Source organism: Pseudarthrobacter sp. AB1 (assembly GCF_014926485.1).
In the GTDB taxonomy this organism is placed as follows: domain Bacteria; phylum Actinomycetota; class Actinomycetes; order Actinomycetales; family Micrococcaceae; genus Arthrobacter.
Window position 1 is genome coordinate 1 of the sequence record NZ_PZKO01000008.1, and the last position, 56873, is coordinate 56873.

Below are 56873 nucleotides of genomic sequence, written 5' to 3' on the forward strand. Positions count from 1 at the left end.
CGCAGCCATCTGGCTTCACTGGTAAAGCCGAGCAGGGCCTGCATCACGGCCAAGGTGATCAGCTCAGCATCGGTGATCCTCGGGCTGATTCCGATGCGGGGCCGGGCCGGGATCCGTTCCGGATATGCCTTTAACAGATCATCGGCTGCCACATACAATGCAGTAGCAAGGGTGTCCAGATCGGCGTCCACGTGAGCCTCCAAGTTCGACGTTGGGTAGATAACGCCGATTCTGGACACCCTTGCCCTCTAAACCGCCGCGCCGCGCCGAACACACCCCTTGGAATTACTCATCTAGTCGCGGGCGTGGCGCTTTCCTGCGCACGGAACGTCATCGTGGTGGGCGACCTGCAGCAGCTACAGCACATAGCGGCGAAGGGTGCATCCGAGCGTGCCCGGCCAGCACCTGCGCCAAGTTACGACTATGGGCGGCACAGTATCCTGTCCTCAATCATCGAGCGCTTCGGCACCGATCTCCCCCGCACAATGCTCCGGGAGCACTACCGCTGCGACCCTGCCATCATCGATTTCTGCAACAAGAAGTTTTACGGTGGGCAACTCGTTCCGTACACGGTCAGTGACCCGGACAACAGGGCGCTCATAGTGGTACGCACAGCTAAGGGAAACCACATGCGGCAGCACGTGGGCGGTCGCATCAACCAGCGGGAAGCGGACGTTATTGCAGAGGAAGTCCTGCAAGAATTCTGCTCAGACACACGGCCTGAAGACATAGGTGTGGTCACACCGTACCGTCTGCAAGTGGACAAAGTGGCGGAAGCCCTCGTCAACACCATCCAGGCTGACACCGTCCACAAGTTCCAGGGCCGCGAGAAGGAAGTCATCATCATGAGCACGGTCCTGGACGAGACCAAAAACGGACGTTTCGGGGTTGAATTTGTGGATAACCCGCAACTGGTCAATGTGGCGGTATCCCGGGCGGTCAAACGGTTCATTTTGGTGACGAATTACGACATGCTGCCGGCCAGCCGTCATCTCCGCGATCTGGTCCAGTTCATCCAGTACCAGGATCCCGAGCACGGCGTGTTCGATAGCGCAGTCGTATCTGTATTCGATCTCCTCTACAAGGAGTACTCGGCGGTGCTCCGGCCCTTGGCTGCCCGCCTTCAAAACACGTCCAAGTTCGCTTCCGAAAACATCGTGTGGACGCTGCTCCTCGAAATTCTTGCCGAGGCAACCTACACGGATTTGGCTGTTGCTCAGCAGGTCGTTTTACGCAATCTGCTCCCCGACCTGTCCAGGCTCACGGCCCAGCAGATGGCCTACGTGCGCAACCGCGCCACGGTGGACTTCGTCATATACAACCGCATCACCAATGTGCCTGTCCTCGCTGTGGAAGTTGACGGTTTTGCCTTCCACGAGGCTGATCCTTTGCAACGAGTCCGGGACGGCTTCAAGGATGCGATCTGCCTCGCGCACGGCATTCCGCTCCTGCGGCTGCCAACCACCGGGAGCGGCGAAGAACACGTGATCCGCCAAAAGCTCGCCACAGCCATTCTTGACTAGGCATTCGTCTGAGACACGAATGCCCTCCGGTTTGCGTGAACGCAGACCGGAGGGCACACACAGTAGGGCTACTCGGACTTGAACCGAGGACCTTAGGATTATGAGTCCCGCGCTCTAACCAGCTGAGCTATAGCCCCCCGCCCTTCCCAGCGTGGTCCGTGGAGGACTTCAGCTTCAGCAGGGCAAAAACACTCTAGCAAAAAGTGGCGGGCATGAAGACCACGCAGCCATGACGCCGTGCCACGGTCAGGCTGGAGCGGGAGCTGCCAGATCGCAGTCAGACTGCTTTGTCGTCGTAGCTTGCACCCCGGTAGAGATCCTCGAAGGTCTGCAGCGTTCCCTCGATACTATGCGGTTCCACCATCCGCCGGCTGGCCTGGCCCATTGCCGCCCGTTCGTCGGCCGGCAACTGGAGGATCTTCGTGATCTTGGCTGCGAGGTCGTCGCTGTCGTTGGGCGTGAAGAGATAGCCATTCTCGCCATCGCGCACCAGGTGGGGCAGTGCCATGGCATCCGCTAGCAGGACGGGAGTGGAGGCAGACATAGCTTCAAGGGTCACCAGGGACTGAAGCTCAGCGGTCCCCGGCATGCAGAACAGGTCTGCCCTGATGTAGGCCTCACGGAGGTCGTCATCGCTGGCCAGTCCCAGGAACTTCACCCGCTCCCCCATTCCGAGACGTTCCGCCTGCGCTTCAAGAGCCGAACGGACTTCGCCGCCGCCCACAATCTCCAGGCAGACGTTGAGATCCGCGGGCGTTTTGGACACGGCATTGATCAGCACGTCCACGTGCTTTTCCTCGGCCAGGCGCCCCACAAAGACCACTGTGGGATGGGCGTGCGGTTCGATAACTTCGCCTGGCTGCAGCTCGTAGGCTGCGGAGTCGATGCCGTTGGAGAGTGGCAGTACCTTGTGTAGGAAGGCGTGCTGGTGCATGGCCTTGGCGGCCAGGGGTGTGGGCGTGGTGACGACGTCGGCCTGGCCCATGACCTTGCCCATGTCCTTCCAGGAGATCTTGCCGATGATGTCCTTGAACCACTGCGGGAACGGCAGGAACGGGTTGAGGTTCTCCGGCATGAAGTGATTGGTGGCCACAATTCTGATGCCCCGCTTCGCCGCTTCGTAGAGGACGTGCTCGCCGATCATGTAGTGGCTCTGGATGTGCACTACATCGGGCTGGATCCGATCGAAAAGGAGGCCGATCTCCTTCTTGATTTCCCAGGGGAAACAGATGCGGAAGTATTCGTGGGTGAAGACCCCGTGCGAGCGGAGCCGGTGCACGGTCGCCTCGGAGCGGAACTCGGTGAAGCTCGCGCCGTTGTCCGCGCGGCAGGCCAGCACATGCACATCGTGGCCTCGGCCCGTCATACCCTTCGCGAGCCGGTAGCTGAACTGGGCGGCCCCGTTGATGTGGGGCGGATAGGTATCCGCGGCAATCAGTACGGTCAAGGATCGCTGGTCGGAGGGCGTTGTCACGTGGAGAGCTCCTGAAGGTCACGGTGCGGGCAGCTGTCGCTGGCTGCACCGGTGGGCCGCCGGCAAGGTAGCGCGGGGCCTCTTAGTGAAAATCGGCTGGTCATGAAGTGGGCTAGTCGGGTAAACAGGCTAGTGGGACGCCCTGCCCGCCGCCTTCCGCGCATCTTTCCTGCGCTTGGCGACCTCGGGATGGTGTCTGGAAAGGGCGATCACCCCCACGATAGCAAGCGAAGCAGCCGCAGCCATGGCAATCGCCATCACGGCGTGGACGTCCGGGCGCAGCTCACCCAGGATCACGATGCCGATGGCGATGCCAACGATCGGGTCGATGACAGTCAGCCCGGCGATGACAAGGTCCGGCGGGCCGCCCGAGTAGGCGCTCTGCACAAACCACGAACCCAGGCCGCCGGCCGCTGCGATGGCCACCACCGAATACCACTGGACATTGAGCAGTGCCAGCCCGTTCGGATCCAGCAGGTGTTTGCCGATGATACGAGTCAGGACCGCGACGAAGCCGAACAGCACGCCGGCGCCGAGGATGTAAACAAACGCGCTCATCCGGTGCCGGAACATGACCGCGAGGGTGCCGAACACGCCGACGGCCAGTGCCAGCAGCAACACGATGGTGAGCTCGTCCTCCTGGTTCACGTGGTGGTTCTCCTGCGTCACGTTGACGGCGAGGAGGACAAAGAGTGCGGAGCCGGTCACGCAGGCCGCGATGGACACCATGGTGGCCCGGTTGATGGTGATGTCCTGGTCCCGGGCGTTCACCACCGTGGTAATGACCAGCGCAATGGCGCCGATCGGCTGTACCACCGTCAGCGGCGCGGAGACCAATGCCACCGCGTTCAATCCCATCCCGACGCACAGCAGGAGAAGTCCCAGCACCCACCGCGGATTGCGGAGCAGACGGAGGAAGCCGTTTGAACTCAGCGCCAGCCCGCCGGTGTCGGCTTTGACTGCACTCCCCTGCTTCTGTGCTCCGAAGGCCAGGCAGAACGCCCCAAGCACCGCCAGCAGAACGGCCACCCACACCATCAGCCGGTGCCGCCGTCGTGATGGGACTGCTGGCGGCCCTTGCGCAGAATCGCCCAGAAATAGTTGTAGGCGGCAATCCAGTGGCCGGCAAGCCCGAGTCCCAGCACGATCCAGGCGGCAACGTACAGCGGCCCGGCAACCGGGGTGTCCAAACGCGACAGGACCAGCAGCGGTGTGCCCAGAAGCAGTAATCCAGTGCGAACCTTGCCTACACGGCTCACCGGCAGGTCCGGATGGCCCCCGAAATAGGAGAGGGTCAGCACCAGAAGCACGGCGTCCGGCACCAGGAGTGCGGCCAGATACAGCCAATGGACGACGCCGGCAATCACCAGGGTGACCGCCACCGCGATCAGGGCAAGCCGGTCCGCCAGCGGGTCCATGACCCGGCCGAGCTTGGACGCCTGGTCGAAGCGGCGGGCCACATACCCGTCAATCCAGTCGGTTCCCGCCATGACCACCAGAACCACCACGGCGGCCCCATATTCCTTCTGGGCCAGGACCAGCCAGACAAAAAGCGGCACGCCCATAAAACGCAGCACCGTCAGGGCGTTGGGGAGGGTGAAAACGCGGTCGTGGTCAGTTTGGGGGCGGCCGGGTCGCGCGCCAGCGCCAATGAACCTCACTCCGCCCCCCTTCCATGGTGCCCAGTGTGATGTGTGTTGTCAGGGGTTCCGGAGCAGCCTGCGCAGAAGCACCGCAAGGATCGTCGCGGAGGCCGCAAGGGCGGCAAGCGGCTTCCAGCGCACGCCGGCGCCGTCCCGGGAGCCGGAGAAGGCAGCGAACTTCTGGCTGGCCGCGGCCGCGCCGTGTTCAACGGCGGCCTTGCCCTCCCCCAGTTTCTCCCTGGCAGCGCCCAGTACGAACATGGCCTGCGGCTTGATGTCGAGCTCGTTATCCAGCTCGTCGCGGACCTGTGCCAAGTGCCGCCGGCGCTGTTCGAGGCGGCGGTGAAGCTCGGGCTCGGACGCGTGCGGGAACTCCGTCTTATGCGCCTCGGCCTTGGCTTCCTTCTCGGCCTTGGCCTTCGCGGCTGCTTCGTCCTTGGCAGCCTTCGCGGCCTTGGCCTCCGGGCTGGCGGGATCGAGCAGTTCGGCGTTGAAGCCCGAGCCTTCCTTGGCGATGCCGAGATCGTGTTTGATCCCGCGGATGGTTTCGGCCGGGACCAGGGGCATGGCCTGCTTGAATTTGCGGAGGCCGATCAGTGCACCGATGAGGGCGATGACCAGGAACAGGGCGCAGACGAACAGCGCGGCCAGCCACGCCGGCATGATGGTGGCCAGGCCCATTATGGCGGCTACGATGAGGCCCACCATAAGAAACGCCACAAAAATAAGCGCGACGGCAAAGAAGGCGGCGGCGACGCCGACCTGGATGCCCTTGCGCTTGAGCTCGATCTTGGCGAAGGCGATTTCATCGTTGAGTTGGCGAGGGGCCAGGCGAAAGAGTAGTTTCAGCGTCCTGGGCAGCGCGGTGATCCGCAATCCCTGGCTGGTGCGCCCGGTGTGACGTCCGCTCATCGGTTCCCGCCTAACTTGTTGCGTGGTCTGCTGCCTGGTCGATTCGGCATCCGTGTGCTGTGGGAGCCCGCGGCAGCACGGTCCCGCCCCCAAAACTATCATTCCGGTCCGGGGCAAACTTCCTGGTTGGCCCCACGGCGCGCCCGCAACCCCGGAAAGATGGAACTTCCGGGCCTAGGATTGATCTCCGTGACCACCCACTCGAATCCGGGCGATTCGCTGACCCGACGCCGGAAACTGCTGTACATCCTCCTCCTCGGTGCACTCACCGCGCTGGGCCCTTTCACCATCGACCTGTACCTGCCTGCGTTCCCGGCACTGGAAGCGAGCCTGGGGGTCACCGAGGCCCAGGTCCAGCTGACCTTGGCCGGCACTACCGTGGGCTTTGCCCTCGGCCAGCTGGTGGTAGGCCCGTTCAGCGACAAGTTCGGCCGCCGGCTCCCGCTGATCCTGGCCACGGCCCTGCATATCGCTTCCTCCGTGGGAGCAGCCCTGTCCACCGACATCTCCACGTTGGGCTTCTTCCGTGTCCTCATGGGCGTGGGGGCTGCGGGTGGCGGAGTGGTGGCCATGGCAATGGTGCGGGACCTGTTCTCGGGCTATGCCATGGTCCGGATGTTCTCGCGCATGGCCCTGGTGAACGGACTGGCTCCGATTCTGGCCCCGGTGATCGGATCGCAGCTGCTCCTGGTGATGCCGTGGCCGGGAATCTTCGTGTTCCTGGCCGGTTACGGCACGCTGGTGATCATCGCCGCGCTCGTCCTGGTCCGCGAAACATTGCCACGGGAAAAGCGCGGGCTGACCGGCATGACCGCCAGCCAGCGGTACAAGGTTCTTTTTACGGACCGGATCTTTGTGGGCCTCTTGGTGGTGGGAGGCATGAACTTCGCCGGCCTCTTTACTTACCTGTCCGCGTCGCCGTTCCTGTTCCAGGACATCTACGGGTTCTCGCCGCAGGAATACGGTCTGTTGTTCGGCATCAATTCCCTGGGCATTGTGGCTGGCGTCCAGATCAGCTCCAGGCTCATCCGTATTGTTCCCCCGCAGTGGATCCTTGCCTCTTCCACAGCCTGGATGTTCCTCATGGCCCTGCTGATTGTGGTCTTTGACCAGGCCGGCCTGGGACTTTGGGGCGCAATGGTTCCGCTCTGGTTCTACATCTTGGGCACTGGCTTTACGTTCCCCTGTGTCCAGGTGCTGGCTTTGAGCAGCCACGGAGCACAGGCCGGGACGGCTGCGTCGCTCCTGGGTGCCGCGACGTTCCTGATGGCCGGCCTGGTGTCACCGGTGGCGGGGTGGCTGGGCATCACCAGCTCCACCCCCATGGGCGCCGTGCAGGCCGCCTGCATACTGATGGCGATAGCGGGCCTCTGGCTGATCGTCAGGCCGCGCACCGTGCCCTCGATCCACTGAACCCGTCGATCACTGATGAAACGCATGCCACGCAAGCCGCACCGCAACCCCCGGGGACTGTTCCTCGGGGCAGTGCTGGGCGGTGTGGCCGGTTACTTCCTTGGGCGCGTGTTCGGCAGTGGCGCCATAGGCATAATCCTGGGTGCACTGGCCGGTGCTGCCCTGCTGTACCGGGTTAACCCGGGCCCCTGGAACCGCCCATAGTTGTTGGGGGCTGGCGAGCCGTTGTGACCGGGCGCCAAATCGCGGGTCACCGAGGAGAGGCCAACCCCTGCCGCTGGGGTGCTTTCCCACGATAAAATAGATCCGTGCCCAGCTGGCAGTTCTCCCCGCCGCCCCCGGCCACATGGCAACGTTGCGACTCAGGCATTTTGCCCTTGTGGTGGGACCGGCTGTGCGCCCAAACCGGCGAACAGTCCGCAGCCCTCTATGCCGCCGGACTCTTCACGGACGACCGACGGCGGCCCATCGCGCAGTGGTTCAACGCCGCCTTCAGCGCCGCCCTCCTGGTGGCCCCGGAGACGTCGCCCGAATGGCCGGTGCAGCGGTTCGGCATCTTCTACGCACCGCCGGCCTCCGGCTTCGTCCGGGTGCACTCAGCAGCCCATGAGTGGCATCCGCGGGAGCCCCGCAAGTTCCCAACCGAGCAGGACGCCTTCCGCGCAGCCATTACCGAAGCGGAGTGCTTCCTGCAAGTGGAAATGGACTTTGTCTGATGCAAAAAATCCCCGCCCTCAGAGATGAGGACGGGGATCTTTGTTTGTTTGCTCCTCCTGCTGGACTTGAACCAGCAACCCTTCGATTAACAGTCGAATGCTCTGCCAATTGAGCTAAGGAGGAATGAAGCAGGTATGACATTAGCAAAGGTTTCCCGGGAATGGGAAATCGGCGGCAGCACAGCATCGCATACCCGCCCCGGGTATACAAAAATCCCCGTTCCGGAGACCCGGAACGGGGATTGTGCGCTCCTCCTGCTGGACTTGAACCAGCAACCCTTCGATTAACAGTCGAATGCTCTGCCAATTGAGCTAAGGAGGAATGAAGCGGGTACCAGCCTAGCAAACACCGTGCGGGGAAACGAAATCGGAGTGGAATCGGCGCGTTTCAGGCGTCCGAGCGCAGTGCCCGGCGTTCCATTTCGAGCATCATCAGTTCACGCTGCAGCTGCTGGATCCGGTCGTGCTCGGAGCCTGGGTCGAGTCGCTGCAGCTGGCCCATCTTGTCCGCCTTCACGCGCGTGATCTGGAGTTCAAACAGCGCAGTGAGAATGCCTCTGCCGTACTTCTGGACTCCCTCGGCGGTGCTCGCGGGCAGCGGCACCACGGACAGTTCGGACACCAACGGACGCAGGGGTTCCGGGACTTCCTCCATCACCTGGCCCACCCATCGTGCGGGGTCGCCGATCAGCTCGGGGCCGGAAGCGCGCATCGCATCGTGCACGGCCAGGAAGGCGGGCGTGATGAACCGGGCCCCGGAGAAGCGCTCCCAGATGCCGCCGCCCAGGAGTGCGGGCTCCTGCAGCGCCACCTCCAGGGCCTGCCGTTCCATGGAGGCCACAGGGTCCCGTGGGTCGGGCCGCTGATAGGAAGGGACAGCGCCCGACGTCGGACCGGCAGCCACGCCGGGCCCGCCCGCCCGGGCGGACCCCAGCTGAGCCGCCGTACCGGCTCCTGAGGGCGTCCCAGGTGCAGCCGGCCCGCCTGCGGCGGCACGCTTCATGGCAACACCAACAGCCCGGCTGACATCTTCAACCGAGATCCCAAGCCAGCCGGCCAGTTCCCGGGCATACTCGGGCCTGATGGCTGCGTCCCGGATCTGGGCCACCACCGGAGCCGATTCCCGCAGCGCAGCCACCCGGCCCTCTACGGTGTCCAGGTTGTGGCGCCTGAGCGTGGCCTTGATGGCAAACTCGAACAGCGGCCGGCGCGTGGCGATCAGGTCCCGCACAGCGGCGTCGCCCCTGCTTTGGCGCAGGTCGCACGGGTCGGCGCCGGTGGGCTCCACGGCCACGTAGGTCTGGGCGGTAAAGCGCTGGTCTTCCTCGAAGGCGCGCAGTGCCGCCTTCTGCCCGGCGGCGTCACCGTCAAAGGTGAAGATAACCTCTCCCCCGGTGCCGTCGTCCGACAGCAGACGGCGGGCGATCTTGATGTGCTCGGTGCCGAACGCCGTGCCGCAGGTGGCCACCGCCGTCGGGATTCCCGCCAGGTGGCAGGCCATCACGTCCGTGTATCCCTCAACCACCACAAGCTGGCGGTCTTTGGCGATACTGCGCTTGGCGAGGTCGATCCCGTAAAGCACCTGGGACTTCTTGTAGAGCGTGGTTTCGGGGGTGTTGAGGTATTTGGGGCCCTGGTCGTCCTCATACAGCTTGCGGGCGCCGAAGCCGATGGTGTCGCCGGCGATGTCGCGGATGGGCCAAATGAGCCGGCCGCGGAACCGGTCATAAATGCCCCGGTTCCCCTCGGAGAACATCCCCGTCAGCTTGAGCTCCTGGTCCGTGAAGCCGCGGCCGCGGAGGTGCTTCAGGAGCGCGTCCCAGCCCTGCGGCGCGTACCCCACGCCGAACTGCTCCGAGGCGGCGCGGTCAAAGCCGCGGCCGAACAGGAAGTTCCGGCCTTCGGCGGCGCCGGGCGTCAACAGCTGGGCGCGGAAGAATTCATCGGCGATTTTGTGGGCATCCAGCAGGCGCTGGCGCTTGCCCACTTCCTCGCGGTTGGGGCCGGTGCCGCCGTCTTCGTAGCGCAGTTCGTAGCCGATGCGGGCAGCCAGTTTTTCCACGGCCTCATGAAATGAGGTGTGGTCCTGTTTCTGCACAAAGGCGATGACGTCCCCGTCTTCACCGCACCCGAAGCAGTGGTACCTGCCCACCTGGGGGCGCACGGTGAACGACGGCGACCGTTCGTCGTGGAAGGGGCACAGGCCCTTATACGTTCCCAGCCCGGCACCCTTGAGCGTGACGTAGCCGTCAACCACTTCCTTGATGTCCGTGCGCTGGCGTACTTCGTCTATGTCATCACGTTTGATCAGGCCAGCCACAGAGCCATCCTAGTCCCGGGGAACAACAGTGAAGGCCGCCCTATGGCGTCTGTCACCACAGCGACGGCAGGCTCCCCACGAGGCGTTCGTACATTGCCAGCGCCGATCCGTCTGTCAGCGACGCCACCTGGTCGATGACCACCCTGAGCCGTGCGCCGTCGTCGGGCGCGTCCCGCCAGTCAGCCGCGAACATCGGCTCCAGGTGACGGTCCCCCGTGGCGTTCAGGGCAGTGACCAGAGCGTGCAGCACCTCGCGCTGGCGCTCGTAGATGGGCTGGCGGTGTTCGGTGGTCATCACAAACGTGGTGGCCAGGCCCTTCATCACCGCGATCTCCATGACCGTCTCGTCCGGGACCATCAGCTCGGCGCTGTACCGGGTGAGGTTTTCCGGGCCGTAGACGGCACGGGTGGCCTCCAGGGCGCTCTGGCAGAACCGGCCGATCAGCTGGCTGGTCATGTTCTTCAGGGCGGCCATGGATTTGCGGCTGCCGTCGGCCTCGCGGACCCACACGTCGGTGGCTTCCAGCCGGGCCAGGGCAGCGTCGATCGCGGCGGGGTCGTTCTGCGGGAGGTACCACTGCTTGGCATAGCCCACCACACGGGCCCGGTGGTCCGGGTTATCCATCCAGCGCAGCTGGAAGTGCCCGGCCACGATCGCGTCCTCGACGTCGTGGACGGAATAGGAAATGTCGTCGGCAAGGTCCATGACCTGTGCCTCCAGGCATGATCGGCGTTCCGGCGCACCCTCCCTGAGCCAGTCGAAGATGGGAAGATCGTCCTCATAGGCGCCGAACTTGCTGGTGCGCTGCCCATGGATCACCGGCGCGTTCAGCGCGGACCAGGGGTATTTCGCCGCCGCGTCCAGGCTGGCCCTTGTGAGGTTCAGTCCGGCCGGGCGCCCGTCGGTGGCCAGGACCTTGGGCTCCAGCCGGGTGAGGAGCCGGAGGGTCTGGGCATTGCCTTCGAAACCGCCGATGGCATGTGCCACCTCGTTCAGGGCGGACTCGCCGTTGTGGCCGAACGGCGGGTGCCCCAGGTCATGGCTCAGGCAGGCGGTGTCCACCACATCCGGGTCACACCCCAGGGCACGGCCCAGTTCGCGGCCAACCTGGGCGACTTCGAGGCTGTGGGTCAGGCGGGTGCGGACGAAGTCATCCGTGTCCGGGGCCACCACCTGCGTTTTCGCGCCGAGGCGGCGCAGGGCCGAGGAGTGCAGCACCCGGGCGCGGTCCCGCTCAAAATCGGACCGGTAGTTGTTTTTGGGCGGTTCCTCCACCCAGCGGGCGGAATCGTGGGCCTCGTAGCCGGGCAGGGGCTGTGCCGTGATGCGCGTCTCAGCCACCGGAAACATCCAGCTCCGCGGCAGAGATGTCCCGCGACTGCGCTACGTTCAGGGCACGGGATTCCAGCCAATCCTTGGGAAGCGCCGGCTTCTTGGGCGACCCTGCCCTGCCGCGCGGGCCTTCGGCATCCACGCCGGGGTACGGCGAGTCCAGGTCCAGCTGGTCCAGGGTCCCGCGCAGTACCTCCAGGCTGGACACCATGGCCAGTTTGGTCCGCAGTTCGCTGCCCACCACATAACCCTTGAAGTACCAGGCCATGTGCTTGCGGATCTCCCGCAGGGCCTTGCCCTCGTCACCGAAGGTTTCCACCATCAGCTCAGCGTGCCTGTAGACGCTCCCGGCCACCTTCTGCAGGTCCGGCTTGTGGCGGACGTCGCTTCCTTCGAAGGCCGCCATGAGGTCACCGAACAGCCACGGGCGTCCCTGGCAGCCGCGGCCAACCACCACGCCGTCCACGCCGGTTTCCCGGACCATCCGGACCGCGTCCTCCGCAGACCAGATGTCGCCGTTGCCGAGGACAGGGATGTCAGGCAGGGCTTCGCGCAGGCGGGCGATCGCAGACCAGTCCGCCTGGCCGGAATAGAACTGCGCTGCGGTGCGGCCGTGAAGCGCGACGGCGGCCACCCCGGCATCGCGGGCGATCCGGCCGGCGTCGAGGTACGTCAGGTGGTCCTCGTCAATGCCCTTGCGCATCTTGATGGTGAGCGGGACATTGCCCTTGGACGCTTCCTTGACCGCGGTCTGGACGATCGAGGTGAAGAGATCGGTCTTCCAGGGCAGGGCAGACCCGCCGCCGCGCCGGGTCACCTTGGGAACGGGACAGCCGAAGTTCAGGTCGATGTGGTCCGCGCGGTCCTCTTCGACCAGCATGCGCACTGCGTGGCCCACCGTAACGGGGTCCACGCCGTACAGCTGGACGGAGCGGACCTTTTCGTCGTCGTCGTGCGAGATGATGCGCAGCGACTCGGGGGTGCGTTCCACGAGGGCGCGCGAGGTGACCATCTCCGCCACGTACAGGCCGCCGCCGTATTCACGGCACAAACGACGAAAAGCGGAGTTGGTGATGCCCGCCATAGGAGCCAGGATCACGGGGGTGTCCACCGTGATGGGGCCCAGCTTCAGGGGCGGGAGTTCCAGCTTGGGGGCGGGAGGCGTTGCGGTAACAGTCACCTGTCCATTGTCGCAAAGGCGGGCAAATCGGCGGGCCAGGCCATTTGGACACACCCTTTGGAACTGTCTGGCATCGCCGGGCGGCGAGCTGCCGTTCAGCCGCGGTCTGCGCGGCGCCCCCTCCGGGCGAGGACAGGATCGTCGGAGTCTTCCGTGGACTGCCGTGACCGCCTCTCGAAGGCGGCCGCCGCGAGCGCACCATTGTCGCCGACGTCGTCCGCGTTAATGGAGTCGGCGCCCGGGGTGCCGTTTGTTCGGCGGTCTTCGTCCGGTACGCCGACGGCGGGCTGACCCACAGTCCGGACGCCGGTGGCCTTGACCACCAGGACGGCGATCAGGGTGGTCACGGGGATGGCGAGGACCAGGCCAATAGAGCCGACGAGTGTGCGGATGACTTCTTCGGACAGCTCGGCGCTGGTCAGCGTGTCCCCGAGCGGCCGGTCATAGAGCATCACAATGATCAGGATGGGCAGGGCTGCGCCGGCGTAGGCAAACGCGATGGTGTAGACCGTGGAGGCGATGTGGTCCCGGCCGATCCGCATGGCGGAGGTGAAGAGCGTGCTGGCGCTGGTGCCGGGTGCCAGCTCGTAAAGTTCCCAGACGGCAGACGACTGCGTGATGGTGACGTCGTTGAGGACACCAAGGCCGGAGATGATGAGGCCGCAGAGGATCACCCCGGAAATGGAGATGTTGGCCGAGGTATTGATCAGGGTGGTGGCATCGTGGCTGCCCACGCCGGCGAGGTTGGCGGCGTCGGTGGCCCAGGCCGCAAGCAGCGCCGTGATGCCCAGGCCGAACATGGTGCCCAGCAGCGCCGTGGACGTCCGCGCGGAGAATCCGTGGGCAAAATACAGGACCCCGATCATGATCACCGTTGACCCCACCAGGGCCAGCAGCAGCGGAGGTTTGCCCTCCACCAGCCCGGGCAACATAAAGCCGGCAAGGACGAAATACGCGCCCACCAGCCCCAGCAATGCCCGGAGTCCGCGCCAGCGCGCCACCGCGATCACCACCAGGGCATAAAGGAGCGCCAGGATTACGATGGGCAGGGTCCGGACAAAGTCAACGAAGATGTACGCCGGGGACCCCTGCGACGCCGCGGCGCCTTGGGCGTTCGAAAGGTTGAGGTACCTGATCTGGTCACCCGGCTTCACGCCGTGTGACTGCGCCACGTCAGGATTGATCACTACTTTGACGGGGCTGCCGCCCTGGTCCGGTTCCGTAAAAGCGAACATGCACTCGGAGCCGGCGGGGGCAGGCTGGCCGCTGGTGTCCGGGGGCCGGCTGGCGGCTGTGGAGCCCTGCAAGCAGCTTTCTTCCACGACGCTCTGGATCTTGCCGGTATCAAACGTAACGCCCGGCGCCGCCGAGTAAGGGCTGGCGAGGGATATCCCCTCTTGGGACCCGGACGGCCACAGCATGGCCATGCCAACCAGCGTCAGCAGCGTCAGCGGCACCAGCACAGCTGCCAGGATGCGGTTTGCCTTCCGCCGGGCAGCAATCGCCTGGGCTGTCGGCTCCGAATGATCTGTTGAAACGTGGGAGTGACCGGAGCCCATCAGCAGTTGAACCTCATACCTTGCACTCTACGTGCGGCGCCTTAGGGTTGATAAATGGCATGAACCGAGAGGAACCACACGTGACGGACCGCAGCACTGAATCCCACACCAACGAACCTGCTGCGAGGCGGGAGGCGGCGCTCAGTGTGCTGCCGGCCTCCGGGACAACGCAGGGCGTGGCACTGGTCCTGCACGGGGGCAAGGCACACAGCTTTGAGCCCGTGGAGGCTCGCCACCTGAGCCCGCTGCGCATGATCACGTTCGCCCGCCACCTGCACCGTGCCGGGAAGGACCATGGCATGGCCGTGTGGTCCCTGCGGAACAGCGTGCGGGGCTGGAACGGGCCGGACAGGTCTGCACTGCAGGATGCCCACTGGGCACTCCAGCAGATCAGTGCGCAGCACCCTGGCGTTCCCGTGTATCTGGTGGGGCACTCCATGGGCGGCCTCACCGCCGTGAGTGCCGCGGACGATCCGCAGGTGGACGCCGTGGTGGCGCTGGCCCCTTGGCTCAGCCCGGAGACACCTGCCATTGCGCTCACTGGGCGCAAGGTCCTGATTGTCCACGGCACCGGAGACCACATGACCAGCCCGTCCCAGTCCCTGGCCTTCGCGCGCCGAGCCACGGGGACAGCAGCCTCAATGCAGTATGTTTCGATCCACGGTGCCGGTCATTTTATGGTCCGCCGCGGCCGTCTGTGGCACACGCTGGCCACCGGCTTTGTCATGACGGCCTTCGCGGCGCGCACCGGATTCACACACCCCGCCTCGCGCACGCTTGCTGAACTGGTGCCCCGGTCCGCCGCTGAAGTGGCCCTGTGAGCACCTTTCCCTGGCCGGAGTTCGCCGCGTCACTGCCCTGGACAGCGCTGGCGGTCGTGGCGGTCCTGGCGCTGACGTTTGGTGTGGCCGTGCGGCAGGGCCGGCATTCGGTGATGGACGTCGCGTGGGGCCCGGGCTTCGTCGCCGTGGCCCTGGTGTCCTGGTTCCTGTCCGCCGGATCTGGCGATGACACCCGCAGGTTCCTGTTGCTTCTCCTGACGGCCGTCTGGGGGTTGCGGCTCGGTGGCCACATTGGGTGGCGGGCGCGCGACGGACACGAAGACCCGCGGTACAAGGCCCTGCTGGATCCTGCGCCCGGATCCAGGAACGCCTACGCGCTCCGCCGTGTCTACCTGCCTCAGGGTGCGGTGATGTTCTTTGTGTCCCTGACGCTGCAGGTGGGGATGTTCGCCACCGGGCCTGTGGCATGGGTGGGCCTGCTCGGCATCCTGCTGTGGATGACGGGGTTTGTGTTCGAAACCGTGGGCGACTGGCAGCTGTCCCGGTTCAAGAAGGACCCGTCCCGCCGCGGCACGGTGCTGGATACCGGTTTGTGGCGATACACCCGGCATCCCAACTATTTCGGCGATGCAGCCATCTGGACGGGGCTGTTCCTCATCGCCGCAGACTCCTGGCCGGGCATCCTGACCATCCTGTCACCGGCGCTGATGGTGTGGACGCTGGCGGGGAAGACGGGGAAGCCCCTGGCGGAAAAGGCGATGTCCGGCCGGCCCGGCTACCGGGAATATGTCGAAGCTACCAGCGGCTTCTTCCCGTGGCCGCCCAAACGCCGGTGACCGCCCCCGCGCAGGGGTTGAGGCGTCCTCTTGTTCAGGCCGGCTTGATGTTCTGGTTGACGTGGAACAAGTTGCCCGGATCGTATTTGCCCTTCACTGCCACCAGCCGCTCGTAGTTGGCACCGTAGTTCTCAGCCACGCGGCCCTGGTCCTCCGCATCCATGAAGTTGACGTAGCCGCCGACCGCCGAATACGGACGGAGCGCCTCGGCATAGCCGCGGGCCCAGGCAATGTTGGCTTCGTTGTCGGCCGGGTCCATCCATTGAGCGGCGATGACGGGCGAGTACTTCATGCCACGGTTCGCGAAGGCAGTCTCCGCCGCTCCTACGCGGGCCACGGCGCCATCAATCGGGTAGACGTGCACGGCAGTGTTGACGCTGGTGACCGTTGCGCCGAACTCGGCGTGCGCCCCGATGGCGCCATCGTTGAGCTCCCGCAGGAAGTTGGCCTTCCAATAGCCCTGCATGCCCTTCGGATTAAGCCCATCGAAGGCCACGTTCAGGGCCGGATACGGCATCGGCGTGACGAGCGATCCTGCTACGGGCGCGATATCCAGGAACGGCTGCCACCGTGATGCACCCTCAGCCATCTCTCCTGTCCACATGCCCACCACTACGCATACGGGCTTGCCGTGCCATTCTTCCGGCAGGAACGGGACCGGCGGACCTTGGTGGAAACCAAGGAAGGCGCCGAATTCCTCCGGAGCAGAGTCCATGTAGTCGCGGTAAAACCTCGCCACGGTTTCCGTGTGCTCGGCGCCGAAAATGACGATGCCCACATGAACCATGTCCACTGGGTGAAGCTTGTATTCCAGCGAGGTCACCACACCGAAGTTCCCGCCGCCTCCCCGCAAGGCCCAGAACAGGTCTTCGTTCCGGTCCTTGCTGGCTGTCAGGAACTTGCCGTCGGCCGTGACCACGTCGGCCGAGACCAGGTTGTCGCAGGAGAGCCCATACTTCCGGGCAAGGTAGCCGATGCCGCCACCCAAGGTGAGTCCGGCCACGCCCGTGGAACCCACGATGCCGCCGGTGGTGGCCAGGCCGAATGCGTGCGTGGCGTGGTTGAAGTCGGCCCACGTGGCGCCGGCCTCCGCGCGGGCTGTCCGGGCGTCGGGGTCAACACGCACGCCGGTGCGGTTGACGAAGTCGATCACCAAGGCGTCGTCCCAGGTGCCAAAGCCGGGCGCGCTGTGCCCGCCGCCCCGGATGGCCAGTGGCATTGAGTTGTCGCGGGCAAAATTGACGCTTGCGATGACGTCGGCCACTTGCGCAACCCGGACTATGCCGGCCGGGCGTTTGTCGATCATCGCGTTGAAGACCGCCCGGGCGTCGTCATAGTCCGGATCTTCCGGGGTGACAAGCTGTCCTCGCAGCTGTTCGCGCAGCCCATCGAGTGCGATTCCGTTCATTTGTTCTACCGCCGATTCTCTCGTCGAGACCGGTTCCGGAGAGCCGTTTTCAGCCCCAGCCGGCTTGGCTCGCCGGGCTCTTACCTTAGTAAGGACTACTCCTTGGCGTGTGCGCCGTCAAGGACTGCCGAACGTGGCCGCCCAAACGCCGGTAATCCCCCAACTGACTCGCAGTTAGCGTCGCCATTACGCCATTTCGCGTTTTGAGAGCGTTAACTGCGAGTCAGTTGGGGACGGCGGGGTCAGTCCGAGACGACCAGCGTGTCAGCGCCGGCCTGGCGAGCCTTGCCGGATTCCAGCAAGGGCTCGACGGCGGCGCGCAGCGCGGCCATCGAATCGTCCAGTTCCAGCATGACCGGGTGCTGGTACGCGAGGAGCGAGAGCAGGTCACGGACCGCGGCTGCGGCGTCGTCCGCGTCCAGCGCGGGTTCGTGGCCCACAAACACATCCGTGGCCTTCGCCCCCTGGGCCGAGGCGTCCGCCGCCGGGTCCTGGGCCGCCTCCGCATAGCTCACCGCAAAGGCGCGGATCCGGCCCTTCTTGCTGGGCGAAACACCGGTGCCGAAGGCTGACCCCGGCTCGGCGCGCAGCACAAGCGCACCGTGGGCGCCGGTGAGGTCATCCAGGAACAGCTTCTGCACCTGCCCCACCGACAGCACGCCCGGCGAATCCCAGCCGTGGATGGAAGTGTAGTACCGTCCCACGACGTCGGTCAGCTCAACGGAGCCGGTAGCGAGGTCCATCACGACGTCGGAACCGGCGTTTTCGTCGTTGGCCAGCCCACCGGCGTCGTTCTTCGCAGGGAACACGGGCAGCTTCAGGGCGCCCGGCTCCACCACCACGAGACGGGAACGCTGGATGGGGGCGAGCCCGAACGCCTCGGCGAACGCGGCCCCGGCAGTGCCCGGCTGCACCTTCGCGCGCAGCCTGCTAACGCCCGACGGCGCCTGCTCGGCCTCGCGGCGCAGCATAGTCAGGAGCGTGGCACCGATGCCGGCGCGGCGGTGATCCCGCGCTACCTCGATGTAGGTCCACAGCCGTTCCGGGTGCAGCGAGGCTTCGTAGACGACGCCCGCCGCCACCGGAATGCCAACGCCGTCAATGACGTCCTCGGCAACAATGCAGCGACGCCACGGCGAGCCGTCCGCGCCTCCCGAGGAGACGGCAAGGGCTCCACGGAACTGCCTTGCCTGTTCGGTCTCCGGGCCGCCCCAGATTTCCAGCAGCGTCAGATCATCGCCCTCAAGCCATTCGCGGTATTCGATGGCCATGCTCAGGCGCCGATCAGGCGGGCGGCCAGGTAGCCTTCCACCTTGTCCAGCGAGACGCGTTCCTGGCTCATGGTGTCGCGTTCGCGGATGGTCACTGCCTGGTCCTCAAGTGTGTCAAAGTCCACGGTGATGCAGAACGGGGTGCCGATCTCATCCTGGCGGCGGTAGCGGCGGCCGATCGCGCCGGCGTCGTCGAAGTCGATGTTCCAGTTCTTGCGCAGCTGCGCGCCCAGGTCCTTGGCCTTCGGCGAGAGGTCCTCGTTGCGGCTCAGCGGCAGCACCGCGGCCTTGACGGGGGCCAGTCGCGGGTCGAGGCGCAGGACGGTACGGACGTCTACGCCGCCCTTGGCGTTGGGTGCCTCATCTTCGGTGTACGCATCCACCAGGAACGCCATGAAGGAACGGGTCAGGCCGGCGGCCGGCTCGATCACGTACGGGGTGTAGCGCTCATTGGTGGCCTGGTTGAAGTAGCTCAGGTCCTGGCCGGAAGCCTTGGAGTGCGTGGAGAGGTCGAAGTCGGTGCGGTTGGCGATGCCTTCGAGTTCGCCCCATTCGGAGCCCTGGAAGCCGAAGCGGTATTCGATGTCCGTGGTGCCCTTGGAGTAGTGGCTCAGCTTTTCCAGCGGGTGTTCGAAGAAGCGCAGGTTCTCTTCACGGATGCCCAGGCCGGTGTACCAGGACATACGCTCTTTCATCCAGTACTCGTGCCACTCTTCGTCCGTGCCGGGCTCGACGAAGAACTCCATTTCCATCTGCTCGAATTCACGGGTGCGGAAGATGAAGTTGCCCGGTGTGATCTCGTTGCGGAAGGACTTGCCGATCTGGCCAATGCCGAACGGCGGCTTCTTGCGGGACGTGGTAAGCACGTTGCTGAAGTTCACAAAAATGCCCTGGGCCGTTTCGGGGCGCAGGTAGTGCATGCCTTCCTCGTTGGCCACCGGGCCGAGGAACGTCTTGAGCAGGCCGGAGAATTCCTGGGGTTCGGTCCATTCGCCGCGGGTGCCGCAGTTGACGCAGGCAATGTCCTTGAGGCCGTTCTCGGCGGGGCGGCCCTTCTTTTCCTCGTACTCTTCTTCGAGGTGGTCGGCACGGTAGCGCTTATGGCAGGAGAGGCACTCAACGAGCGGGTCCGAGAAGACGTCAACGTGGCCGGAGGCTTCCCAGACCTGGCGGGGCAGGATGACCGAGGAATCCAGGCCCACCACGTCCTCGCGGCCGCGGACCATGGACTGCCACCACTGGCGCTTGATGTTTTCCTTCAGCTCGGCACCGAGGGGTCCGTAGTCCCAGGCAGAGCGCGAGCCTCCGTAGATTTCACCGGCCTGGAACACAAAGCCCCTTCGCTTGGAAAGGGAAATGACCTGGTCGAGTACGGATTTTGCTGCCATGGTGGACTCCAATTTCTACAGGGCCGCTGGGTGCGGTCCGCGGGTATCTGGCCCCGCTGCACGTGGGTGCATCACCGCTGGGTGCGGGCGGGGCGGGCGAAGGAACAAGATGCAGAGAACTGCGTGTCCTAGCCTACCGGCCACTGCCTCCGGAAACTGCCTGCCTCCGGAAGGCGCCCCGCGGCCACGGCAGGGTGGCCAGGACGATGGCGGCCAGCGTCAGCAGTGTGCCCAGGACGGTGGCCGGGGCCACGATGCTCCCCGGGGCCGGCACCAGCAGGTCCAGCCCCAGGGATCCCAGGAGTTGTCCGGCGATCATGCCGAGCCCGGTCACCAGCACTCCCAGGCTGCGGACCAGCAGCGCACCCAGGCCGATGAACACGCAGCCCATGGGCCCGCCCAGGTAATACCACCACTCCGCCGGCAACGGATTGCCCGGCCCAAAAACGGCCACCTTGATGGCCAAGGCAATCCACAGGAACACCGCGCCGGCCACGAAGTTCACCAGCGTAGCGGCGATGGGCGAACCGTAGTGGACCGTCGCCGTCCCGTTCATAGCCTGTTGGAAACTCATCAGGAACCCGGCCAGGACAGGCAGGATCAGCGGCAGGACCAAGGTTTCCAGGCCGCCGGCTCCGTCCGCGGATGCCCCCGGGGAACCCGGCGGGCCGGCCAACCGCGGCGAAACCGCCCAGGCGACGGCGGCCACCGTCAGCACGCACCCGATGACCCGCAGGGGAGTCACCGCCCGCTTGCCGGCCGGTCCGATGCCCAGCCGGTCCACCAGCAGCCCGCTCAGGGTCTGCCCGGTCACGGCGGCGACGGTAAAGAGTGCCACGCCCAGGATGCCCACGGTGAAGGACTGCGCGAAGACAAAAAGGGCGCCGATGCCGCCGGCCAGGACATACCCGGGCGGGAAGGCCCGGGTCCGGACCGCCGGCAGGATCCTGGCGAGACCGGCGCGGCCGCTGGGCAGGATCAGGGACATCAGGATCATCAGCACCAGGCCGGTGCTGAAACCCACCACGGCCGCGGCGATGCCGTCGTTGAGCCGGACGCCGAGCGCACCGTTGATCCGGCCCTGGACGGGAATGGCCAGTCCCGCGACAACGGCCAGCGGGAGCCCCGCGAACCGCGGCAGCCGGGGGGTGTGGGTCATTGGATTCACCTTACGTCAGGCATTATTACTTGTATGAGCAACCAGGACATTCAAGAGATCCCCATCCGCGACAGCATGATCCGTCTTGGCCAGCTCCTGAAGCTCGCCAGCCTTGTGGAGGACGGTGTGGAAGCCGCTGAGCTGATCAAAAACGGCCTCGTCAAGGTCAACGGCGCGATCGATGACCGCCGCGGACGCCAGCTGCACAACGGCGACACGGTCACCGTCAACGGGCAGACCGTGAAGGTCGTGGCCCCCGAAGCCTGACGAACGTCAGCGGCCGGCGGCACTGAGCCGCCGGCCGCCGTCGTCGTACGCTTATTTGTTCAGCACCTCGTGCGTCAGAAACTCGGAGACGTGCCCGATTTCCTGCTGGTTGATGCCGTGCCACATGCCCGCATACAGCACCTTGGTGAGCTTGACGTGCCCACGCACCCAGCCCATGGTGTAGTCGATCTTGTCGGCAGTGATCACCGGGTCCTGCTGGTCCCGGCCCCAGAAGAGCGGCACTGTGCCGTCCAGTTCGCCGTCCTTGAAGGCGGGGTCGCCGTCCGCGTTGACCACAAAACCGGAAAGCCCGACGACGGCGGCGTAGTCAGCGGGGCGCTGCCGGAGCAGCGTGGTGGCCATGGCCATTCCCATGGAAAAGCCGAGCAGCGTCACCGTCGGGTGGTCGGCTTTGACGGTGTCAATCCAGTCCTGCACGTACATGGCTGCGGCCTTGACGGCGTCGAGCGTGTATTCGATGGAGGCCGTCAGGGGGAACCACGTAAACCCGGGGCCGGTCACCAGGGGTGCCCGGAGTGAGGCAACAACAAAATCCTCGGGAAGCATATCCGCCAGGCTCAGCAGGTCCTGTTCGTTGGCGCCGTAGCCGTGCAGCAGCACCAGCAGCGGCTTCCCGGAGCGTTGGTCCTCCGGCCGGGACCACAGAACAACAGGAGCGGGAAATACTTGGGCGTCAGTCATGGTTTCCATTCTTACAGTTACCCGGTGGTAACTACCTACGGTGGCGTAGCTTGTGAGGGAGGAGGCAGGATAGGACCGTGAATGACGCGAAAGCCATGCAGAGCCCACCCAGGGCCACGGAAGCCCACCCCTGGAGCCGCTATGTAGCGATGGGAGATTCATTCACCGAGGGCATCGGCGACCCCGACCCAACCAGCCCCGGCGGATTCCGCGGCTGGGCTGACCGGGTGGCCGAGGAACTGGGCCGGGGCCAGTCGGACTTCGCCTACGCCAACCTGGCCGTCCGCGGCCGGCTCCTGCAGCAGATCGTGGACCAGCAGCTCGCTCCGTGCCTGGCGCTGAAGCCGGACCTGATAACCCTTTCCGCCGGCGGCAACGATCTCATCAGGCCCGGCGGAGACCCCGACGCCCTCGCCGAAAAACTTGATTCAGTTGTCCAGATCCTGGCCATGGGCGGTGCCACGGTGGTGCTGTTCAACGGCCCGGATACCGGTTCCTCGGTCCTGGGACGGATCCGCAGCAAGGTGGCCATCTACAACGAGAACCTGCGCACCGTGGCCGCCCGCCATGACGCCATCATCGCTGACATGTGGTCGCTCAAGCAGCTGAACGATCCGCAGATGTGGGACGAGGACCGCCTGCACTTTTCGCCATTGGGACACCACACCATCGCCGCCATGGTGCTGGATTCGCTGAACGTGGACCACACCCTCGAACCACTCCGGCCCAAGCCCCTGCCCGTCCGCACGTGGCGGGCAGCCCGCTCCGAAGACCTGGTGTGGGCCCGTGAGTACTTTGTCCCGTGGGTGGTGCGGCGGCTGCGCCACCGCTCTTCCGGCGACGGCATCACCGCAAAACGTCCGACGCCGGGCCCAGTGTTCGGCCCTGGCGTTCCGTTGGGATCCGGTGAGGGGCCCCTGGGCACCACCGACGCCCGTCGCTAGCGGCGGTCCGGCGTGTCCCAGGGAACAGCGATGCCGTGCAGGATGCCGTGGACCGGCATGGAGCCTTTCTGGGGATCCCGGCCGTGCGTGTGAGCTCCGGGGTTAAGCTGGAAGGACACATATGAGAGGCGCTACACCGTGAACAGCTTGTTTTTCTGGATCATCATTCTGTCGTTCGTGGTACCGATGGCGATGCGGATGTACCGGAAGTCCGTCAACAAACGGAACCAGGAGCAGAGCTTTTCCGGTCGCTACCCCGAACAGTTTCCAGGCGGCGGGCAGTACCCAGGCAGCGAACAGTATCCCGGGCCGCAGAATAAACAGCCCCGTGACGGCTACACGCAGCAGGATTACATGAGTGGCGGCTTCCGCCAGATCATGAGCCCGCAGCCCCTGCCGCCGAGCCAGCCGCTGCCGCCCATGCAGCCGATTCCTTCCGCGGACCAGCAGTTCCCGCCGTACGGCCAGCCGCAGCCCACCGGCCAGTCGGTGCCGGATCAGCGCGCGGAAGCACCGAAGCAGCCTGCCGCCCCTGGCATTCCCCTGCCGCCGTCGGGCCCGCAGGGATACCGGGCCCGGAAACTGGCCGAACTCGACCAGCAGTACAGCAGCGGCGAGCTGGCCATGGAGGAGTATATGAAGCGCCGCTCCGACATCATGAACGGCTAACTGCTTAGATCAGGAACGTATTCCGGAGCTGGCGGCCCAGCTGGCCAATCTCGGTCAGGAAGCCGTCGTGGCCGATCGGAGCCTCAATGACGTGCACGTCCACGTCACCCGGGAGCGCGTCAGCCAGTTCACGGGACTGGGACGGGAAATACAGCCGGTCACTGTCCACGGCGGCCACGAAGAACCTGGCGGTAGCCCGGCCCAAGGCCTCGTCCAGGGAACCCCGCCCGCGGCAGACGTCGTGGCTCATAAGGGCGTCGGTGATGGCGATGTAGCTGTTGGCATCAAAGCGCCGCACCAGCTTTTTGCCTTGGTGGTCCAGATAGCTTTCCACCTGGTAGCGGCCCCGCTCCCCCAGCGCTGCCGCCTGGAACGGCGATTCCGGGTGCTGGGCCGACCGGCCGAAGCGCCCATCGAATTCCGCTGCGGAGCGATAGGTGATGTGCGCAATGCGCCGTGCCAGGGCCAGCCCGTCCTCCGGCAGCGGACCGCCATAATAGTCGCCGTCGTTAAAATTGCTGTCCTGGCGGATGGCGAGCGTCTGCGCCTGGGCGAACGCGATCTGTTCGGCCGTGCTGGCGGCACCGATCGAGATAACTGCGCACCGCTGGACCCGTTCCGGGTAGGTGACCGCCCATTCCAATGCCCGCGCGCCGCCCATGGAACCGCCCAGCACGGCGTACCAGCTCGGGATGCCCAGCTGGTCAGCCAGCCTGGCCTCAGCCGCCGTGGTGTCCCGCAGCGTTACCAAAGGAAACCGCGACCCCCATGGCTTGCCGTCGGGGGCAACCGAGGATGGCCCGGTGGAGCCGTAACAGCCACCCACAATGTTGATGGAGACCACAAAGAACCGGTCGGTGTCCACCGGCGCACCTGGTCCGGCCAGTTGCTCCCACCAGCCGGGCTCGTCGCTGTCGCCGCGCGTCACGTGCGTGCTGCCGGTCAGGGCGTGTTCAATCAGGACGGCGTTGGAGCCGTCCGCGTTGAGGGTTCCCCACGTTTCATAGCCAAGGGTGACATCCGGGAGGAAACCGCCGGCTTCGAGCTCAAGTCCGCCGACGCTGGCGTAACGGACCACGCCGTTTCCGGGGGCTGCAGTACGGGAAATCGTAATCGTCATGGAAGGACCTTTTCTATGCGCTTGCCCACCGTCAATTGACCGGCAGGCCAGGTCCTCACCCGGGGCACCCCGCCGCAAAAGAGGGTTGCCGGCCAGCAAGCCGGGGCTGTCGCTGGCACTCATGACCTGCTTCGAGTGTACGAACAGCCCCGGTCTATTGCTAAGCGTGTGACTGGTTGTGACTTCGCGGAAGCCCTACTCCTGCGGGGCCGCCGCGTCTTTGTTAGGGTCCGCCGCACCCTTGGCCGCCCGGAACCCGGCCTCCAGGTCGGCCATGATGTCATCAATGTGTTCGATGCCCACGGACAGGCGGACAAGTCCCGGCGTGACCCCAGCGATGACCTGCTGCTCCGGCGAGAGCTGGCTGTGCGTGGTTGATGCCGGGTGGATCACCAGTGAACGGACGTCCCCGATGTTCGCAACGTGGGAGTGCAGTTCCAAGGCATCCACGAAGCGCTTCCCGGCCTCCGCGCCGCCGGCAAGGTTGAATGAGACCACCGCACCGGTGCCTTTGGGGCCGTATTTGCGGCCGCGCTCATACCAGGGGCTGGAGGACAGCCCTGCATAGGCGACGGATTCGACGTCGTCCCTTGCCTCAAGCCACTGGGCAACGTCCATTGCATTGGCCACGTGACGCTCCACCCGCAGGCTCAGGGTCTCCAGGCCCTGGGCGATGAGGAATGCGTTGAACGGTGACACTGCCGAGCCGAGGTCGCGCAGAAGCTGCACCCGGGCCTTAAGGATGTAGGACAGGTTGGCACCGAGGGCTCCGCCGGCCCCAAGGTCCCGGGCATACACCAGCCCGTTGTAGGTGGGGTCCGGGGTGCTGAAGCCCGGGAACCGTTCCGGCTCCGCGCCGAAGTCGAAGTTCCCCGAGTCCACAATCACCCCGGCTATGGCCGAGCCATGCCCGCCCAGATACTTGGTGGCGGAGTGGACCACAATGTCCGCGCCCCATTCGAGCGGGCGGATGAGGTAGGGGGTGGACAGCGTGTTGTCCACAATCAGGGGAACGCCGGCCTCGTGAGCTACCTCGGACACGCCTTCAATGTCCAGCACGTCCTGACGCGGGTTGGAGACCACTTCGCCGAAGAAGAGCTTGGTGTTGGGCTGGACGGCATCGCGCCACTGGTCGAGGTTGTCCGGGTCAGCCACAAACGTGACGGATATGCCGAACTTCTTGAGGGTGTGCGCCAGGAGGTTGTACGTCCCGCCGTACAGGCTGGGGCTGGCCACGATGTGATCCCCGGCTTCGGCGATGTTCAGGATGGCAAAGGCTTCAGCGGCCTGTCCCGAGCTCAGCAGCAGGGCAGCGACCCCGCCCTCAAGGCTGGCAATCCGCTGTTCCACGGCATCCTGCGTGGGGTTGCCGATTCTAGTGTAGATCGGCGCGAGCTCCGCGAGGGCAAACCGGTTGGCGGCGCTTTCCGCGCTCGGGAAGACGAACGACGTCGTCTGGTAAATCGGGAGCGCCCTCGCGCCGGTGGCGCTGTCCGGTTCCTGGCCAGCGTGGATCTGGCGGGTTTCGAAAGACCATGCGTTCGACATTCAATGCTCCTTGACGTGGTGTGGCACAGCTCGGTTGCGTTCAGTGTAGGAAGACTTTCCCAGACGGGAACAGGATTGTGACGAAGGTGGTCAGCCGGCCGGTCTCCTCCCGCTTTCCGGCGGAATGTCCACTCGTGACGCAGAGGATTCCGGTAAGGCTACCCTTAGCTGAGAGCCGGATCACAAAGTGCCAAGATGATGGCATGCGCATGGATCACGTCTCTTACGCCTGTGAACAAGATGGCCTCGTTGCCACCACCGAACGTATTTCGTCCGCCCTCGGCGTTGAAGCCGTGAAGGGCGGGGTGCACCCCCGGTTTGGAACCCGGAACATGATTATTCCCCTCGCCGGCCACAAATACCTGGAAGTTGTGGAGGTCCTGAACCACCCGGCATCGGACAAGGCACCCTTCGGGCAAGCTGTCCGGGCCAGGTCCGAAGCCGGCGGCGGCTGGATGGGCTGGTGCGTCGAAGTGGACGACCTCGCTCCGTTCGAAGACCGGCTGGGCCGTGCCGCAGTCAACGGCAACCGCAAGTTCCCGGACGGCCGCGAGCTGGTCTGGAAGCAGATCGGCATCCTGGGCCTGATCGCAGACCCGCAGGTCCCGTACATGCTCAAGTGGGAGGGCGATCCCGCCCTGCACCCGTCAAATGCCTATGAGAGCAACGTCAAGATGAGCTGCCTGACCATAGCCGGTTCCGCCGCACGCGTGACGGAATGGCTGGGTGAACCCGTCGAGAAGCCCCTGGAGGACGTCGCCGTTGACTGGGTGGCGCCGCATGGAACACCGGGCATCCTGTCGGTGACCTTCGAAACCGCCACCGGTGCAGTCACCATCTGATTGCACGTTCAAAGCTTCGGCCGCCATCAGCGGGTGCCAATGATGCCACCCACCGATGGCGGCCGAATCCCTTTAAGCCGGGCCGGATTCAGTGCACCAGTGCGGCACTGGAACAACGGACCTCTTACCCCAGCCCCACGGCCCGGCCAAAGAGGCTGAAGCCAACGAACGCCACGATGTCCAGCAGCGCGTGCGCGATGACCAGCGGCATCACCCGTTTGGTCTTCGTGTAGAGCCAAGCGAACACCACACCCATCACGGCGTTGCCGATGAACGGCCCGAAGCCCTGGTACAGGTGGTAGCTGCCGCGGAGCATCGAGCTGGCGAAGATGGCCAGGGGCACGCTCCAGCCGAACTTGCCGAAGCGGTCCAGGAGGTAGCCCACCACGATGACTTCCTCCACCACGGCGTGCCGCAGCGCCGAAAGAATCAGGACGGGAATTGTCCACCAGTATGAGTCGAGTGCGCTGGGGATGATGGCCGTGGTAATCCCCAGCGCACGCCCCGCCGCGTAGAGGCCCAGTGACGGGATCCCGATCAGCGCCGCCAGGCTAAAGCCCTGCAGCAGGTCACGGCCCGGCCGGGCGAAGTTGAAGCCCAGCTTCCGGAAAGCCGAACCGCCCTGGGAGCTCACGCCGGCACTGGATTGCCGCTGGTCCGTGAGGAAGTAGATAACCAGCAGCACGGGCACCAGGGCGAAAATGATGTCCAGCAGCTGGTATGTAAGGTCGAAGTATTCGCGCGGGCTCTGTGACCGGTTCAGCGTGGACGTGCCTTCGGCCAGCGGGGCCCGGGTCATCTTGTCCAGCAGCTGCACCACCGAGTAGACGGCGGACTGCCCCAGGGAAAGACCCAGCACAATCCAGACTTCGATCCGCAGCCGTCGGCGGGAGGGAACCAACATGGTTCCATTTTGCCTGTAGTTTCTGGTTCTCCGCTGATTCCCGACGGCCCGGGGTCGCGGAGAGGCCCTGCGCCGGCGGCGGGACCTATGCTTGAAGCTTATGAGCGCGCCAGGGAAAATCTTCATGATCCGGCACGGCCAGTCCGCGGCCAATGTCGATACGTCCATCTACAACAGGGTCCCGGACTACCGGATTCCGCTGACGCCCCAGGGCCTGGCGCAGGCCACGGCTGCCGGCGAACGGATCCGCCGCGAGCTGGACGGGCGCCAGGTCTGCGTCTACGTTTCCCCCTACCTTCGGGCGCACCAGACACTGGAGGCGCTCAACCTTGGCAGTCTCACGGAACGGGTCATCGAAGAACCGCGCCTCCGTGAGCAGGACTGGGCCAATTTCCAGATCACCGGCGACATCGAGGACCAGAAGGAACTCCGCAACGCCTACGGCCATTTCTTCTACCGGTTCAGGGAAGGCGAATCCGGCTCCGACGTTTACGACCGGATCTCTTCTTTTATGGAGACGCTCTACCGCCACTGGTCCAAACCGGACTACGCCCCCAACACCTTGCTGGTAACCCACGGGCTCACCATGCGGCTGTTCTGCATGCGCTGGTTCCACTGGTCGGTGGAGTATTTCGAATCCCTAAACAATCCGGACAATGCCGCGGTGCGGACGCTTCTGCAAACGGACCTGGGCAAGTACGAACTCGACGTTCCGTTCAGCCAGTGGGTGGACCGCCGCGTGGACGAGACCGTCCTGGACGCGCCGCCGATGATCTTCTAGGGTTTGTTGCCGGTGCCTAGTGCGCTTAGTGCGGGGCCACAATCACTTCGGTGCCATTGGCTTCGAACGCCGCCTTGTCCTCGGCGGAGATACCGGAATCGGTGATCAGGCGGGTGAACGCGTAGCCATCCATGGTGGCAAAGGCTCTGACGCCCACCTTGGAGGAGTCGGCCAGCACGTACGAGATCCGGGCCCGGCTGGCCAGCAGGGCATTGACTGACGCTTCGCCCTCCCCCGTATTGGTGGGACCGACCTCGGGGTCGATGCCGTTCACGCCGATGAAGGCGATGTCCATGACCACCTTCTGCATAATGATGTCGGTGTACGGTCCCACCAGTTCGTACGAGCGGGGGTTCAGGATGCCGCCGGTCACCATGACCTTGATGTTGGGGCGGACAGCCAACTGCGCAGCGATGTTGATGGCGTTAGTGACCACCGTCAGGGTGGACTGGTGCCCGGGAGCGTTGAGGTCCTCGCGCGTGGCCAGGATCTGCGCCAAGGCCGTACTGGTGGTGCCGCCGCACAGCCCGATCACCGCGCCGGGAAAAATCAGGGCGGCGGCGGCCTGGGCGATCTGTTCCTTGGCTTCGGCGTGGTCGTCACGGTTGTACCGTCCAGGAAGGTCGTAGGCCAAGGCGCCGGTGGTGGCTCCGCCCCGGGTGCGGGTCAGCAGCCGTCGCTTGGCCAGGCTGTCCAGATCACGCCGTGCCGTGGCCGGCGAGACCGCAAGCTGCGTGACAATCTCCTCCACCTCCACCTGGCCGGTCTTGGCGAGGATGTCCAGAATGGCCGTCAGGCGGTCAGTGCGGGTCATGGGAGCCTCTCAGCGTCAGACAAATCGGCGTGAAACAGTCACCAGAACATGACGTTATCTGATCATAACAGGCCCAAATGATCACATCGCAATCATAAATAGGTGGCCCCGGTTAGCGCGCCCGCGCACCGGCCCGCCACACAGCGTACGTGAGCGGCATACCCGGGCGGTAGGCGAGGTGCGTGGCGGAGGGCGCGTTGAGCATGTGCAGGTCTGCCCGGTGCCCGACGGCGAGCGAACCCACCGCCCGTGCGCCGTCGGCGTCGTGCCCTGTCTCCCGGTGCAGCGCCAGCGCGCCTCCATAGGTTGCTGCACGCACCGCCTCGTGGACGCTGAGCCGCATCTGCAGCACCGCCGTCGCCACGTTGAACGCCATGGAACTGGTGTACGAGGTACCCGGGTTGCAATTGGACGCCAGCGCCACCTGCACCCCTGCGTCCAAAAGTTCACGCCCGGGGGCCAGTGGCTGACGGGTGGAGAGATCGCAGGCGGGTAGGCAGGTTGCCACGGTGCCCCGGTCACCCGTACCGCTGTCCGGATTCCAGCCGGACCAGCTTTCCGCGAGCGCCGCGACGTCACGGGCCGACAGGTAGTTCACGTGGTCCACGCTGGCTGCCCCGAGTTCCACCGCCAGCTGCACGCCGGGCCCCTCGCCGAGCTGGTTGCCGTGGACACGGATCCCCAGTCCCGAGGCGCGGCACGCCTCCAGCACACGGCGGGACTGTTCAGCAGTGAAGGCGCCTTCCTCGCAGAACACGTCCGCCCACCGGACGTAGGGCCGGACAGCGTCAAGCATGGGCCCGCAGACGAGATCGGTGTAGGCCTCCGCGTCTGTACCCGCGGGGACAAGGTGGGCGCCCAGGTAGGTGACTTCGTCTGCGACCGTGGAGGCGATCCGGGCACTCCGGGCCTCATGCTCAATTTCCAGCCCGTACCCCGTCTTGGTTTCGAGGTAGGTGGTACCCTGCGACACGGCCTCGGACACACGCGCCATGGCCAGCCGGGTGAGGTCGAAATCGGACGCGCGCCGGGTGGCGTCCATGGTGACGGCGATACCACCGGCCGAATACGACTCCCCTGCCATCCGCGCCTCGAACTCCGCGGTGCGGTCGCCGGCAAAGACCAGGTGCGTGTGCGAATCCACCCAGCCCGGCAAAACGGCCCGGCCGCCGGCGTCCACGGCGTCATCGGCCGCCGGCGCATCCGCGGCGGAGCCGAGCCAGGCGATCCGTTCGCCCTCGATCACCACGGCGGCCTTTTTTAGGACGCGGTGATCCAGGTCCTGGGTCATCAGTTCGGCGATGTTGGTGATCAGGGTGCTCATGGGTTCCATTGTTCAGCGCCGGATGGACCAGCGCGTGGCCGCCAGCGCCTCCGCTGTCCGGGATGCCGGACGGTGGTCCGGAACGGTACTGTGACCGGTGCCCTGCCCGGCCAGGATCTGTGCAGCGGCGAACTCCGCCATGGCCGATGAGGTCTGGAAGCCGTATCCGCCCTGACCGGCAAGCCAGTAGAACCCCGGGGCTTCGGCGTCGAACCCGGCTACCGGGACGCCGTCGGCCGCCTCGGTCCGGAGCCCCGTCCATGCCCTCCGGACTCCGCGGATTCCCAACGTGGTCAGCTCGTTCAGCTTCACGATCAGCCGTTCGACATCACCGGGCCGCGGCCGGGCGTCCTCTGGTCCGCTGGGTACCGTTTCCGACGGCGAGATCAGCACCTCGGTGCCCTCCCGGCGGAAATAGAACGAGTTGTCCGCTGCCGCCACCATGGGGCTGTGCCCGGGCAGGGGATGTTCGACGTCGACAATCGCCGCAGTGCGCCGGTACGGCTGCAGCCCGAGCTTCTCCACACCGCTGATCACGGCGATTTCATCGGCCCAGGCGCCGGCCGCGTTGACCAGCACACCGGCCTCAAAGGCTTCCTGGCCGGCCCCGATCTCCCAGCCCGAGCCCAGCCGCTGGGCGGAATGCACCCGTGCCCCAGTGATGATGTCGGCGCCGGCGGCTTCTGCACGCTGCCGGTGGTCGGCCAGCAGCAGCGGGGCGTTGCAGCCGAAGGATCCGGTGTCCAGGCCTGCGGCGGAGAAACTCCCGGGGACCAGCGCAGGGCAAAGCTCCAGTGCCCGGTGATGTGTGATGGGACTCATGTGGCCGCTGGCCTCGGCGCGGACGGACTCCGCGGTGCCGATGAGCATAAAACTCCGCGGTGTCAGGACAGGTTCGGGCAGTTGCGCGTCCCGGGCCGCCATCAGCTGCAGGGTCCGGACCGTGAGTTCCTGGACCACCTCAGGGCCGTAACTCGGAATAAGCTGGCGGGCGGAGCGGGAGGACGTGTGGTACGCCAGCTCCTGCTCCGCTTCCACCAGCGCCACGCTGCAGCTGCCGGCGAGCGCGGAGGCCAGGGACAGGCCGGCGATGCCGCCGCCCACAATCAGGACGTCGTAGTGTGCTGCCATGGCTCCATCCTTGCAGAGTTGCCCTGCGGCCGCGCCGGGCACCCGCCGGGTTAGCCCTGCTGGGCTAAACCCGGCCGGGTCAGCCTGCTACCGCCGCACGGCTGGCGACGAACGCACCCACGCAGGCTTCGACGTCGTCCGCTGAGTGCGACGCTGAAAGCTGCACACGGATCCGGGCCGCGCCCCGCGGAACAACCGGGAAGCTGAACGCCGTGACGAAAACGCCGTGCTGGAGCATCTGGTCCGCCACCTTGGCGGCCAGCACGGCATCCCCGAACATCACGGGAACAATCGCGTGTTCGCCGTCGAGGAGCTCGAAGCCCTCCTCGGTCATCCGGCGGCGGAACAGCCGGGCATTCTCGAACAGCCGGGTCCGCAGGTCACCGGAGTTCTCCACCAGGTCAAGGGCCTTGATGGTCGCCGCGACGATCGCGGGGGCCAGGGAGTTGGAGAACAGGTAAGGGCGCGCTTTCTGGCGGAGCATGGCCACCACTTCACTGCGGCCGGACACGTAGCCGCCGGACGCGCCGCCCAGGGCTTTGCCGAACGTTCCGGTGTAGATGTCCACGCGCTGGGACACGCCGGCGTGCTCGGGGGTTCCGGCGCCGGTGGCACCCATAAATCCGACCGCGTGGGAATCGTCCACCATCACCAGGGCGTCGTGTTTCTCGGCGAGGTCGCAGATGGCTTCCAGCGGTGCCAGGTAGCCGTCCATGGAGAACACCCCATCAGTGACGATGATCTTGCGGCGTGCATTCTTCGCTTCAACGAGCTTGGACTCGAGGTCCGCCATGTCCTGGTTGGCGTAGCGGAACCGCTGGGCCTTGCAGAGCCGGATGCCGTCGATGATGGAGGCGTGGTTGAGGGCGTCGGAGATGATGGCGTCCTCGGGGCCGAAGAGGGATTCGAAGACGCCGCCGTTGGCATCGAAGCAGCTGGAGAACAGGATGGTGTCCTCGGTGCCGAGGAACCTGGAGACCCTGGCTTCCAGTTCCAGGTGCAGGTCCTGGGTACCGCAGATGAAGCGGACGCTGGCCATGCCGAAGCCCCGTGAGTCCATGGCCTCTTTGGCAGCGGTGATGATGTCCGGGTGGTCCGCGAGGCCCAGGTAGTTGTTGGCGCAGAAGTTCAGGACGGTGGCGCCCGGCTGGCCGATCTGTCCGGCCGTGACGTGGCTGGACTGCGGGGAGTTGATGCTGCGTTCGGTTTTGAAAAGCCCGGCGGTGCGGATGTCGTCCAGTTCAGCCTGCAGCTGGTCCTTGATGGCGGTGTACATAGTGCTCCTTAGAGTTCGGTCCAGTCGAGGACAACTTTTCCGCCGACGCCGGCGCGGGCGGTCTCGAAGCCCTTTTCCCACTCTGCGGCGGGAAGCTTGTCCGTCACCACCGCTGAGATGCCGGCGTGCAGCACGGGGTTGGAAGAAAGCATGGCGCTCATGGCGTACCAGGTCTCATACATTTCCCGGCCGTAGATGCCCTTCAGGGTCAGCATGTGCGTGACTACTTTGCCCCAGTCGATGGTGATGTCCTGGCTGGGCAGGCCGAGCATGGCAATGCGGCCGCCGTGGTTCATGTTGTTGATCATCTCAGGCAGGGCGGTGGGGTGGCCGGACATTTCCATCCCGATGTCGAAGCCCTCCCGCATGCCGAGTTCACGCTGGGCATCCTTGACGCGCGTGCTGGAGACGTCGATGGCCAGGTCCACGCCGAGCCGGCGTGCCAGGTCGAGCCGGGGCTTGGAGACATCGGTGATGGCGATCTTGCGTGCGCCGGCGTGGCGGGCCACCGCGATGGCCATCAGGCCAATTGGACCGGCCCCGGTGATCAGCACGTCCTCGCCCACCAACGGGAAACTGAGGGCGGTGTGTACGGCATTGCCGAACGGATCGAAAATGGCGCCCAGTTCCGGCGTGATGGAGGGATCATGGTGGACCCAGACGTTGGTCTCGGGGATAACCACGAACTCGGCGAAGGCGCCATCCCGCTGCACGCCGACACTAAGGGTGTGGATGCACATCTGGCGGCGCCCCGCGCGGCAGTTCCGGCAGATCCCGCAGACCACGTGGCCTTCGCCGGAAACCCGATCTCCTACCTTGACGTCGCGGACGCCGTCGCCGATTTCCACGACTTCACCGTAAAACTCATGGCCGGCAATGAGTGGCGCCTCGATCATGCTTTGTGCCCAGGCATCCCAGGACTGGATGTGCAGGTCCGTGCCGCAGATCCCGGTGGTCATGACCCGGATCTTGACGTCGCTGGGGCCGGCCTCGGGCTCGGGGCGGTCAACCAGCTCGAACCCGGCGTGTGCACCGGACTTGTAGAGTGCCTTCATTGGCTTCCTGACTGTTGGCAGCGACCCGCGGCCTGCGGGTGTGGTCTCCCTTTATTAGAGCCATTTCAAAGCATTAGCACAAGCATATTTCTCTCAATCGACGATGAAGCATTCGCTTATGCATAGACTGGACGGATGGAAATTCATCAGCTGGAAATCCTCCGCGAACTGGGCGCTCTGGGCAGCGTGAAGGCGGTGGCGGAGACGCTGATGGTCACGCCGTCTGCCGTGTCCCAGCAACTGGCCCTGCTGCAGCGCAACATTGACGTTCCGCTGACCCGGAAAGAGGGCCGCAACCTGGTGCTGACGGAGGCCGGCCAAGTTCTCGCCGACGCAGGTGCCGCCGTCGTCAGTGCCATGGCGGACGCCCGGACCGCGATCGGCGCCTATCACGGCTCGCCCGTTGGGCCCGTGACCATCAGCGGTTTCCACAGTGCGGGCCAGGCGCTGTTCGCGCCGCTTGCACGCATGCTGGACGCGCCCGGCCAGCCGCGGGTCCAGCTTTCCGACGAGGACGTCGCGCAGCAGGATTTCCCGGCACTGACGGCGCGATACGACCTGGTGCTGGCGCACCGGATGGACCACAGCCCGCGCTGGCCCCAGGAGCGTGTGGCGGTGATCCCACTGGCACATGAACCGCTGGATGTCGCTTTGCCGGCCGGGCATCCCCTGGCGGACCGGGACACCGTCACCGCGGCCGACGTCGTGGGCGAACCATGGGTGACCAGCCACACCGGCTACTCCCCCGCGGACGTGTTGTCCGCCGTCGCGGCCGTCTCCAGCAGGGAACTGAACATCGTCCACCGGATTAACGACTACTCCACCGTGGCCGCCCTGGTCGCGGCGGGCGGTGTGCTGGGCCTGCTGCCACGGCATACGGCGCAGCCCGTGCTCAACCCGGGCATTGTGCTGCGCCCGCTTGAGGGCATCAGCACCCGGCGGCGGATCGACATCCTGGCCCGCCCGGAGAACCTGAAGCGCCGCTCGGTGATGATTGTGTGCGGGGCGCTGCAGGCGATCATGACGGGACTGGTGGAACAGGGCGGCCAGGCCCACCAGGGTGGCAGTTAACGTCCTCACTCCGCGTTTTGACGACGTTGACTGCCAACTACCTGGGGGCAAGCCGCTTGGCGTGGCCGAGTCCCTTGCCCAGCCCGTTGCCGTGTCCCTTGCCTATGCCTTTCCCAAGGCCGTTGCCCGGGCCGGTGCCGGCGCCCTCCACGATCTGACGCGCCGTGGCGTTGTCGCCACTCTTTACGCCGGAGACCCTGACGGACCCGCCCGTGGCGATTTCCGCGATGGTGACCTCTGACCGCTTCAGCCGCTTGCCGTCGTCGCCCGTTGCCGGCGAACCGTCCGCGGCCGGGGCAGGGAGCTTGATGATTCTGGTCTCCGCGTTGACGGCGTAGGTCTGGGTGAAGCCGTCCTCACTCTTGACGGTGACCGAGGTTTCGCTGACGGCCTCCACGGTGCCCTGCTGGGTCAGCACGGTTTCGAAGGTTCCGTCCGCCTTCTTCACCACACTTTCACTGTGCAGGTGCTGCGGGCGCTGGGCCTTGGCCGGCTTCTCCTGGCCCGGAGCCTTGTCCGCCTTCCCCGGCGCGGAAGCGGACGGTGACGGGGACGGCGAGTCTGTGGCCGACCAGGCGATGGCGACACCGGTGCCGGTCAGCGCCAGCGCTACTACGCCGGCCAGCAGGACCTTGCGGAATCTCAACGGTTCTTGGACCGACATGGCCATTCCTCCCATAGCACCGGCAGGGCTCCGGTGCCCTGGATCTTCAGTCTAGAACCGGTAAGCCACACTGAACACGCGTACTTTGCGGGCGGGAAGCGAGTACTTATAGCCCAATTGGGTCGCAGTAGATGTCGTCATGAGTACTCACAACAGTATTAGCTGCGACCCAGTTGGGTTAAATCAGGCGGCTTAGCCTGCGACTCGGCCCTCGGCTAGCCTTCAACGCCGAGCTTGGCCAGGATCAGCTCCTTGACACGGCCGGCGTCGGCCTGCCCGCGGGTGGCCTTCATTACGCCGCCAACGATCGCGCCGATCGCCTGGAGTTTGCCGGCCCGGATCTTGTCGGCGACGTCGGGCTGCGCGGCGAGTGCGGCGTCGATGGCTTCGAGCAGGGGTCCGTCGTCGGAAACGACGGCGAGGCCGCGCTTCACGACAATCTCCGCCGGGGTGCCTTCGCCGGCGAGCACGCCGTCCAGGACCTCGGTGGCCATCTTGTTGTTGATCTTGCCGTCCTCGACCATCCGATTCAGCTCCACGATGGTGGCGGGCTGCACGCCCAGCTGGCCGGGATCGACGTCGGCGTTCTTGGCACGGCCAACGATCTCGCCCATCCACCACTTGCGGGCCACGGAGGCAGCGGCTCCGGCGGCGATGGTTTCCTCGATCTCATCCATCACGCCGGCGTTGACGACGTCGCGGAATTCCAGGTCCGAGTAGCCCCAGTCGGCCTGCAGGCGCTTGCGGCGGGCCGCCGGCGGCTCGGGCAGGGTGGCGCGGAGCTCCTCGACCCATTCCCGGGACGCAACGATCGGAACCAGGTCAGGCTCCGGGAAGTAGCGGTAGTCATCGGCGTCCGACTTGGGACGGCCCGAGGTGGTGGTGCGGGTGTCCTCGTGCCAGTGGCGCGTTTCCTGGATGACCGGGTTGCCGGCATCCAGGACAGCTGCGTGCCGCTGGATCTCGTAGCGGACGGCGTGTTCGACGGCGCGCAGCGAGTTGACGTTCTTCGTTTCAGAGCGGATGCCGAAGCGTTCGCGGCCGTGCGGGCGCAGCGAAACGTTCGCGTCGCAGCGCACGTTGCCGCGTTCCATCTTCGCGTCCGAGACGCCCAGGTTCTTGACGATCTCCCGGACGGCCGCCACGTAGGCCTTGGCCAGCTCCGGGGCACGGGCACCGGCGCCCTCGATGGGCTTGGTGACAATCTCCACCAGCGGAACGCCGGAGCGGTTGTAATCCACCAGCGAGAAGTCCGCACCCTGGATACGGCCGGCGGACCCGCCCATGTGGGTCAGCTTGCCGGCGTCCTCTTCCATGTGGGCGCGCTCGATCTCCACGCGGAAGATGGTCCCGTCCGCGAGTTCGATGTCCAGGTAGCCGTCGTACGCGATCGGGTCCTCGTACTGTGACGTCTGGAAGTTTTTGGGAGTGTCCGGGTAGAAGTACTGCTTCCGGGCGAACGTGCAGGATTCGGCGATTTTGCAGTTCAAGGCAAGGCCGATCTTGATCGAGGACTCGATCGCGATCCTGTTGACCACCGGCAGCACACCGGGCATGCCCAGGTCCACCTCGTTGACATTGGTGTTCGGCTCGTCGCCGAAGACGTTCGGTGCCGAGGAGAACATCTTGGTCCTGGTATTGAGTTCCACGTGGACCTCGAACCCCAGGACGGGATCATATTTCTCCATGGCCTCTTCGAAGCTCAGGGTTGCGTCAGTGCTCATTATTTTGCCTCCTTGGCTTCAACAAGGGTCTCAACCAACGCCGGTGCACGGTCCAGGAGCGGTCCGCCCCACTGTGCCTCAAGCAGGGATTCCAGGACTGCACCCACGCGGTAGAGCCGGGCATCCTCGCGGGCCGGAGCCAGCAGCTGGATGCCGACCGGAAGGCCGTCCTCGTCAGCCAGGCCACCGGGCAGGGTCAGCCCGGGAACACCCGCCAGGTTGGCGGGGATGGTGGCGACGTCGTTGAGGTACATCGCCAGCGGGTCATTCAGTTTCTCGCCGAGCTTGAACGCCGTGGTGGGCGCCGTGGGCGAGATCAGGACGTCGGCCTGCGCGAACGCGGCCTCGAAGTCACGCTGGACCAGGGTGCGCACCTTCTGGGCCGAACCGTAGTAGGCGTCGTAGTAGCCGGCGCTCAGGGCGTAAGTGCCAAGGATGATGCGGCGTTTGACCTCGTCGCCAAACCCTGCGGCGCGGGTGGCACCCATAACACGTTCAATCGTCATGGGTCCGTCCTCGGGCAGGACGCGCAGTCCGTACCGGACGCCGTCGAACTTCGCCAGGTTGGAGGAGGCCTCCGACGGCATGATCAGGTAGTAGGCACCGAGGGCGTACTGGAAGTTAGGGCAGGACACCTCAACGATTTCCGCACCGGCCTGCTTCAGCAGCTCCAGGGATTCGTTGAAGCGGTTCTCGACGCCGGCCTGGTAGCCCTCGCCGTGAAGTTCCTTGATGATGCCGATCCGCATGCCTTCGACGTTGCCCACGCGGGCTGCGGCGACGAGGTCTGCCAGGGGGTCGGGCAGGGACGTGGAGTCAAAGGGATCATGACCGCCGATGACCTGGTGCAGCAGCGCCGAGTCCAGGACGGTGCGGGAAACCGGGCCGATCTGGTCCAGCGAGGAAGCCATGGCGATGGCACCGTAGCGGGAGACGCCGCCGTAGGTGGGCTTGACTCCCACGGTGCCGGTGACGGCGCCGGGCTGGCGGATGGACCCGCCGGTGTCCGTGCCGAGGGCCAGCGGGGCTTCGAAAGCGGCAACGGCCGCGGCCGAACCGCCGCCGGACCCGCCGGGGATCCGGTCCAGGTCCCACGGGTTGCGGGTGGGGCCGTATGCGGAGTGCTCGGTGGAGGAGCCCATGGCGAATTCGTCCAGGTTGGTTTTGCCCAGGATGGGCATTTTGGCGGCACGGAGGCGCTTGACTACCGTGGCGTCGTAGGGGCTGTGCCAGCCCTCGAGGATCTTGGAGCCCGCCGTGGTGGGCTGGCCGATGGTGACAATGAGGTCCTTGACCGCGATCGGCACGCCGGCGAGTTCGTGGAGTTCCCCGGCCGCGGCACCTCCTGCGGCACGGATGGCGTCCACCTCTGCGGCGACGGCGAGCGCTTCCTCGGTGTTGACGTGCAGGAAAGCGTTCACGCCGCGTTCGCCACCGTCCACGGCAGCAATGCGGTCCAGGTACGCCTGGGTGACCTCGACGGAGGTGACCTCGCGGGCGGCCAGCTTGGCGGCCAGCTGCGCGGCGGAGAGGCGGATGAGTTCGTTGGTGTCAGTCATGGTTATGCCTCATCCAGGATTGCCGGGACCTTGAAACGGTTCTCATCGGAATCCGGAGCTCCCGAGAGTGCCTGCTCCGCGGTGAAGGTGTGGCCCACAACGTCCTCGCGGAACACGTTGGTCAGCGGGATGGGGTGGGAAGTTGCCGGGACGTCGTCACCGGCGGCTTCACTCACGGACTTCACTGAATCAACGATGACGGCGAGTTCGCCGGCCATCCTGTCCAGCTCTTCAGCACTCATCTCGATGTGAGCGAGCCGCGCGAGGTGCGCCACGTCGTCACGGTTGATCGCAGCCATGGATCTCCCCTGCAGGTTCGGATTGTTTTCCGAACCAGTCTAGTGGGGAAACGTCAGTGCCCGTCTGACGACCCCCAGCGGGCGTCAGACGGGCACATCGGTGCCGTGGTCCCGGCCACAAGGGCCAGCCACAGGCAGCTACAGACTAACCGATCCCGATGGCTCCCGTCAGCATCCCCACGCCCAGCATGACGAGGGAAACCACTGCGGTGCGCCACAGGACCTTTTTGTGGTGGTCTCCGAGGTCCACCTTGGCCAGCGAGACCAGCAGGAGAATGGCCGGAACCAGCGGGCTCTGCAGGTGGAACGGCTGCCCGGTGATGGAGGCACGCGCCATGTCCGCAGCGCTGATTCCGTAGTGCGCGGCGGTCTCACTGAGCACGGGCAGGACGCCGAAGTAGAAGGCGTCGTTGCTCATGAAGAACGTCATGGGGATGCTGAGGACGCCGGTGATGACGGCCATGAACGGGCCCATGCTCGTGGGGATGATCTGGACAAGCCACGCGGACATGGCCTCGACCATGCCGGTGCCCTTCAGGACGCCGGTGAGGACGGCCGCGGCCATGACCATGCTGACCACGGCCACGATGGACGGTGCGTGGGCGATCAGCTGCTCGCCCTGTTCCTTGACCTTGGGGAAGTTCACCAGCAGTGCAATGGCGGAGCCCACCATGAAGACAAACGGCAGCGGCACGATGTTGGCCACGAGCACCACCATGACCGCGACAGTCAGTCCAAAGTTGAACCAGAAGAGCCTGGGACGCAGCGTCTTGCGGTTCGGGTCCAGGGCGGTGTCCGCCATGGCGGAATCCCGTTCATCCACCAGCGTTTCGGTGCGGTCCAGGACAGACACTGAACCGACGACGGCGGGGGCTGCTCCGGCGGGGCCGGCTCCCTTGCGTCCACGGCCGGTGCCCGAACCGCCGCCGGAAGCGCCGCCGTCGAACTTTTCCGCGGTGAACGGCTCGGCCGTATCCGGAGTTCCCCAGATTTCCGGTGCGGTGGCGCGGAGTCGGTTGCGTTCCTGCAGGCCCAGCAGCCAGGCGAAGCCGAAGACCACAACGAGGCCGGCGATAAGGGACGGGATCATGGGGACAAAAACGTCGTTGACGTCCAGGTGCAGCGCGGTGGCAGCACGGGCGGTGGGGCCGCCCCACGGCAGGATGTTCATGGTGCCGTTGGCCAGGCCGGCCACGCAGGTGAGGACTACGGGGCTCATCTTGAGGCGAAGGTAGACCGGGAGCATGGCGGCCGTAGTGAGGATGAAGGTGGTGGAGCCGTCGCCGTCCAGGGAGACCGCGGCCGCGAGGATCGCGGTGCCGAGCACTACCTTGGCGGGGTCATTGCCGAGCTTGCGGAGGATGAACTTCACGAGCGGGTCGAACAGTCCGACGTCGATCATCAGGCCGAAGTAGATAATGGCGAACATCAGGAGCGCCGCCGTGGACGTCATGGACTTCATGGACTCCAGGACCATGTCCCCGATACCCAGTCCGGCACCTGCGAACAGGCCAAAAACGGTGGGGACGATGATCAGCGCCAGTACTGGCGTCAGCTTCTTCGTCATGATCAGCACCATGAATACCGCGATCATTACGAATCCAAGTAATACCAGCACGGCCGGCTCCTTCATGTGAACAACGCCACCGCAGTGTGACGTGTGCTACAGACATTAGGGTGGTGGACGTCACGGCAGTGCCTTTGGCCCAATTGATTGGCATACTGCTTATTCGTAGCATTTTGCGCATTGTGCTCACAGCCTAGGATGGCAGAAGCACTTTGATTTCCAGCGCCCGGGCTGCCCCTGCACATACCGGCGCGTACGACGGCGGAAGGAGCCCGGATGCCACGGCCCGCCATGCGCTTCTCCACCCAGACGCTGCTCCTGCAGCTGGGCGTTGTGCTGCTCGTGGTGCTGCTCAGCGGCGCCGTCCACGCCTGGCTGGTGTCCGGGCGGATCGGCAACGAGGCCGAGAACCAGGCTTTGACCCTCGCCCGGACTGTGGCCTCAAATCCGGGCATACGCTCCGCCGTCGAGGCCATCAGCAAAGAAGAGGGCACGCCGCCGGCTCCCGTGCTGGACGCCGGGCCCGTGCAGGCCGCCGCAGAGGCAGCCCGCCTCCGCACTGGCGCCTTCTTTGTGGCGATCACCGACGAAACCGGCCTTCGCCTGGCCCATCCGGACCCTGCCCTCCTCGGCGAGCACGTGAGCACTGATCCCTCGGTGGCGCTTGCCGGCCAGGAAGAGACCACGCGGAACACCGGGACCCTCGGCCCGTCAGCAGGTGCCAAGGTGCCCATCTATGCACCAGAGTCCTCCACAACCGTGGTGGGAATTGTCAGCGTTGGCTACTCAATGGAATCGCTGGGCCAAAGCCTGGCCCGCGACATCGTCCCGATCTTCCTCACCGCTGGCGGAGCGCTGCTCACGGGAGTGCTGGCTTCGTTCCTGCTGCGGCGCCGGCTCCAGCGCCTGACAGTGGGCCTCGAGCCTGAGGAAATCAGTACGCTGGTCCACGACCAGGTGGCCGTTCTGCAGGGCGTGGACGACGGCGTCATCGGCGTTTCGTCCGACGGCAGGATCAGCGTGTTCAACGCGGCCGCGCAGCGCCTTCTCGAGCAGCCGGACCTTTCCGGGACGCCGTGGGCCGACGCTCCGGTGCCCTGGCAGCTCAAGGCGCTGACCCGGCCGGACGCGGCGGAGGCGGACGCCATTGCGCTGGTAGCCGGAGGCAGTGTCCTGGTGGCCAGCGCGCGCAAGGCCCTGCATCGAAGCGAGGACCTGGGCTGGGTGGTGATGCTCCGGGACCGCACCGAACTCCAGCAGCTCACCCGGCAGCTCGACGCCGTGGGAACCATGTCCACGGCCCTGCGCGCGCAGCGCCACGAATTCGCCAACCAGCTGCATACCATCGCCGGCCTGATGAGCATCGGGCAGCACCAGCAGGTCCGCGATTACCTGGCCGGGCTGGTCGCGAAGGGGCCGCTGAAGTTTCCGGTGGACCAGGCGGAACTGTTGCAGGACCCGTACTTGCAGGCCTTTGTGGGTGCCAAGGGGGTGGAGGCTGATGAGCGCGGTATTACGCTGCGGATCGGGCCCGAAACCCTGGTCCGCGGCCAGGTCACCGAGCCGCAGGACGTGACCACGGTGCTGGGCAACCTGATAGACAACGCCGTAAACGCCGCCGTCGCCGGTTCCTCCCCGGAACGCTGGGTGGAGCTGGAGGTGCTGGATGAACCGCACGACGACGGCGGGACGCTGCACATCGTCGTCGCCGATTCCGGTGACGGGCTCGCGGCCGGGACGGATCCGGAAGTGGTCTTTGCAGAAGGTTTTACGACCGCAGCCGGCCCTGTATCGGTGGCTTCGGCGGCTGCCGCCGCCGGGACCAGCAGCGGGCAGGGGCTGGGCCTGGCCCTCGCCCGGAAGCTGGCGCGGCGCCGCGGCGGGGACGTCCGCCTGCTGGAGCCGGGGACAACGGGCGGACCCGGGGCCGTGTTTATGGCTTCCCTGCCACGCACAACGGCCGGGACACCTTCGGGGACCAAGGATTTGGCTGGGGAAGAGGACAATGATGCCTGAGGATTTCAGGGTGCTGATTGTGGATGACGATTTCCACGTGGCCAAGCTGCATGCCGCGTATGTGGATTCGGTGGCGGGTTTCCTTGCGCTGGCGCCGGTGGGGTCGGCGTCCCTGGCCCTGCAGGCGGTCCACAGTCTCCGCCCGGACCTGGTGCTGCTGGATGTTTACCTGCCGGACGCCTCAGGGCTCGACCTGCTGCAGCAGCTCGACGTGGACACCATGATCCTCAGTGCCGCGTCGGACACCGAGTCGCTGCGGAAAGCGTTCCGCCGCGGCGCCCTTGGCTACCTGTTGAAGCCCTTTACTGCCGAGTCGCTGTCGCAGCAGCTGCGTTCGTATGCCCGGTACCGCAGGCTGCTGGGCCAGCCCGGGCCTCTGGACCAGGGCTCCGTGGAGCGGGCCAAGCGGGCACTGATCCCCGGGGACGTGGCGCCAACGGCCAAGCCCCGCTCGGCCACCGAGGCCGCGGTGCTGGAATCGCTGGTGGCCGGCGAGCAGTATTCGGCGGTGGAAGTGGCCACCCGCGTAGGGGTTTCCCGGGCCACGGCACAAAGGTACCTGTCCTCGCTGGCCGACGACGGCGCCGTCGACATCCAACTGCGTTACGGGACCACCGGACGCCCGGAGCACCGCTACAGCCTCCCGGCCCAGTAGCGGCGCCCCCTTGAGCGCGAACGGACTGCGGGAGGCTTCCTAGTTGGCGCTCTTCTGCGCCACGAGCTCGATCTCGACGAGCATCTTCGGGTCAAGGAACGGCAGGACGTGCACCAGGGCGAGGGTGGGGCGGATCTCGCCGAAGACCTCGCCATGGGCGCGGCCGGCTTCTTCCCACTTGCCGATGTCCGTCAGGTACAGCTTGGACTGGACCACGTCGTCGAAGCTGAAACCGGCATCGGCCAGGACCACGCCGAGCTTCTGCAGGATGTACTGGGTCTGCGTGTAGAAGTCCTCGCCCACAATTCCGTCCTCGCCGCTGGCGGCCGTGGCGGAGATGTACAGCGTGTTGTCCACCTGGACGGCGCGGGAGTAGCCGAGGGTCTGCTCCCAGACGGAGCCGGTGCCGAATGTTTTGCGCATGGTGGGCCTTTCAGTGCCGAAAATGAGTCGGCACCACTTTAGGTTGACTGGACATCAAGCCGGTAAACCAGCAGCTTTATGTCGGTGCCCGGAATCAGCCAGTCACGCTCGGGGACACGTTTGAAGCCTGTCTTCCGGTAGAGGCCATGGGCACTCTCCCAGGTCCCGCCGGTGGTGAGAGCCACGCCGGTGATCCCCTCCAGCGATTTGGCATGCTCAATGATGGCTTCCACCATGGCCTTGCCTGCGCCGCTGCGCTGGACCGTGGGATCCACCACCAGCATCCGGAACTCCAGCTCATCCGGCAGGGCGATGTCCGCGAACGGTTCACCTGCCAGCGCGAGAGTCACGGATCCCAGGACCTGCCGGTCACGCTCGGCAACCCAGATGGTGGCCTTCGCCGCACGGGCGGCAACGTCCTGGATCTGTTGCATATAGGGATGGTCCGCGCTGTCGAAATACCCCGCTGCCAGGTACGAGTCCACGGTGATCCTGGCGATGGCCTGGAAGTCTGCCTCAACGGCCGGTCGGATGGTTATTTGCGATTGCACCTGACAATGCTAGTGGCGCAACAGCGTCACAGCGGAAACTTGCCGGACAAGGCCAAGGTCCCGGCGCAGGTCCAGGCGGCAAGCCTGTCCTCGTCCGCGGGTCCGCCGTCCAGCGGACTGGCCAGCCGGGGACGCCGGACCCAGCAGCCGGCTTCCTCGGCAATCAGCGCACCGGCGGAGAAGTCATGTTCGTTGAGCCCGCGTTCTCCGTAGGCGTCGTGGGTCCCGTCAGCCACCATGCAGAGGTCCAGCGCTGCGGAGCCCAGCCGCCGGACGTCTGCGAATCCGTCCATCAGGCTACCCAGCAGTGCAGCCTGTTCGGAGCGTATGGCGGGGTCGTAACTGAAGCCGGTGGCGAGGATCTGCCCGGCACGGTCCGGCACCGGGCCCTGGAGCCGGGTCACCCGGCCGCTCTCTTCCAGCCACGCACCCTGGCCGCGGGCAGCGTAGTAGACGCGGCCCAGCGCCGGGGCGTTGACGACGCCGGCCAGCCAGACGCCGTCGGAATCCGCCACTGCCACGGAAGTGGCGTAGTAGACGATGTTCCGGATGAAGTTGGTGGTACCGTCCAGCGGGTCGATGGACCAGCGATAGCCGGTGGGGGCAGCGGGGCGGGTGGTCCCATGTTCCTCGCCCGTGATGGTGTCCTGTGGGCGGGCGGCCGTGATGGCATCCCGAACCGCATTCTCAGCGGCGACATCAAAGGCCGTAACCCAGTCGCCGGCGTCGCCTTTGTTGCTGACATCCAGCGTTTCGCCATTGCGGGAAGCCAGCACGGCGGCGCCGGCGGCGGCTGCTTGCCGGGCCACCGCAAGCAGTTCGGTGGTGCGGTCCTGCTGGTTCATTCGGCTGCCTCTTCTGATTCTGTGGATGTCGGTGTGGGCGTGGCTCCCCCGGCAGGCGCCGGACCGTTCGCAAGGAGTTCCCGGAAGCCGTCCTCGTCCAGCACGGGAATTCCGAGCTGTTCGGCTTTGTCCAGTTTGGTGCCTGCGCTTTCGCCGGCCACCACATAACTGGTGTTTTTCGAGACCGAGCCCGCGGCTTTGCCTCCGCGGATGAGGATCGCTTCCTTCGCCTCGTCCCGGCTGAAGTTCGGCAGGGAGCCGGTAACCACAAGGGTCAACCCTTCCAGGGTCCGCGGCATGGATTGGTCGCGCTCGTCCTGCATGCGGACCCCGGCCGCGGCCCAGCGGTCAACGATTTCCACGTGCCAGTCCTCGGCGAACCACTCCTTCAGTGCGGCCGCAATGGTTGGGCCAACGCCGTCCACGTGGGCCAGGTCTTCCTCGGAGGCCTTCCGGATGCCGTCCATGGTGCCGAACGCCGTGGCCAGGGCCCTTGAGGCGCGCGGACCAACGTGCCGGATGGACAGGGCAACCAACACCCGCCACAGTGGCTGGGCCTTTGCTTTGGTCAGTTCGTCGAAGAGCTTGTTCGTGGTTGCCGTGGGCTTGGACGGTGTTTTGGCGGTGGCTCGAGACCAGAAGTACGGGACCAGGTCCCACGTACCCGTGCCCACGCCCTTGGTGCGCTTCTCGCGCCAGACCTTCACATCTGCCAGTTTGTTCCGCAGCTCGTCCAGTCCGGAATCCGCAGCCAGTTCAAACAGAGCGGACTCACTGGTCAGGATGCCGTCGCCGGCCGGTTCCACCCTTCCGCCGTTGGTGGCCGGATCCGCACCCGGTCCGGAGGTCAGCGCGATGGCTGCCTCCCAGCCCAGGGCCTCGATATCGAAGCCGCCGCGCCCGGCCAGGTGGAAGACGCGCTCCCGAAGCTGCGCCGGGCAGGAGCGGGCGTTGGGGCAGCGGATGTCCACGTCACCTTCCTTGGCCGGTGCCAGCGGCGTGCCACAGGCCGGGCATGCGGTGGGCATCACGAAGTCCCGCACGGGCGGTTTCTGCTGGTCGCGCAGGGCGAGCACCGGCCCCACAATTTCCGGAATGACATCCCCGGCCTTCCGCAGGACAACGATGTCGCCGATCTTCACACCCTTGGCCTTGACGACGTCCTGGTTGTGAAGCGTGGCCATCTCCACAGTGGACCCGGCCACCTTGACGGGCGTCATGATGCCGAACGGGGTGACGCGTCCAGTGCGTCCAACGTTGACTGCAATGTCCAGAAGTTTGGTGTGGACTTCCTCCGGCGGGTACTTGTAGGCGACGGCCCAGCGGGGAACGCGTGATGTGTAGCCGAGGGCACGTTGCGTGGCGAGATCGTCGACTTTGACCACAATGCCGTCGATTTCGTGCATCAGGGTATGCCGTTGCTCGCCATAGCGCTTGATGAAGGCCAGGACCTCCGGCAGGCCACCGAGAACCTCGAAATACGGACTGACGGGAAGGCCCCACTGTTCCAGCACGGCGTAGGTCTGGGACTGGCTCAGGGTTTCGAGCCCTTCGCGCGCACCAATACCGTGGACAAACATCCGCAACGGACGCTTGGCGGTTTCCGCAGGATCCTTCTGCCTGATCGAACCGGCCGCAGCATTCCTGGGGTTGGCCAGCGGCGCCTTGCCGGCTTCGATCAGTGCCTCATTGAATTCCGCAAAAGCCTTCGAGGGGATAAAGACCTCGCCCCGGATTTCCACCACTGCGGGAAATCCGGTGCCCGTCAGTTCCGTCGGGATTTCCTTGATCGTCAGGACGTTGTGGGTGATGTCTTCACCAGTGGTTCCGTCACCCCTCGTGGCGGCCCTGACCAGTTTCCCGTCGCGGTACAACAGGTTGACCGCGAGGCCGTCAATCTTCAGTTCCGTGAGCCACGCCAGCTGGGCGGTGTCCCCCAGCTTGCTGACGCCGGCCTCAGCCTTGGTGATCCACGCTTCCAGCTCCTCCAGGGAAAAGACGTCCTCGAGGCTGTACATCCGCTGCAGGTGTTCTACGGCGGCGAACGCGGCTGAGACTTCCCCGCCAACCTCCTGCGTGGGCGAATCATTGGCTACCAGCTCCGGATGCAGTGCCTCGATCTCCTCCAGGTGCCGGAACAGTTCGTCGAATTCAGCGTCCGAGACCAGGGGTTCGTCCTCCTGGTAGTACGCAAACCGGTACTTCCTGACCAGGTCCGTCAGGTTTTCGTATTCTTCGCGCACTGACCCGGCGGGGACGGCGTCCGGTTCGGGAAGTTCCTCAGTACTGTTTGCTGTTTCCTCTGCGGGGACCGGTGCTGTGCTCACAGACCTATCTTGCCCTACAGCCCCGACAATGCGCCCAAACGCCCATGCGCCGGGGTGTGCGTGCCTGACCATTCGCCACGGAAGCGGGTGGCGTGCGGGACCAGGTCAGTGCGAGGCGAGGCGGTTCCTGCTCCACAAAGCGAAGGCCAGGCCTGAGACTCCCACCAGCAGCACGCCCGCCATAATGGCCAGCAATCCGGGGCCGCCGAAGAGGCCGGAGCCGTCGTTCCGGGAAACAGCGGCGGCCTGCGTGGGCTTGACCGATTTGGTGATGGGCTTGTTCCAGTTCGATTCCGTGGACGGGCCTGCGGACGACGACGGCGGGCTGGCGATGGTGGTGCTGGGCGCGGCCGACGTCGATTCCTCAGCCGGCGAAACGCTCGGTTCCGGGGAGAGGGTGGGAACCGGTTCCGGGGCGGGCACCACGGGCGCGGGCGGCGGTGCCGGGGGCTCGATCACTGGGGCCGGCGGCGAGGGCGTCTCCGTTGGTTTGCCCGGACTGGGCGGCGTCGGGTCGTCGGCCGGGCCACACAGCACCAAACAGGGCATTTTGCCATTTTCACCGTTGTCGGCCTGCGCCGGGGCCGCCGCAGAAAGGCCAACCAGGAGCGCCAGCACCGCAACGGCCGCAGCAGCGGACGCGTCGCGGAGCACGGATGAAGATCGGATCATGGTCACCTTTTCGACAGCGCGCGGCACCCCCTTGCCGCAGCGAACAGTGTTTCCGGTAGTCTCCTACAACGCCCACGGGCCCGCAAATCCATTGGATTTGCGGGCCCGTGGCAAGCAACGGCTCAGCCCCTGTTTTCCGGCGGCAGGGCGATCTGCAGTTTCCGCGCCTTGCCACGTCCCACGATGTAGCCGCGGCCAGGTATGAATTCCGGGCTGACGCGCCCCAGTGACGTGTTGAGGAGACTGTCCCCTTCGATGTCGCCCGGGTTGATGAGCAGGCCCCGGCGTCCGGATTTGAAAGGCTGGGCCAGTGACCAGGCCGAGGACCAGGTTGACGTTTCCGATTCCCCGATGACCCACTGATCGGCTTTGATGGACGCCGACACGAGCTGCGACACGCCTGATTCCGCCACGGTATCCGTGAACTCGGTCAGGCCCTCGATGAAGATCGCCAGCTTCCCGGGGTTCCCGGAAGAGTGCTCTGTGAGGTCCTCGACGATCTCGGCCAGGTCATCGGCACCCACCACCGAACGGTTCCAGAGCGGCAGCGACGCCACCGCGGACCGGCGCGAGCCGATGTACACCAGCTCTGTGTCCGGATTGGAGCGGCGCAGCGCGTACGCCAGGGTCACCAGCGCCACCGTCCTGCCGGCGCCTGGCGGTCCGGCCAGCAGCAGCGGTCCCTGGGCCATGATCCCGGCCGGCTGCAGGGTTTCGTCGTCGACACCGATGACGGGCAGGTCCGCGCTGCCGGCAGGCAGCACATCCAAGTCCACCAGTTCGGGAAGCCGCTGGATTTTGGGTGCCGATTCCAGCCCCTGGCGCAGCATCGCCTGGCTGAGCTTGTGGACTTCGCGGGCCTGAAGCGCCAGGTTGGAGTTACCGCCCAGGACGGCCAGCTGGACCTCGTAGCCGCCAAGTATGCCGCGCCCGGGCGGTGAGGAGCTGGTGAGGACGTCCTTGGCGACGTCCATGGACATGTAGTCGTCCTCGGACGTCAGCCGCAGCACCAGCCGGCGCTGGATGGAGGCCAGCAACGTCGCCGGTACAGCGTTGGGCCGGTCACCGGTGACGACCAGGTGGATCCCCAAGGGACGGCCGTCGGTGGCCAGCTGCAGGAAGATATCCCAGAGCGCGGACAGACGGCTGAATTCGTACGTCTCACGGAACGCCGAGATGCCATCCAGCAGCACGAAGATCCGCTTCTCGTCCGGGCGGTTGGCCAGGGTCCGGTATTCCACGATGGTGGAGGCCCTGACCTCGGCGAACCGGGCGGACCTCTCGTCGGCGATGTCCCGGAGCAGGCGAAGCAGCCGGCCCACGCGTTCGACGTCGTCACCGTTGATGATCTCGCCGACGTGCGGCAACTCTTCGAGCATCTTCAGTCCGGAGGAACCGCAATCTATCCCGTAGATGTGCACGGGCCCGCCCCGGGGCGTGACGGCGGCGGCAATCGCAATGCCGCGCAGGGCAGCGGACTTTCCGGAGCCGCCCGTGCCGTAGACGGCCATGTTGCCGTCCTGGTCCGGCTCGTAGAACACAGTGGGCTGTTCCTGGCGGGCAGGATCATCGGCCACGCCCAGCAGCAGCCGTTCGTCCGTCCGGGGGTTCGGGAGCTTGGAGAAGTCGTACGTCTTGGCCAGCTCGTCCAGCCACGGTTTGCGCGGCGGCCTGATGGCCAGCGATTCCGCTGCCCGGACGATGTTGGTGGTCATCCTGGCGATGTCGTTGGGGCCGGCCGGGGCTTCCTTGACGGGTTTTTCCGGCGCAGGAGCCTCCCAGCTGGGCCCTGACCCGAAGGCCATTTCCACGACGTCGATCTGCGGACGCTGGGGCTTCTCCGTGGTCCAGCCGCCGGCATAGCCGGTCTGGAACCCCTGGATGCGGCCGGGCCCGGTCTTGGCGGCGCCGCGGCCCGGGATGGACGGGTCGAAGTATGCCGCATCAGGCACGCCGAGGATGTCGGTGGCGTCATCCTCATCCGCCATGCGCAGGGCCACCCGGAGGTTGGTGTTGGCGCGCAGGCTGTCCTTGATGACGCCGGCGGGACGCTGCGTGGCCAGGATCAGGTGCAGGCCCAGGGACCGGCCACGGGCAGCAACATCCACTACGCCGTCCACAAATTCGGGGACCTCGGTGGCCAGCGCCGCAAATTCGTCCACAACGATAATGAGGTAGGGCGGTGCTTCCGGGTCGGCTTCGCGCTGGAGCCCGAGCAGGTCCTTGGCCTTCTTCCGGTTCAGCAGGTGCTCGCGATAGTGCAGCTCGGCACGGAGGGAGGTCAGGGCACGGCGGACCAGGTGCTGGGACAGGTCGGTGACCAGGCCCACGGTATGGGGCAGGCTGAGGCAATCGGCGAACGCCGCCCCGCCCTTGTAGTCCACAAACAGGAAGCTCACGCGGTCCGGGCTGTACGCGGCAGCCATGCCCATGACCCAGGACTGCAGGAACTCTGATTTGCCGGCGCCGGTGGTGCCGCCGACCAGCGCGTGCGGGCCCTCGTTCTTCAGGTCCAGGTAAAGCGGCTCTATCCCCTTGGAACCCACCAGCGCCCGGAGGGTCCCATTGTCCTTCCGGTTGGGAACCGCGGAGGCATGGACTGAATTGTTCTCGACCCAGCGCTCCGCCACGGCCTGCGGGTTGTCCAGGAAGTCCTTGCCGATCAGGGTGGCGTAGGACACCGCACGGGGCAGGTCGGAGTCGTCGCTGACAGGCTTGCCAACGTCCACCACGGGCGCCAGCATCCGGGCCAGCTGGGCGGCCACTTCGGCGTCGAGGCTTTCGCAGCTCACGGGGTACGTGTGCCGTCCCAGCCGCACCTGCCCCGTGGTGGTGCCGTTTTCTCCGTCCACCACCATAAAGTCCCGGCAGGCGGCAGGGAGCGCCTGGATGTCGGTGGCCACCCACATGACGTGGACGCCGGAATCCGGCCCTCGCTCGGCCAGGCGGGTCAGCCTGCCCCTGTCCACCGGAGCGTCGTCCTCGACGATGACCAGGACCGCCGGCAGCACCGGCGCCGGGATTTCGTCCTTGGCCGGGTCCACAGATCCGCGGTGTTCGGGGGTGGAGCGCTTGGCCATGGCTTCGCGTGCGTCGAGCAGGTCCTCGAGCCTGGCCACGAGGGAGGAGCCGCTGGCTGAACCGGCAGCGAGGTGGTCGCCGTTGAGGGGGCTGTGGCCGGAGCCCACGTGGGGCAGCCACTGCAGCCAGTCCCAGCGCTGCCGGGACTGCGCCGACGTAATGGCTGTCACCACGGCCTCCGCGGGCGAATGCAGCCCCACAAACTGCAGGACCATGCCGCGGGCAACGTCGTCCACCAGGCCCCGGGCCCCGGCCACGCCGAAGGACCCGGCGTCGCGCAGCTGGGAGACCACGGGGACACCCTCGATGTCCCTGAACTGCTTCAGGCAGTCCTGGATCTCGCGCATGAACTCAGCTTCGGTGTCGTTGCTGTTGGGTTCCTCGAACAGGATGCGCGATGTACCGGTGCCGAGCCCGAACCGCAGGCCCAGGAAACCGGTGTGCTCGGGACGGTGGGTCCACAGCAGCGGACCGAGTTTGTAGATGGAATCCACGGTGTCACTGACGGAAGGCGCTTCCTGCAGGCGGACTGCGCGTTCGACGTGCTGCAATTCGGTGATGTCCTGGCGGAACGCAGCCATGGACTCCCGGAACTGTTTGAGCTGCTCCTTCTGTTGGCGCCTGGTCTGCATCTTGTGGTCAACATAATGACCCACAATGAACAGCGGCATCATCATCATGAACACCACCGACAGGATGTTCCGCGTGACCGCGAACATGATGCCGCCCATGAGCAGCGGCGCCATCAGCATGATGTACGGGAACGGCTGGTGGTCCGGACGTTTGGGTCCGGCAGGCGGCACGCGCTTGGGCGCCTCGAAGCGGGGAACCACCCGCGGGGAGCGGTTGAAATCAACAAGGGGCGACGTCGGTGCTGCCGCCTGGTTGCGGCCCAGCGGCACCACCGTGACGGTGGTCTCCCCCAGCGTCACCGTGTCGGATGAGTTCAGGGTGGCCCGGGTGACCGGCAGGCCGTCCATCAGCAGGCCGTTGGCGGAGTTCGTGTCCACGATCTCCACGCTCTCGCCCACGGTGATGCGCGCGTGGCGTTTGGAAGTCAGCGGGTCCGTGAGCCGGATGTCCACGTCCCGGTCCCGGCCGATGTAGCTGGTGCCGGAAGGCAGCGAAAACTCCTGGCCGACGTCGGGCCCGGAAAGGATCCGCAAGGTGGCTGCAGCGGGTCCGCGGTGGGCGCCGGGGGCGTTGAAAAGTTCGCTGACCTCGGTCAGGGACACCACGGAGCCCGGGCGCAGGCCCGATTCCAGGAGGTTGTCCGCGCGGGTCAGGACGCTGCCGCGCATGCCGCCGCCCACAAATGCCTCGTCGATGCGAAGCGAAAGGTTCTCCGGTGCCGGCGATCCCTTGCGGTCGGGGTCCGCGACCCAAAGCTGAGTGGCGACATCCGCCACCGTGGCCAGGCCGTCGACGGTCACGGCCAGGTCCTTGGTTTCCGCCGGGTCCCGGCGGAGTGTCAGCCGGATCCTCATCCTTCGTCCACGCCCCTCATCTTTTCCAGTAAGTACAAATCGTCGGGCGTGACCAGGTGGGACGTGACGGCGTGCTCGACGAGCCTCGCGCGCCGGTTGGTGGCCAGTTTCCCGCCGCCGCCGCGCAGGCCCACCACGCCCACGCGGTCAAGTTTGTCGCAGACATTATCCAGCTTCCGGTTGAACCGGGTGAGTGCCCAGCCCAGGGTCTTTGCCGCTGCAGCCGAGGACGGGATGGCGCTGAACCCGGTCCCTTCCCGCCGGAGCATGGGTTCGGCGAGAGCCACAATGAGGGCCCGCTGGGAGTCAGTGAAGACCACGGGGCCGATTGTGGTGTCGCCGTTGCTGTCGTCCTCCCGTGATTCCTGGCGGAACGACGGCGTCTTGAGGTGGACGGCGAACTCATATGTGGTGGGACCGGCGGTGAAAATGACGTTTGTGTGGCTGAACACCAGCGGGATCCGCGCACCCGGCGACAGCCAGGCCTGCATCCCGCCGGAACCGTCGGCAACCGTGGCGGAAAGCATCCCGCCCACATTGCTCAGCCACCAGATCCCGTCGTAGCGGGCCACCTGCAGGAACTGACGGTGAAGGTACGGGTTGTCGTCCACTTCAAGATCGCCTTCCCGGCCGATGTTGAAGATTTCCTCATCGGACGGTTCGTACCATTCACCACAGAAATCTATTGCTAGATCCCCCATTTTCCGTGCCTCCTCGTTGGGCAGTGCCCGCGTTCACTACCGCTTCCGGTCTGCTCTGCCGTCACTTGCGGATGCAGGCGATCGAGTCTTCTTCCAAAGGCGAGAACGCGCCGTCGCTCCTGACGATCATCACCTGGATACAGGTGGGTTCCGTCGGATTCAACGCAACCTGGGCGGTTGGCTCGGCAGCGGACTGGTACTCGCCGTTGTTGCCCAACGCGTAGACCCGCCACTTATAGGCGTCGCCCGACTTCGGCTGCGGATTAGTCCACCTGAACGTCGCCTTGCCGGTAGCGTCCACGGTCCCCGCCAGGTCCGCGACGTCGGGAACTGTCCCATTGTCGAGGGCATCCGCCGGGGGTTTGCTGACTTGGCCGGGCTCTTCGACCTTCGGTGCCGGAGCTGAGGACGCCAGCACGATTCCGACAACGATGGCGAGGACCAGCAGCGTTCCGCCCGCCGCGGCGAGCCACACGTTGCGCTTGCCGTGGTCGGGCGCCGCCTCGGGGGCGGTTTCGGCGACTGGGGCGGGACGGCTGATCGTCGCGTCGATCTCGGGCTCGGCCCCCGCCGCCCGGTGGCCGGGCGCGGCCGGCAGGCCGGCCTGCTGTCCGGACTGTGCAGGAAGGAGCCTTGCGCGCTGGACAGTTGCGTCCGGCACGGACCCGTATTCGGCCGCCGGTGCACTGCCTCGGAGCATCGTGGCCTGGGCCCACTCGCCCGCGGGGCTGCTATCGTCCGGGCTGCCGCCCACCCGCTGGCCCTCCTGTTGGCCGGCCAGTTGGCCGGCAAAGAGGTTGGCCGGAACCTGCGGCCGGGTACGTGCCGGGAAAGTAGGGGCGCTGCCGGTCCGCTCCGGATCGATGGCCGCGATGCTCCGGACGCGGGTTTCCTCGAAGCCGTCATCGGGGTGGTTTTCTTCCAGTTGCGGCTCTTCGAATACCTCGAAGGGCGTGACCGAAAGGTTCAGTTCGGCCTGGATCCGCTGCAGGGCGAGGGCAAACGCGTGGGCTGAGGAGTACCGGGACGCCGCGGACTTGGCCATTGCCGTGGACAGTGCCCGCTCCAGTGACTGTGGAACGTCGGCCCGGCCCAGGCGCGGCAATGCCGCGCTGGTGATCCGCGAGATCAGTTCGCGCTGGGAGTTATCAGTACCGGGCATCACGAACGGCGACCTGCCGGCCAGCAGTGTGTACAGCGTGGCGCCCAGTGCCCAGACATCCACCATTACGCCGTCCACGGGGCCGTCCGCGAACTGTTCCGGCGGGGACCACGGAATGGACATCCCGGCGTCGTCGTCGTCGGCCTCACCGCCCAGTGTGCCCGAGATCCCGAAGTCCGTCAGGGCCGGCCGGTTGTAGTCGGTCACGAGGATGTTCGCGGGCTTGATGTCCCGGTGGGCGATGCCGGCCCGGTGTGCGGTCTCGACGGCGGAGGCCACCTGGATGCCGACGGCCAGGACCTCATCAACGCTGAAGCGCTGACGGCGGTACCGGACGTCCAGGCTGGGCCTCGAGCAGTACTCCATGGCCAGGTAGGAGTGGCCTGCCTCGGTGACCTCCGCCTCGAAGATGGTCACGATGTACGGGTGCGAGGAGAGCTGGGCCATCAGGTTGGCCTCGGACTCAAACCTGCGCCGGGCACCTTCGGTCTTCAGGTCCGACAGAAGGACCTTGACGGCCACTTTCCGGCGCGGCCGATCCTGTTCGTAGAGGTAGACGTCTGAGAACCCGCCGGAGCCGAGCAGGCTGATGTACGTAAACCCCGGGATGGGGGGCGGCGGCGCAACCGGCCGTTTGGAGCTCAAGGAATCTCCTCAAAACGCAATGAGATGTCGTCACCCAATTCGGCGATGTCGCCGTCGAGCACGATGGCCATCTCGTTCTGGGCCAGGCGGCGGGGCTGCTGGCCCTCGCGGACCAGGACCGTGCCGTTTGTGGCCTTAAGATCGCAGAGCATCACGTGCCAGCCCTCCAGCCGCACTTCCACGTGGGAGCGCGAGATGTCTCCGCTGGGGCTGGCCACCTGGACCAGCCTCGGCATAACACCACCGTGGACCCGGGAAACGGACGGCTGCCGCCCAATGACCAGCGACTGGTCAAGTTCCACCAGTGCACCCGTCGAGACCCGCATCCGGCCCAGTCGTGGCCGGGCCACCTGGACGGCATCGGCGGGCAACGGCGAACCGCAGGCAGCGCACCGCGCATGGGTGGGCGGGTTGGCGTGTCCCTGGTCGCAGACCCGGGCCAGCACCAGCGGGCCGGCGGCGGAATCCGGCCCGGGAACGGGGGCCGGATGCGCGGCCATTCCGGCGAGGTCGCTCTTCATGATCGTGTGGCCGTCGTGGTCCCCGTCCAGGGCAGCCGGGTCTGCCGCGTGGACTTCTGCCGGCACGTCCGCCGTGGGCGGATTCGAAGGGGACAGATTCGACGGCGGCAGATTCAACTCCGGCAGCTTGGACGGCGGCGGTGCCTGGGCCGCAGGTGTGCTCCCGCCGGTCCGCCACGGGACCGAGTCGATGAGCCCGCCGATCATCCGGGCGGCGGCTGCGGCTGCAGGCGGCGCGGCTGCTGCCGGCGTGACGGGTGGACCTGCCGGTTCGCTGGCCGGCTGTGCAGGGGCCAGGCTGGCCGCTGCCTCCAACTGCCCTGGTGCATTCGCTTCTGCCGCATCGACCGGTGCCACCACCGCGTCGGCTGGTGCCGCAGGGGCACCGTGATCTTCCTCGGGCTCGTCCCGGACCGCCGCGTCCTCGATGCGGCGGACAACAGTCCGTTCCCAGAGGTGGTCATAGCTGCCGGTCATTTCGTGGGCCGGGACCTGATCAGGATGGGCGGGGGTCTCCGGAGCGGGCTCCTGGTCCGGCCCGGGCTCCGGCGCTTCGGCAGCAAAGTTGGCGTCATCGTCCATGAGCCCCATCACGGTTTCGGCCGAGAC

The 56873-nt window shown here is 65.9% G+C and carries 50 protein-coding genes, 3 tRNA genes and 1 riboswitch (1 of these 54 running past the window's edge); of the genes, 14 read left to right on the plus strand and 39 right to left on the minus strand.

The features are described from left to right. Positions 1 to 191: hypothetical protein (locus tag DAD99_RS02145; RefSeq protein ID WP_227007548.1), on the minus strand; the 191-nt coding region annotated here is incomplete at its 3' end. 114 nt (positions 192 to 305) lie between these two features. Between DAD99_RS02145 and DAD99_RS02150 the strand changes: the two genes are divergently transcribed. Then, positions 306 to 1523: an AAA domain-containing protein gene (locus tag DAD99_RS02150; RefSeq protein WP_309233181.1), complete on the plus strand. Its 1218-nt coding sequence runs from the start codon at positions 306 to 308 to the stop codon at positions 1521 to 1523. Between the two features lie 63 nt (positions 1524 to 1586). Here DAD99_RS02150 and DAD99_RS02155 read toward each other — a convergent pair. The 5 genes from DAD99_RS02155 to DAD99_RS02175 all read right to left on the minus strand — a co-directional run bounded on the left by DAD99_RS02155 (position 1587) and on the right by DAD99_RS02175 (position 5552). Beyond that, positions 1587 to 1660, minus strand: a tRNA-Ile gene (locus tag DAD99_RS02155). A 140-nt stretch (positions 1661 to 1800) separates the two neighbouring features. Then, positions 1801 to 2997, minus strand: a complete 1197-nt coding sequence (locus tag DAD99_RS02160; protein ID WP_193340157.1) for a glycosyltransferase — start codon at positions 2995 to 2997, stop codon at positions 1801 to 1803. A 129-nt stretch (positions 2998 to 3126) separates the two neighbouring features. Beyond that, complete coding sequence (locus tag DAD99_RS02165) at positions 3127 to 4035, minus strand: DMT family transporter (RefSeq protein ID WP_193340158.1); 909 nt, start codon at positions 4033 to 4035, stop codon at positions 3127 to 3129. Further along, positions 4035 to 4658 carry a CDP-alcohol phosphatidyltransferase family protein gene (locus DAD99_RS02170; RefSeq protein ID WP_193340159.1) on the minus strand — a complete coding sequence of 208 codons (624 nt, stop codon included), beginning with the start codon at positions 4656 to 4658 and terminating at the stop codon, positions 4035 to 4037. The genes DAD99_RS02165 and DAD99_RS02170 overlap by 1 nt, the downstream gene beginning before the upstream one ends. 39 nt (positions 4659 to 4697) lie before the next feature. Beyond that, complete coding sequence (locus DAD99_RS02175) at positions 4698 to 5552, minus strand: phage holin family protein (RefSeq protein WP_193340160.1); 855 nt, start codon at positions 5550 to 5552, stop codon at positions 4698 to 4700. Between the two features lie 159 nt (positions 5553 to 5711). Between DAD99_RS02175 and DAD99_RS02180 the strand changes: the two genes are divergently transcribed. The 3 genes from DAD99_RS02180 to DAD99_RS02190 all read left to right on the plus strand — a co-directional run bounded on the left by DAD99_RS02180 (position 5712) and on the right by DAD99_RS02190 (position 7681). Further along, positions 5712 to 6965, plus strand: coding sequence for a multidrug effflux MFS transporter (locus tag DAD99_RS02180; protein WP_193340326.1), 1254 nt, complete (start codon positions 5712 to 5714; stop codon positions 6963 to 6965). A 24-nt stretch (positions 6966 to 6989) separates the two neighbouring features. Next, positions 6990 to 7169, plus strand: a complete 180-nt coding sequence (locus tag DAD99_RS02185) for a hypothetical protein (protein WP_185263695.1) — start codon at positions 6990 to 6992, stop codon at positions 7167 to 7169. Positions 7170 to 7273: 104 nt separating this feature from the next. Further along, positions 7274 to 7681, plus strand: a complete 408-nt coding sequence (locus DAD99_RS02190; protein ID WP_193340161.1) for a hypothetical protein — start codon at positions 7274 to 7276, stop codon at positions 7679 to 7681. A 51-nt stretch (positions 7682 to 7732) separates the two neighbouring features. Here the strand turns inward: DAD99_RS02190 and DAD99_RS02195 are convergent. The 6 genes from DAD99_RS02195 to DAD99_RS02220 form a co-directional block, all read right to left on the minus strand. Next, positions 7733 to 7805, minus strand: a tRNA-Asn gene (locus DAD99_RS02195). Positions 7806 to 7930: 125 nt separating this feature from the next. After that, a tRNA-Asn gene (locus DAD99_RS02200) sits at positions 7931 to 8003 on the minus strand. 66 nt (positions 8004 to 8069) lie between these two features. Continuing rightward, on the minus strand, positions 8070 to 10001 hold the full coding sequence (gene dnaG, locus DAD99_RS02205; RefSeq protein ID WP_185263056.1) for a DNA primase: 1932 nt from the start codon (positions 9999 to 10001) through the stop codon (positions 8070 to 8072). Positions 10002 to 10053: 52 nt separating this feature from the next. After that, entirely contained in the window at positions 10054 to 11352 is a 1299-nt protein-coding gene (locus tag DAD99_RS02210) for a deoxyguanosinetriphosphate triphosphohydrolase (protein ID WP_227007549.1), read from the minus strand. After that, positions 11336 to 12514, minus strand: a complete 1179-nt coding sequence (dusB, locus tag DAD99_RS02215; RefSeq protein ID WP_193340163.1) for a tRNA dihydrouridine synthase DusB — start codon at positions 12512 to 12514, stop codon at positions 11336 to 11338. The genes DAD99_RS02210 and dusB overlap by 17 nt, the downstream gene beginning before the upstream one ends. A gap of 95 nt (positions 12515 to 12609) precedes the next feature. Further along, complete coding sequence (locus DAD99_RS02220; protein ID WP_193340164.1) at positions 12610 to 14073, minus strand: YibE/F family protein; 1464 nt, start codon at positions 14071 to 14073, stop codon at positions 12610 to 12612. Positions 14074 to 14153: 80 nt separating this feature from the next. Here DAD99_RS02220 and DAD99_RS02225 point away from each other — a divergent pair, with 80 nt between their 5' ends. After that, a complete protein-coding gene (locus DAD99_RS02225) occupies positions 14154 to 14894 on the plus strand; it encodes a serine aminopeptidase domain-containing protein (protein ID WP_309233182.1) in 741 nt (246 codons plus the stop codon). Next, the gene (locus tag DAD99_RS02230) at positions 14891 to 15691 is read left to right on the plus strand and encodes a DUF1295 domain-containing protein (protein WP_193340166.1); all 801 of its coding nucleotides are present in this window, start codon (positions 14891 to 14893) and stop codon (positions 15689 to 15691) included. Before DAD99_RS02225 ends, DAD99_RS02230 begins: the two co-directional genes overlap by 4 nt. Before the next feature lie 34 nt (positions 15692 to 15725). On the opposite strand, the gene DAD99_RS02235 is transcribed toward DAD99_RS02230, so the two are convergent. The 4 genes from DAD99_RS02235 to DAD99_RS02250 all read right to left on the minus strand — a co-directional run bounded on the left by DAD99_RS02235 (position 15726) and on the right by DAD99_RS02250 (position 20917). Continuing rightward, positions 15726 to 17099 carry an FAD-binding oxidoreductase gene (locus tag DAD99_RS02235; RefSeq protein ID WP_193340167.1) on the minus strand — a complete coding sequence of 458 codons (1374 nt, stop codon included), beginning with the start codon at positions 17097 to 17099 and terminating at the stop codon, positions 15726 to 15728. A 242-nt stretch (positions 17100 to 17341) separates the two neighbouring features. Further along, positions 17342 to 18370 carry a GNAT family N-acetyltransferase gene (locus DAD99_RS02240; protein WP_193340168.1) on the minus strand — a complete coding sequence of 343 codons (1029 nt, stop codon included), beginning with the start codon at positions 18368 to 18370 and terminating at the stop codon, positions 17342 to 17344. A 2-nt stretch (positions 18371 to 18372) separates the two neighbouring features. Further along, a complete protein-coding gene (locus tag DAD99_RS02245; RefSeq protein ID WP_185263049.1) occupies positions 18373 to 19758 on the minus strand; it encodes a glycine--tRNA ligase in 1386 nt (461 codons plus the stop codon). Between the two features lie 133 nt (positions 19759 to 19891). Next, positions 19892 to 20917, minus strand: a complete 1026-nt coding sequence (locus tag DAD99_RS02250) for a DMT family transporter (RefSeq protein ID WP_193340169.1) — start codon at positions 20915 to 20917, stop codon at positions 19892 to 19894. Positions 20918 to 20950: 33 nt separating this feature from the next. On the opposite strand from DAD99_RS02250, the gene DAD99_RS02255 reads away from it, so the two are divergent. After that, entirely contained in the window at positions 20951 to 21184 is a 234-nt protein-coding gene (locus DAD99_RS02255) for an RNA-binding S4 domain-containing protein (protein ID WP_111906389.1), read from the plus strand. 51 nt (positions 21185 to 21235) lie between these two features. Here DAD99_RS02255 and DAD99_RS02260 read toward each other — a convergent pair whose 3' ends face one another. Next, the gene (locus DAD99_RS02260; RefSeq protein ID WP_193340170.1) at positions 21236 to 21886 is read right to left on the minus strand and encodes an alpha/beta hydrolase; all 651 of its coding nucleotides are present in this window, start codon (positions 21884 to 21886) and stop codon (positions 21236 to 21238) included. A gap of 95 nt (positions 21887 to 21981) precedes the next feature. Between DAD99_RS02260 and DAD99_RS02265 the strand changes: the two genes are divergently transcribed. Both DAD99_RS02265 and DAD99_RS02270 read left to right on the plus strand, forming a co-directional pair. Continuing rightward, complete coding sequence (locus DAD99_RS02265; protein WP_193340327.1) at positions 21982 to 22830, plus strand: SGNH/GDSL hydrolase family protein; 849 nt, start codon at positions 21982 to 21984, stop codon at positions 22828 to 22830. Positions 22831 to 22968: 138 nt separating this feature from the next. Continuing rightward, complete coding sequence (locus DAD99_RS02270) at positions 22969 to 23499, plus strand: hypothetical protein (protein WP_185263046.1); 531 nt, start codon at positions 22969 to 22971, stop codon at positions 23497 to 23499. 4 nt (positions 23500 to 23503) lie between these two features. Here DAD99_RS02270 and DAD99_RS02275 read toward each other — a convergent pair whose 3' ends face one another. Both DAD99_RS02275 and DAD99_RS02280 read right to left on the minus strand, forming a co-directional pair. Beyond that, the gene (locus tag DAD99_RS02275) at positions 23504 to 24619 is read right to left on the minus strand and encodes a homoserine O-acetyltransferase (protein ID WP_193340171.1); all 1116 of its coding nucleotides are present in this window, start codon (positions 24617 to 24619) and stop codon (positions 23504 to 23506) included. A 12-nt stretch (positions 24620 to 24631) separates the two neighbouring features. Further along, positions 24632 to 24746, minus strand: a riboswitch (SAM riboswitch). Positions 24747 to 24814: 68 nt separating this feature from the next. Further along, on the minus strand, positions 24815 to 26167 hold the full coding sequence (locus tag DAD99_RS02280) for a bifunctional o-acetylhomoserine/o-acetylserine sulfhydrylase (RefSeq protein WP_193340172.1): 1353 nt from the start codon (positions 26165 to 26167) through the stop codon (positions 24815 to 24817). Between the two features lie 203 nt (positions 26168 to 26370). Between DAD99_RS02280 and DAD99_RS02285 the strand changes: the two genes are divergently transcribed. Then, the gene (locus tag DAD99_RS02285; protein WP_185263043.1) at positions 26371 to 27009 is read left to right on the plus strand and encodes a VOC family protein; all 639 of its coding nucleotides are present in this window, start codon (positions 26371 to 26373) and stop codon (positions 27007 to 27009) included. A 124-nt stretch (positions 27010 to 27133) separates the two neighbouring features. Here DAD99_RS02285 and DAD99_RS02290 read toward each other — a convergent pair whose 3' ends face one another. Next, positions 27134 to 27913: a CPBP family intramembrane glutamic endopeptidase gene (locus tag DAD99_RS02290; protein ID WP_193340173.1), complete on the minus strand. Its 780-nt coding sequence runs from the start codon at positions 27911 to 27913 to the stop codon at positions 27134 to 27136. Positions 27914 to 28013: 100 nt separating this feature from the next. Between DAD99_RS02290 and DAD99_RS02295 the strand changes: the two genes are divergently transcribed. After that, the gene (locus tag DAD99_RS02295; protein ID WP_193340174.1) at positions 28014 to 28694 is read left to right on the plus strand and encodes a histidine phosphatase family protein; all 681 of its coding nucleotides are present in this window, start codon (positions 28014 to 28016) and stop codon (positions 28692 to 28694) included. A gap of 25 nt (positions 28695 to 28719) precedes the next feature. Here DAD99_RS02295 and DAD99_RS02300 read toward each other — a convergent pair whose 3' ends face one another. From DAD99_RS02300 to tdh, 5 genes are all read right to left on the minus strand, one after another. Continuing rightward, positions 28720 to 29508 (minus strand): DeoR/GlpR family DNA-binding transcription regulator, encoded by a 789-nt coding sequence (locus DAD99_RS02300; RefSeq protein WP_185263041.1) that lies wholly within the window; start codon positions 29506 to 29508, stop codon positions 28720 to 28722. A gap of 112 nt (positions 29509 to 29620) precedes the next feature. Next, the gene (hutI, locus tag DAD99_RS02305; RefSeq protein WP_193340175.1) at positions 29621 to 30832 is read right to left on the minus strand and encodes an imidazolonepropionase; all 1212 of its coding nucleotides are present in this window, start codon (positions 30830 to 30832) and stop codon (positions 29621 to 29623) included. 12 nt (positions 30833 to 30844) lie between these two features. Next, positions 30845 to 31963, minus strand: coding sequence for an FAD-binding oxidoreductase (locus tag DAD99_RS02310; protein WP_193340176.1), 1119 nt, complete (start codon positions 31961 to 31963; stop codon positions 30845 to 30847). A gap of 79 nt (positions 31964 to 32042) precedes the next feature. Further along, entirely contained in the window at positions 32043 to 33239 is a 1197-nt protein-coding gene (locus DAD99_RS02315; RefSeq protein ID WP_193340177.1) for a glycine C-acetyltransferase, read from the minus strand. Positions 33240 to 33247: 8 nt separating this feature from the next. Beyond that, positions 33248 to 34294: an L-threonine 3-dehydrogenase gene (tdh, locus tag DAD99_RS02320; protein WP_193340178.1), complete on the minus strand. Its 1047-nt coding sequence runs from the start codon at positions 34292 to 34294 to the stop codon at positions 33248 to 33250. Between the two features lie 135 nt (positions 34295 to 34429). On the opposite strand from tdh, the gene DAD99_RS02325 reads away from it, so the two are divergent. After that, complete coding sequence (locus DAD99_RS02325) at positions 34430 to 35365, plus strand: LysR family transcriptional regulator (protein WP_193340179.1); 936 nt, start codon at positions 34430 to 34432, stop codon at positions 35363 to 35365. Between the two features lie 37 nt (positions 35366 to 35402). Here DAD99_RS02325 and DAD99_RS02330 read toward each other — a convergent pair whose 3' ends face one another. The 5 genes from DAD99_RS02330 to DAD99_RS02350 all read right to left on the minus strand — a co-directional run bounded on the left by DAD99_RS02330 (position 35403) and on the right by DAD99_RS02350 (position 41229). Then, entirely contained in the window at positions 35403 to 36029 is a 627-nt protein-coding gene (locus DAD99_RS02330) for a hypothetical protein (RefSeq protein WP_193340180.1), read from the minus strand. A gap of 215 nt (positions 36030 to 36244) precedes the next feature. Beyond that, positions 36245 to 37753, minus strand: a complete 1509-nt coding sequence (gatB, locus tag DAD99_RS02335) for an Asp-tRNA(Asn)/Glu-tRNA(Gln) amidotransferase subunit GatB (protein WP_193340181.1) — start codon at positions 37751 to 37753, stop codon at positions 36245 to 36247. Next, on the minus strand, positions 37753 to 39312 hold the full coding sequence (gene gatA / locus DAD99_RS02340; protein WP_185263033.1) for an Asp-tRNA(Asn)/Glu-tRNA(Gln) amidotransferase subunit GatA: 1560 nt from the start codon (positions 39310 to 39312) through the stop codon (positions 37753 to 37755). Before gatA ends, gatB begins: the two co-directional genes overlap by 1 nt. A gap of 2 nt (positions 39313 to 39314) precedes the next feature. Beyond that, positions 39315 to 39611, minus strand: a complete 297-nt coding sequence (gatC, locus tag DAD99_RS02345) for an Asp-tRNA(Asn)/Glu-tRNA(Gln) amidotransferase subunit GatC (RefSeq protein ID WP_141940678.1) — start codon at positions 39609 to 39611, stop codon at positions 39315 to 39317. Positions 39612 to 39756: 145 nt separating this feature from the next. Next, positions 39757 to 41229 (minus strand): CitMHS family transporter, encoded by a 1473-nt coding sequence (locus tag DAD99_RS02350; RefSeq protein WP_193340182.1) that lies wholly within the window; start codon positions 41227 to 41229, stop codon positions 39757 to 39759. 225 nt (positions 41230 to 41454) lie between these two features. Here DAD99_RS02350 and DAD99_RS02355 point away from each other — a divergent pair, with 225 nt between their 5' ends. Both DAD99_RS02355 and DAD99_RS02360 read left to right on the plus strand, forming a co-directional pair. Then, positions 41455 to 43194, plus strand: a complete 1740-nt coding sequence (locus tag DAD99_RS02355) for an ATP-binding protein (RefSeq protein WP_193340183.1) — start codon at positions 41455 to 41457, stop codon at positions 43192 to 43194. Then, positions 43187 to 43849 (plus strand): response regulator, encoded by a 663-nt coding sequence (locus DAD99_RS02360; protein WP_193340328.1) that lies wholly within the window; start codon positions 43187 to 43189, stop codon positions 43847 to 43849. Before DAD99_RS02355 ends, DAD99_RS02360 begins: the two co-directional genes overlap by 8 nt. Positions 43850 to 43888: 39 nt before the next feature. Here DAD99_RS02360 and DAD99_RS02365 read toward each other — a convergent pair whose 3' ends face one another. The 9 genes from DAD99_RS02365 to DAD99_RS02405 all read right to left on the minus strand — a co-directional run. Continuing rightward, positions 43889 to 44272, minus strand: a complete 384-nt coding sequence (locus DAD99_RS02365; RefSeq protein ID WP_193340184.1) for a RidA family protein — start codon at positions 44270 to 44272, stop codon at positions 43889 to 43891. A gap of 38 nt (positions 44273 to 44310) precedes the next feature. Beyond that, complete coding sequence (locus DAD99_RS02370) at positions 44311 to 44823, minus strand: GNAT family N-acetyltransferase (RefSeq protein ID WP_193340185.1); 513 nt, start codon at positions 44821 to 44823, stop codon at positions 44311 to 44313. 26 nt (positions 44824 to 44849) lie between these two features. After that, complete coding sequence (locus tag DAD99_RS02375; RefSeq protein ID WP_193340186.1) at positions 44850 to 45668, minus strand: inositol monophosphatase family protein; 819 nt, start codon at positions 45666 to 45668, stop codon at positions 44850 to 44852. Next, positions 45665 to 47995 (minus strand): NAD-dependent DNA ligase LigA, encoded by a 2331-nt coding sequence (ligA, locus tag DAD99_RS02380; protein ID WP_309233183.1) that lies wholly within the window; start codon positions 47993 to 47995, stop codon positions 45665 to 45667. The genes DAD99_RS02375 and ligA overlap by 4 nt, the downstream gene beginning before the upstream one ends. A 105-nt stretch (positions 47996 to 48100) precedes the next feature. Beyond that, on the minus strand, positions 48101 to 48667 hold the full coding sequence (locus DAD99_RS02385; RefSeq protein ID WP_193340188.1) for a hypothetical protein: 567 nt from the start codon (positions 48665 to 48667) through the stop codon (positions 48101 to 48103). Positions 48668 to 48789: 122 nt separating this feature from the next. Beyond that, positions 48790 to 53235 carry an FtsK/SpoIIIE domain-containing protein gene (locus tag DAD99_RS02390; RefSeq protein WP_193340189.1) on the minus strand — a complete coding sequence of 1482 codons (4446 nt, stop codon included), beginning with the start codon at positions 53233 to 53235 and terminating at the stop codon, positions 48790 to 48792. Next, positions 53232 to 53936: a hypothetical protein gene (locus tag DAD99_RS02395; protein ID WP_104061062.1), complete on the minus strand. Its 705-nt coding sequence runs from the start codon at positions 53934 to 53936 to the stop codon at positions 53232 to 53234. Before DAD99_RS02395 ends, DAD99_RS02390 begins: the two co-directional genes overlap by 4 nt. Positions 53937 to 53997: 61 nt before the next feature. Then, the gene (locus tag DAD99_RS02400) at positions 53998 to 55743 is read right to left on the minus strand and encodes a serine/threonine-protein kinase (protein WP_193340190.1); all 1746 of its coding nucleotides are present in this window, start codon (positions 55741 to 55743) and stop codon (positions 53998 to 54000) included. Next, positions 55740 to 56873, minus strand: the 3' portion of a protein-coding gene (locus DAD99_RS02405; RefSeq protein WP_193340191.1) for an FHA domain-containing protein. 585 nt of this gene lie beyond the right edge of the window; only the last 1134 of its 1719 coding nucleotides appear in the window; its start codon lies off the right edge, out of view; the stop codon is at positions 55740 to 55742. The genes DAD99_RS02400 and DAD99_RS02405 overlap by 4 nt, the downstream gene beginning before the upstream one ends.

Bases quoted from the DNA above. Each gene is read 5' to 3' on its own strand.
- DAD99_RS02165 (WP_193340158.1), bottom strand. From the start codon at position 4,035: ATGGTGTGGGTGGCCGTTCTGCTGGCGGTGCTTGGGGCGTTCTGCCTG.
- DAD99_RS02175 (WP_193340160.1), bottom strand. From the start codon at position 5,552: ATGAGCGGACGTCACACCGGGCGCACCAGCCAGGGATTGCGGATCACC.
- DAD99_RS02180 (WP_193340326.1), top strand. From the start codon at position 5,712: ATGGAACTTCCGGGCCTAGGATTGATCTCCGTGACCACCCACTCGAAT.
- DAD99_RS02185 (WP_185263695.1), top strand. From the start codon at position 6,990: ATGCCACGCAAGCCGCACCGCAACCCCCGGGGACTGTTCCTCGGGGCA.
- DAD99_RS02210 (WP_227007549.1), bottom strand. From the start codon at position 11,352: ATGTTTCCGGTGGCTGAGACGCGCATCACGGCACAGCCCCTGCCCGGC.
- DAD99_RS02220 (WP_193340164.1), bottom strand. From the start codon at position 14,073: ATGGGCTCCGGTCACTCCCACGTTTCAACAGATCATTCGGAGCCGACA.
- DAD99_RS02235 (WP_193340167.1), bottom strand. From the start codon at position 17,099: ATGAACGGAATCGCACTCGATGGGCTGCGCGAACAGCTGCGAGGACAG.
- DAD99_RS02240 (WP_193340168.1), bottom strand. From the start codon at position 18,370: ATGGCCATCGAATACCGCGAATGGCTTGAGGGCGATGATCTGACGCTG.
- DAD99_RS02245 (WP_185263049.1), bottom strand. From the start codon at position 19,758: ATGGCAGCAAAATCCGTACTCGACCAGGTCATTTCCCTTTCCAAGCGA.
- DAD99_RS02250 (WP_193340169.1), bottom strand. From the start codon at position 20,917: ATGACCCACACCCCCCGGCTGCCGCGGTTCGCGGGGCTCCCGCTGGCC.
- DAD99_RS02255 (WP_111906389.1), top strand. From the start codon at position 20,951: ATGAGCAACCAGGACATTCAAGAGATCCCCATCCGCGACAGCATGATC.
- DAD99_RS02260 (WP_193340170.1), bottom strand. From the start codon at position 21,886: ATGACTGACGCCCAAGTATTTCCCGCTCCTGTTGTTCTGTGGTCCCGG.
- DAD99_RS02265 (WP_193340327.1), top strand. From the start codon at position 21,982: ATGCAGAGCCCACCCAGGGCCACGGAAGCCCACCCCTGGAGCCGCTAT.
- DAD99_RS02275 (WP_193340171.1), bottom strand. From the start codon at position 24,619: ATGACGATTACGATTTCCCGTACTGCAGCCCCCGGAAACGGCGTGGTC.
- DAD99_RS02280 (WP_193340172.1), bottom strand. From the start codon at position 26,167: ATGTCGAACGCATGGTCTTTCGAAACCCGCCAGATCCACGCTGGCCAG.
- DAD99_RS02285 (WP_185263043.1), top strand. From the start codon at position 26,371: ATGCGCATGGATCACGTCTCTTACGCCTGTGAACAAGATGGCCTCGTT.
- DAD99_RS02290 (WP_193340173.1), bottom strand. From the start codon at position 27,913: ATGTTGGTTCCCTCCCGCCGACGGCTGCGGATCGAAGTCTGGATTGTG.
- DAD99_RS02295 (WP_193340174.1), top strand. From the start codon at position 28,014: ATGAGCGCGCCAGGGAAAATCTTCATGATCCGGCACGGCCAGTCCGCG.
- DAD99_RS02300 (WP_185263041.1), bottom strand. From the start codon at position 29,508: ATGACCCGCACTGACCGCCTGACGGCCATTCTGGACATCCTCGCCAAG.
- hutI (WP_193340175.1), bottom strand. From the start codon at position 30,832: ATGAGCACCCTGATCACCAACATCGCCGAACTGATGACCCAGGACCTG.
- DAD99_RS02310 (WP_193340176.1), bottom strand. From the start codon at position 31,963: ATGGCAGCACACTACGACGTCCTGATTGTGGGCGGCGGCATCGCCGGC.
- DAD99_RS02315 (WP_193340177.1), bottom strand. From the start codon at position 33,239: ATGTACACCGCCATCAAGGACCAGCTGCAGGCTGAACTGGACGACATC.
- tdh (WP_193340178.1), bottom strand. From the start codon at position 34,294: ATGAAGGCACTCTACAAGTCCGGTGCACACGCCGGGTTCGAGCTGGTT.
- DAD99_RS02325 (WP_193340179.1), top strand. From the start codon at position 34,430: ATGGAAATTCATCAGCTGGAAATCCTCCGCGAACTGGGCGCTCTGGGC.
- DAD99_RS02330 (WP_193340180.1), bottom strand. From the start codon at position 36,029: ATGTCGGTCCAAGAACCGTTGAGATTCCGCAAGGTCCTGCTGGCCGGC.
- gatB (WP_193340181.1), bottom strand. From the start codon at position 37,753: ATGAGCACTGACGCAACCCTGAGCTTCGAAGAGGCCATGGAGAAATAT.
- gatA (WP_185263033.1), bottom strand. From the start codon at position 39,312: ATGACTGACACCAACGAACTCATCCGCCTCTCCGCCGCGCAGCTGGCC.
- gatC (WP_141940678.1), bottom strand. From the start codon at position 39,611: ATGGCTGCGATCAACCGTGACGACGTGGCGCACCTCGCGCGGCTCGCT.
- DAD99_RS02355 (WP_193340183.1), top strand. From the start codon at position 41,455: ATGCCACGGCCCGCCATGCGCTTCTCCACCCAGACGCTGCTCCTGCAG.
- DAD99_RS02360 (WP_193340328.1), top strand. From the start codon at position 43,187: ATGCCTGAGGATTTCAGGGTGCTGATTGTGGATGACGATTTCCACGTG.
- DAD99_RS02365 (WP_193340184.1), bottom strand. From the start codon at position 44,272: ATGCGCAAAACATTCGGCACCGGCTCCGTCTGGGAGCAGACCCTCGGC.
- DAD99_RS02375 (WP_193340186.1), bottom strand. From the start codon at position 45,668: ATGAACCAGCAGGACCGCACCACCGAACTGCTTGCGGTGGCCCGGCAA.
- DAD99_RS02385 (WP_193340188.1), bottom strand. From the start codon at position 48,667: ATGATCCGATCTTCATCCGTGCTCCGCGACGCGTCCGCTGCTGCGGCC.
- DAD99_RS02390 (WP_193340189.1), bottom strand. From the start codon at position 53,235: ATGAGGATCCGGCTGACACTCCGCCGGGACCCGGCGGAAACCAAGGAC.
- DAD99_RS02395 (WP_104061062.1), bottom strand. From the start codon at position 53,936: ATGGGGGATCTAGCAATAGATTTCTGTGGTGAATGGTACGAACCGTCC.